The organism is Gemmiger formicilis (assembly GCF_018784445.1).
Taxonomy (GTDB): Bacteria; Bacillota; Clostridia; order Oscillospirales; family Ruminococcaceae; genus Gemmiger.
In genome coordinates, this window is the sequence record NZ_WQOH01000004.1 from 392251 (window position 1) to 449921 (window position 57671).

At 54.0% G+C, this 57671-nt stretch carries 49 protein-coding genes (2 of these 49 only partly in view); 30 read left to right on the forward strand and 19 right to left on the reverse strand.

Going from position 1 to position 57671, the window contains the following annotated elements; all coding sequences use genetic code 11:
- A protein-coding gene (locus tag GPK89_RS02005) for a glycerophosphodiester phosphodiesterase family protein (RefSeq protein ID WP_215691325.1) crosses the window boundary here: on the forward strand, positions 1–631 show its 3' portion. Its footprint begins 221 nt before the window's first position; 631 of the gene's 852 nt are visible here — the last part of the coding sequence; its start codon lies beyond the left edge, outside the window; its stop codon occupies positions 629–631.
- A 114-nt stretch (positions 632–745) separates the two neighbouring features.
- Positions 746–1288: a DUF4830 domain-containing protein gene (locus tag GPK89_RS02010; RefSeq protein ID WP_215691327.1), complete on the forward strand. Its 543-nt coding sequence runs from the start codon at positions 746–748 to the stop codon at positions 1286–1288.
- A gap of 155 nt (positions 1289–1443) precedes the next feature.
- On the opposite strand, the gene GPK89_RS02015 is transcribed toward GPK89_RS02010, so the two are convergent.
- On the reverse strand, positions 1444–2736 hold the full coding sequence (locus GPK89_RS02015; RefSeq protein ID WP_215691329.1) for a hypothetical protein: 1293 nt from the start codon (positions 2734–2736) through the stop codon (positions 1444–1446).
- Positions 2737–2854: 118 nt separating this feature from the next.
- Between GPK89_RS02015 and GPK89_RS02020 the strand changes: the two genes are divergently transcribed.
- Both GPK89_RS02020 and GPK89_RS02025 read left to right on the forward strand, forming a co-directional pair.
- Positions 2855–3394, forward strand: a complete 540-nt coding sequence (locus GPK89_RS02020) for a phosphatase PAP2 family protein (RefSeq protein ID WP_215691331.1) — start codon at positions 2855–2857, stop codon at positions 3392–3394.
- A 13-nt stretch (positions 3395–3407) separates the two neighbouring features.
- Positions 3408–4022, forward strand: coding sequence for a hypothetical protein (locus GPK89_RS02025; protein WP_215691333.1), 615 nt, complete (start codon positions 3408–3410; stop codon positions 4020–4022).
- Between the two features lie 105 nt (positions 4023–4127).
- Here the strand turns inward: GPK89_RS02025 and GPK89_RS02030 are convergent, their stop codons facing one another.
- Positions 4128–4748 carry a flavodoxin family protein gene (locus GPK89_RS02030; protein ID WP_215691335.1) on the reverse strand — a complete coding sequence of 207 codons (621 nt, stop codon included), beginning with the start codon at positions 4746–4748 and terminating at the stop codon, positions 4128–4130.
- A 174-nt stretch (positions 4749–4922) separates the two neighbouring features.
- Here GPK89_RS02030 and rlmD point away from each other — a divergent pair, with 174 nt between their 5' ends.
- Entirely contained in the window at positions 4923–6341 is a 1419-nt protein-coding gene (rlmD, locus tag GPK89_RS02035; RefSeq protein ID WP_215691337.1) for a 23S rRNA (uracil(1939)-C(5))-methyltransferase RlmD, read from the forward strand.
- 24 nt (positions 6342–6365) lie between these two features.
- Entirely contained in the window at positions 6366–6611 is a 246-nt protein-coding gene (locus GPK89_RS02040; RefSeq protein ID WP_055297409.1) for a DUF6061 family protein, read from the forward strand.
- 51 nt (positions 6612–6662) lie between these two features.
- Here GPK89_RS02040 and GPK89_RS02045 read toward each other — a convergent pair whose 3' ends face one another.
- From GPK89_RS02045 to GPK89_RS16200, 7 genes are all read right to left on the reverse strand, one after another.
- Positions 6663–9308: an ABC transporter permease gene (locus tag GPK89_RS02045; RefSeq protein WP_215691339.1), complete on the reverse strand. Its 2646-nt coding sequence runs from the start codon at positions 9306–9308 to the stop codon at positions 6663–6665.
- A gap of 15 nt (positions 9309–9323) precedes the next feature.
- On the reverse strand, positions 9324–9995 hold the full coding sequence (locus tag GPK89_RS02050; protein WP_006858253.1) for an ABC transporter ATP-binding protein: 672 nt from the start codon (positions 9993–9995) through the stop codon (positions 9324–9326).
- A 135-nt stretch (positions 9996–10130) separates the two neighbouring features.
- Positions 10131–11030, reverse strand: a complete 900-nt coding sequence (locus GPK89_RS02055) for a sensor histidine kinase (RefSeq protein ID WP_215691341.1) — start codon at positions 11028–11030, stop codon at positions 10131–10133.
- Complete coding sequence (locus tag GPK89_RS02060; RefSeq protein WP_055058960.1) at positions 11023–11700, reverse strand: response regulator transcription factor; 678 nt, start codon at positions 11698–11700, stop codon at positions 11023–11025. Before GPK89_RS02060 ends, GPK89_RS02055 begins: the two co-directional genes overlap by 8 nt.
- Positions 11701–11716: 16 nt before the next feature.
- Positions 11717–12889: a hypothetical protein gene (locus GPK89_RS02065; protein WP_055058961.1), complete on the reverse strand. Its 1173-nt coding sequence runs from the start codon at positions 12887–12889 to the stop codon at positions 11717–11719.
- Between the two features lie 34 nt (positions 12890–12923).
- The gene (locus tag GPK89_RS02070) at positions 12924–13550 is read right to left on the reverse strand and encodes an alpha/beta fold hydrolase (RefSeq protein ID WP_055058962.1); all 627 of its coding nucleotides are present in this window, start codon (positions 13548–13550) and stop codon (positions 12924–12926) included.
- A gap of 12 nt (positions 13551–13562) precedes the next feature.
- Positions 13563–14666 (reverse strand): DUF6076 domain-containing protein, encoded by a 1104-nt coding sequence (locus GPK89_RS16200; RefSeq protein WP_055058963.1) that lies wholly within the window; start codon positions 14664–14666, stop codon positions 13563–13565.
- A gap of 221 nt (positions 14667–14887) precedes the next feature.
- Between GPK89_RS16200 and GPK89_RS02085 the strand changes: the two genes are divergently transcribed.
- The 9 genes from GPK89_RS02085 (at position 14888) to GPK89_RS02125 (ending at position 24451) form a co-directional block, all read left to right on the forward strand.
- A complete protein-coding gene (locus GPK89_RS02085) occupies positions 14888–15508 on the forward strand; it encodes a CHC2 zinc finger domain-containing protein (RefSeq protein WP_055058964.1) in 621 nt (206 codons plus the stop codon).
- The gene (locus GPK89_RS02090) at positions 15483–16874 is read left to right on the forward strand and encodes a DNA primase family protein (protein WP_215691343.1); all 1392 of its coding nucleotides are present in this window, start codon (positions 15483–15485) and stop codon (positions 16872–16874) included. The genes GPK89_RS02085 and GPK89_RS02090 overlap by 26 nt, the downstream gene beginning before the upstream one ends.
- 378 nt (positions 16875–17252) lie before the next feature.
- Positions 17253–18542, forward strand: a complete 1290-nt coding sequence (locus tag GPK89_RS02095; protein ID WP_055058966.1) for a plasmid recombination protein — start codon at positions 17253–17255, stop codon at positions 18540–18542.
- Positions 18543–18557: 15 nt separating this feature from the next.
- Complete coding sequence (locus GPK89_RS02100; RefSeq protein ID WP_007488117.1) at positions 18558–18743, forward strand: hypothetical protein; 186 nt, start codon at positions 18558–18560, stop codon at positions 18741–18743.
- An 89-nt stretch (positions 18744–18832) separates the two neighbouring features.
- Positions 18833–19063 (forward strand): helix-turn-helix domain-containing protein, encoded by a 231-nt coding sequence (locus GPK89_RS02105; RefSeq protein WP_055058967.1) that lies wholly within the window; start codon positions 18833–18835, stop codon positions 19061–19063.
- The gene (locus tag GPK89_RS02110; RefSeq protein ID WP_215691471.1) at positions 19044–20714 is read left to right on the forward strand and encodes a recombinase family protein; all 1671 of its coding nucleotides are present in this window, start codon (positions 19044–19046) and stop codon (positions 20712–20714) included. Before GPK89_RS02105 ends, GPK89_RS02110 begins: the two co-directional genes overlap by 20 nt.
- A 333-nt stretch (positions 20715–21047) precedes the next feature.
- Positions 21048–22841, forward strand: coding sequence for a DUF262 domain-containing protein (locus GPK89_RS02115; RefSeq protein WP_215691344.1), 1794 nt, complete (start codon positions 21048–21050; stop codon positions 22839–22841).
- A gap of 258 nt (positions 22842–23099) precedes the next feature.
- The gene (locus tag GPK89_RS02120; RefSeq protein WP_215691345.1) at positions 23100–23585 is read left to right on the forward strand and encodes an HD family phosphohydrolase; all 486 of its coding nucleotides are present in this window, start codon (positions 23100–23102) and stop codon (positions 23583–23585) included.
- A gap of 122 nt (positions 23586–23707) precedes the next feature.
- Complete coding sequence (locus tag GPK89_RS02125; protein ID WP_215691346.1) at positions 23708–24451, forward strand: tRNA threonylcarbamoyladenosine dehydratase; 744 nt, start codon at positions 23708–23710, stop codon at positions 24449–24451.
- A gap of 78 nt (positions 24452–24529) precedes the next feature.
- Here the strand turns inward: GPK89_RS02125 and GPK89_RS02130 are convergent, their stop codons facing one another.
- On the reverse strand, positions 24530–25396 hold the full coding sequence (locus GPK89_RS02130; protein WP_346344813.1) for an AraC family transcriptional regulator: 867 nt from the start codon (positions 25394–25396) through the stop codon (positions 24530–24532).
- Between the two features lie 378 nt (positions 25397–25774).
- Here GPK89_RS02130 and GPK89_RS02135 point away from each other — a divergent pair, with 378 nt between their 5' ends.
- Together GPK89_RS02135 and rny are read left to right on the forward strand one after the other, a co-directional pair.
- Entirely contained in the window at positions 25775–27550 is a 1776-nt protein-coding gene (locus GPK89_RS02135; RefSeq protein WP_215691348.1) for an alpha/beta hydrolase family protein, read from the forward strand.
- Between the two features lie 766 nt (positions 27551–28316).
- Positions 28317–29870, forward strand: coding sequence for a ribonuclease Y (rny, locus tag GPK89_RS02140; RefSeq protein ID WP_215691349.1), 1554 nt, complete (start codon positions 28317–28319; stop codon positions 29868–29870).
- 227 nt (positions 29871–30097) lie between these two features.
- On the opposite strand, the gene GPK89_RS02145 is transcribed toward rny, so the two are convergent.
- The 3 genes from GPK89_RS02145 to nrdD form a co-directional block, all read right to left on the reverse strand.
- Positions 30098–30694, reverse strand: a complete 597-nt coding sequence (locus tag GPK89_RS02145; RefSeq protein WP_215691350.1) for a prepilin-type N-terminal cleavage/methylation domain-containing protein — start codon at positions 30692–30694, stop codon at positions 30098–30100.
- A 128-nt stretch (positions 30695–30822) separates the two neighbouring features.
- Positions 30823–31830, reverse strand: coding sequence for a hypothetical protein (locus GPK89_RS02150; RefSeq protein ID WP_215691352.1), 1008 nt, complete (start codon positions 31828–31830; stop codon positions 30823–30825).
- 12 nt (positions 31831–31842) lie between these two features.
- Positions 31843–34020, reverse strand: coding sequence for an anaerobic ribonucleoside-triphosphate reductase (gene nrdD, locus GPK89_RS02155; protein WP_215691354.1), 2178 nt, complete (start codon positions 34018–34020; stop codon positions 31843–31845).
- Between the two features lie 144 nt (positions 34021–34164).
- Between nrdD and GPK89_RS02160 the strand changes: the two genes are divergently transcribed.
- From GPK89_RS02160 to GPK89_RS02175, 4 genes are all read left to right on the forward strand, one after another.
- On the forward strand, positions 34165–34470 hold the full coding sequence (locus GPK89_RS02160; protein WP_215691356.1) for a hypothetical protein: 306 nt from the start codon (positions 34165–34167) through the stop codon (positions 34468–34470).
- Positions 34442–34990, forward strand: coding sequence for an anaerobic ribonucleoside-triphosphate reductase activating protein (gene nrdG / locus GPK89_RS02165; RefSeq protein WP_215691358.1), 549 nt, complete (start codon positions 34442–34444; stop codon positions 34988–34990). Before GPK89_RS02160 ends, nrdG begins: the two co-directional genes overlap by 29 nt.
- Positions 34991–35174: 184 nt before the next feature.
- Positions 35175–36551, forward strand: coding sequence for an MATE family efflux transporter (locus GPK89_RS02170; RefSeq protein ID WP_215691360.1), 1377 nt, complete (start codon positions 35175–35177; stop codon positions 36549–36551).
- Positions 36552–36566: 15 nt separating this feature from the next.
- A complete protein-coding gene (locus tag GPK89_RS02175; RefSeq protein ID WP_215691362.1) occupies positions 36567–36725 on the forward strand; it encodes a hypothetical protein in 159 nt (52 codons plus the stop codon).
- Positions 36726–36870: 145 nt separating this feature from the next.
- Here GPK89_RS02175 and pckA read toward each other — a convergent pair whose 3' ends face one another.
- The gene (gene pckA, locus GPK89_RS02180; protein WP_215691365.1) at positions 36871–38475 is read right to left on the reverse strand and encodes a phosphoenolpyruvate carboxykinase (ATP); all 1605 of its coding nucleotides are present in this window, start codon (positions 38473–38475) and stop codon (positions 36871–36873) included.
- Between the two features lie 571 nt (positions 38476–39046).
- Here pckA and GPK89_RS02185 point away from each other — a divergent pair.
- From GPK89_RS02185 to GPK89_RS02200, 4 genes are all read left to right on the forward strand, one after another.
- Complete coding sequence (locus GPK89_RS02185) at positions 39047–40531, forward strand: SipW-dependent-type signal peptide-containing protein (RefSeq protein ID WP_215691367.1); 1485 nt, start codon at positions 39047–39049, stop codon at positions 40529–40531.
- A gap of 270 nt (positions 40532–40801) precedes the next feature.
- On the forward strand, positions 40802–41941 hold the full coding sequence (locus GPK89_RS02190; RefSeq protein ID WP_215691368.1) for a hypothetical protein: 1140 nt from the start codon (positions 40802–40804) through the stop codon (positions 41939–41941).
- The gene (locus GPK89_RS02195; protein WP_215691369.1) at positions 41928–42470 is read left to right on the forward strand and encodes a hypothetical protein; all 543 of its coding nucleotides are present in this window, start codon (positions 41928–41930) and stop codon (positions 42468–42470) included. The genes GPK89_RS02190 and GPK89_RS02195 overlap by 14 nt, the downstream gene beginning before the upstream one ends.
- A 17-nt stretch (positions 42471–42487) precedes the next feature.
- A complete protein-coding gene (locus GPK89_RS02200; protein ID WP_215691370.1) occupies positions 42488–43633 on the forward strand; it encodes a signal peptidase I in 1146 nt (381 codons plus the stop codon).
- A 63-nt stretch (positions 43634–43696) separates the two neighbouring features.
- Here the strand turns inward: GPK89_RS02200 and GPK89_RS02205 are convergent, their stop codons facing one another.
- The 3 genes from GPK89_RS02205 to GPK89_RS02215 form a co-directional block, all read right to left on the reverse strand.
- Positions 43697–45139: a C69 family dipeptidase gene (locus tag GPK89_RS02205; protein WP_215691371.1), complete on the reverse strand. Its 1443-nt coding sequence runs from the start codon at positions 45137–45139 to the stop codon at positions 43697–43699.
- Positions 45140–45200: 61 nt separating this feature from the next.
- Positions 45201–47174, reverse strand: coding sequence for a fructose-1,6-bisphosphatase (locus GPK89_RS02210; RefSeq protein WP_215691372.1), 1974 nt, complete (start codon positions 47172–47174; stop codon positions 45201–45203).
- 168 nt (positions 47175–47342) lie between these two features.
- Positions 47343–47810 carry an Hsp20/alpha crystallin family protein gene (locus GPK89_RS02215; protein WP_430750591.1) on the reverse strand — a complete coding sequence of 156 codons (468 nt, stop codon included), beginning with the start codon at positions 47808–47810 and terminating at the stop codon, positions 47343–47345.
- Between the two features lie 440 nt (positions 47811–48250).
- Here GPK89_RS02215 and GPK89_RS02220 point away from each other — a divergent pair, with 440 nt between their 5' ends.
- The 5 genes from GPK89_RS02220 to GPK89_RS02240 all read left to right on the forward strand — a co-directional run bounded on the left by GPK89_RS02220 (position 48251) and on the right by GPK89_RS02240 (position 55604).
- A complete protein-coding gene (locus GPK89_RS02220; RefSeq protein ID WP_215691373.1) occupies positions 48251–49252 on the forward strand; it encodes a LacI family DNA-binding transcriptional regulator in 1002 nt (333 codons plus the stop codon).
- Between the two features lie 407 nt (positions 49253–49659).
- Complete coding sequence (locus GPK89_RS02225) at positions 49660–50982, forward strand: extracellular solute-binding protein (RefSeq protein ID WP_252261400.1); 1323 nt, start codon at positions 49660–49662, stop codon at positions 50980–50982.
- Between the two features lie 138 nt (positions 50983–51120).
- Positions 51121–52557, forward strand: a complete 1437-nt coding sequence (locus GPK89_RS02230) for a carbohydrate ABC transporter permease (protein ID WP_337757453.1) — start codon at positions 51121–51123, stop codon at positions 52555–52557.
- On the forward strand, positions 52554–53453 hold the full coding sequence (locus tag GPK89_RS02235; protein WP_252261402.1) for a sugar ABC transporter permease: 900 nt from the start codon (positions 52554–52556) through the stop codon (positions 53451–53453). The genes GPK89_RS02230 and GPK89_RS02235 overlap by 4 nt, the downstream gene beginning before the upstream one ends.
- Before the next feature lie 126 nt (positions 53454–53579).
- Positions 53580–55604, forward strand: a complete 2025-nt coding sequence (locus GPK89_RS02240) for a beta-galactosidase (RefSeq protein WP_215691374.1) — start codon at positions 53580–53582, stop codon at positions 55602–55604.
- 218 nt (positions 55605–55822) lie between these two features.
- On the opposite strand, the gene GPK89_RS02245 is transcribed toward GPK89_RS02240, so the two are convergent.
- Together GPK89_RS02245 and GPK89_RS02250 are read right to left on the reverse strand one after the other, a co-directional pair.
- Positions 55823–56818, reverse strand: a complete 996-nt coding sequence (locus GPK89_RS02245; RefSeq protein WP_215691376.1) for an asparaginase — start codon at positions 56816–56818, stop codon at positions 55823–55825.
- A gap of 9 nt (positions 56819–56827) precedes the next feature.
- Positions 56828–57671, reverse strand: partial view of an ATP-dependent helicase gene (locus GPK89_RS02250; RefSeq protein WP_215691378.1) — the 3' portion only. 1256 nt of this gene lie beyond the right edge of the window; only the last 844 of its 2100 coding nucleotides appear in the window; its start codon lies off the right edge, out of view — the gene reads right to left on this strand; its stop codon occupies positions 56828–56830.

Here is a 57671-nt window from a genome sequence, read left to right on the forward strand (position 1 = left end):
GTCGGACCGGCGGCTGGTGGTGTTCCACGATGACACGCTGGACCGCATGACCCCGGCCAAGGGCTTCGTACATGATATGGATTGGGCTGACTTCTCGGCACAGCCGCTGGCGGGCAGCAACGAGCACCCGCCGCTGTTTGCCGATATGCTGCGCACTGTGGCCGAAACAAACCCCGACACGCCGTTGATCGTGGAGATCAAGAGCCGCGCCGAGTACAGCAAGACCTACCTGGAAGAGCTTTGCCGCGCCACGATCGCCGAGCTGAAAGCCTACCCCGGCCCCTACTGCATCGAGAGCTTTGACCCCCGCGTCGTGGGCATTGTGCGGCGGCAGGCTCCGGATATCCTGCGCGGCCAGCTGGCCGACAGCTACCAGAGCTACCGCAAGGATGGGACGCACGCCGTTCCGGCGTTTGCGTTCTCCCACCTGTTCGGCAACTTTCTGGGGCGGCCGGATTTCATCGCCTGGTGCCCTGCCAAGCGCAACTGGGCCGTGAAGCTCAATGCGGCCTTGGGCGCTATGATGGTCATGTGGACGGCCCTGCCCGAGCATGACACCGCCAAGCTGGAAGCGGAGAACGACGCCGTTATCTTCCAGTGGTACGCGCCAAAGCAGAAATACCGGGAGTAACCGCTGTGCCGTAGGGGCGCATTCCATAGGTGCCCGCAATTCATGCACGATAACCGCATAAACGCCGCAGCCCCCGCATACATTGCATTGACAATGTGTGAGGGGGCTGCGTTTATGTTTTTATTTACTGTTACCAAACCGGGTCTGCGGCAGGCCGGGGCGCTGGCCCTGTGCGCGGTGTGCCTGTGCGGCACGGTGGCTGCGGCGGTGCATTTTACCGGCGGGGCGGTCACGGTGTCGGCTGCGGCGGTGCCGGGCATCGAGACGACCCAGGACATTGGCACCTACTTTACCGGCTACGGCTTTGACACCGACCTTGCCAGTGCCGCCGTGGACAAAGTGAAGATCCCCAAAAAGTGGGACGACAGTTTCACGGCGTTCAACCAGATCGTACAGGAAAGCGGCCTGGATCTGGCCGACTACAAGGGTAAAACGGTGGAAAAGTGGACGGTGCTTTGCCCGCAGCTTTCCACCGGTGACCACGACACTTACTGCGTGCTGCTGGTCTACAAGGCCAAGGCCGTGGGGGCTTACCTGCTGCAAAAGCCGTCGGGTGAAGTGACGGGCCTTGTCACCGCCGCCAAAGCCAGCGCCGACGCCGCGTTGGAGGAAGGGGAGACCGTGGAAATTTCAGCAGATGCGTTCCCGGAGGATTAAACAAAAAGCCTTCCCCCATCGGGGGAAGGTGGCCGAGCAAAGCGAGGCCGGATGAGGGGCGCGTTCGTCTTGCTACCCATTTAGAGGGCAATATTGGCAATGCCGCCCCCCCATCAGTCCGTTTCGCGGACAGCTTCTCCCGCAGGAGAAGCCTTTTACGCATCTTCAAACATCCACTTCTCCCTCGGCAGTGCGAACACCGCACCGCACAGCAGCAGCACGGCGGGGTCGCTGGTCAGGTGGATGACCTGGCTCTCCATGTAGCCGTAGGCCAGCATCGTGACCAGGCACGCCACAGTCTGCCACGCGCCGCGCCGGGCGTAGCCGTACAGGGCCGCCATCATCAGTGCGCAGACCAGAACGACCATGACCGGGCCGGTCAGGTAGAGCAGATACACAAAAATATTGTCCAGCGCGGGCCATTCCTGTAAGAATTGGCCCGCAATTTTTATGTCGAACATCCGGTAGGCCGCCCATGCCAGCGAAATGCGGCAGGTCAGCAGATCGTCGAGCTTTTTCAGCCAGCCGGGGCCGATATCGTTCGCCCACGGCCCGATTTTTACGACGAACAGCGGCAGAATATAGCTGACCGCCGCCAGCAACGGCACCAGCGCCGCACAGCCGCCAGCCGCCAGCCGCCCGACCGGGTGCGGGCTTTTGCGGGTGTACAGCTTGGCAAGCGCCAGCAGCAACACCAATAAACACGTACACAGCGCTGACGAACGGCTCTTGGGCGCTACCATCAAAAACACGCCCACGGCGGCCAGACCGCCCAGCTCGACCCAGGTCAGCCGGGCGCGGCGCAGCAGCACCCAGGCCAGCAGCAGGCCGAGCACCACCCCGCCGAAGGTGTTGGGGTGGCCGTACCCGAACATGAGCCGGTAACTGCCGTCGCGCTCACTGGCGGCGTTGGGTGCAATGATGCCCGCAAAGTGCAGCACCTGCACCAGTGCCAGCGTGGGCACGCCGCTGGCCAAAAACGCTTTCATCACACGGCGCAGCGGCACATCCTTGGCGGCCAGCAGCGTCACGCACAGGCCCAGCCACCAGATGTTCTGGCCGTTGAAATAGACCCACCGCGCCACAAAATACAGCATACCGGCGCACAAAATGCTGCGGCCATTGTACTTTGTACCCAGTAAAATTTTTGCCCCGAAGCACAGGTAGATGACCCAGTCCAGCACCGGGGAGACCCTAGTTTGCAGCCAGGGCCAGTTCTCCCGCGCCATGCTGTTGTTGAATACGACAAGGAACTCGTACACCATCACGCCAAGCAAAAACGCCCATGCACCGTATTTTGGGCGCAAATCGCCGCCGCGCGGGGTGAACAGCAGCCGCTCGTCATTCCACCAGCTGGCAGGGGACAAGCGCCGCCGCACCACCGGGGCAAAATCTATCACAGCCGCCGCCAGCAAAAGCAGCAGCAGCCCGTTTGCAAAACCAAACAAAAGGGGATACCTCCTAATGTAGAACTAAAGTTATTATAAACATTTCCCCCACGGTTTGACAACCCTTTTCCAGAATGTTATTCTTATACTGTATTATTATTAGTGGGAGGATGCCCCTATGAATGCTGAACAGTACCGCGCCGTTATCGGGTGGTTCAACGCCAGACCCGTCGCTAAAATGGCGCTGCGGGTCGTCAGCCGCGGCGCGGTGGCGCTGGTCTACCTGGGGTATCTCGGTATGCTGGCCTGGCTGGTCTGGCATCGCATGGGGCAGTTCTGGCCCGCGCTCGTCGTACCGGCGGCGGCGTTCCTGGTTGGGACGCTGGTGCGCAAGGCCATTGACCGCCCGCGCCCCTACACAGCGTTGGGGTTCACGCCGCTTTTCCCCAAGGATAAGGCCGGGCAGAGTATGCCCAGCCGCCACTGCTTCTCGGCAGCGGCCATCGCCGGGGCAGCGTGGTACGTGTTTCAGCCCTGGGGGCTGGCACTGGCTGTGCTGGCGGTGGTCATTGCGGTCTGCCGCGTCGTGACCGGGGTACACTATGTCAGCGACGTGCTGGCGGGCCTGGCCTTCGGCACAGTGTTTTCCGTACTGGGCTGGAACGCCTTTGTACTTGCGGCGTCTGCCCTGGGGTTCTACGCCATTATGCTTTTGTAAAAGGAACGTAATTATGAAAAAACTTGCTGCGGCCGCTTTGGCCGCTGTGACTGCGCTGGCTCTGACCGGGTGCAGCTTTCAGGATGTGATGCTCTACCTTTACGGCGGCGACAGCTTTGTGAAAAGCGACGAGCCGGACTATGCACAGTGCGACGGCGGCAACGGCGTGACCGTTGTCTACGACCAGAACCAGTGGGAACAGCCGGTCATGGCGCAGGACGACACCCTGTCCCTGACGTCGGGCAATCAGCTGAGCTACACGGTGGTGCTGCTGCAAAAGACCGACGCCTACACGGACTTTCTGACCCAGTCCGGCCAGGAACTGGAAGAAACCACCGGCACGGTCAAGTATGATTTTGGTTTTACTGTGCCCGATGCCGCTGTGGAGGCTGTGCGCTACGACTGCGGCAGCTATCAGACGATTTTTGCGCAGATCGACTACGACTGCGGTGAGACGGTCTATGTGACCGCCGCCGCCCGCACCAGCGACTATGAGCCGATTCTGGACCTTTTGCAGGATGTCTGGCCCACCGGCCATGCACCCGAAAACGCCCACACGGCCGACACCACGACCAATGCCGTGACTGAGGAGGACGTGAGCGGCGGGAAAAGTAAAAGCTTGGCGTAAAGGCAAAGCGACAAAGCCCGCGAAAAAAGCCTCCCCTCACAGGGGAGGCGGTCGGGCGATAGCGATGACCGGAAGGGCTTTGCCGCCTTCCCGCAAAAACCAACTTTACCTTATAAAATTCGTCCGCTTATCATTCTCTGCCGTCGGGGCCACGATCCCCGCAGCCTTGCCAGCCTCGATGCACTTGAGCATCCACGCCATGTTGCGGCCCAGGTTGCGCATGATCTGCAAGCCTTCCTCGTCGGAGAGCACGTCCTCGGCCTTGCCGCCATGGACCATCGGCCAGTAGGTTGAGCTGATGAGCGGCATCTCAAAGAACTGCGGTACCTTCTCCATCGCTTCCAGTGCGGTGGTCGTACCAGCGCGGCGGGCACTGGTGACGACTGCGGCAGGCTTGTGGCGCAGGTACTTCCCGCCGCTGATGGCCAGCCGGTGCATAAAGCCCAGCATACTGGCCGCCGCCGTGGCGTAATGTACCGGTGCGCCAAACACGATGCCGTCAGCCTTTTCCACCAGCGGCAGCACGTCGGCCACCGGCCCGCCAAAGACGCATTTGCCCACCTTGCCGCAGCCGCCGCAGCTTACACAGCCGCCCACCGGGGCCGCGCCGATGTGGAAGATCGTCGTTTCGATGCCCGCTTCGTTCAGCGTCTTGGCCACCTCGGCCAGTGCCGCGTTCGTGCAGCCGTTTTTGTGCGGGCTGCCGTTGATCAGTAGTACGTTCATAGTCAATACCCCCATTTTTGATTTGCTCTGTATACCATTATAGCATAGCACGCAAGCATTTGTGTAGGGGCGGCATATAGGCCGCCCGCGGCTTTCCGGCAGACGACCACTTGCGGGCCGCATATATGCGGCCCCTGCTATGCTTAAACGAATCATTAAAGAAAGGTCCATCCCATGCCCACTACCTGCCTGAATTTTACCAAAAAATGCGGTGGATGTCCGCTGCTGGCCATGCCCTACCGGGAACAACTGGCCCAAAAGCAGGCCCGCCTGCAAGAACTGCTGGGCGGCTTTGCGCCGGTCAAGGCCGTGCAGGGCATGGCCGACCCGCTGCATTATCGCAACAAGGCTATCGCCAGCTTTGCTGCCCAGCACGGCAAGCTCGTCTGCGGCCTGTACGCCGAGGGCACGCACAAGGTCCTGCCCGGTGCGGACTGCCTGCTGCAGGAGGATATTTTGAACAAAACGCTGGCCGCTGTGCTGGACGCCGCCCGCACCTGCCGCTGGACCGCCTACGACGAGGACCGCGGCACCGGGCTTTTGCGCCATACGGTGCTGCGCAGTTCCGCCGACGGCAAGGTGCTTGTCACACTGGTCACGCCCGGCCCCGAGCTGCCCGGCAGCAAGAATTTTTGCGCCGCGATGCGAAAAAAAGCGCCGTGGGTCGTCAGCATCGTGCAGAACATCAACCCTACCCGCACCAGCGCTGTGCTGGGCAATCGCGAAAAAACGCTCTACGGCCCCGGCTTTGTGCTGGATACGCTGTGCGGCACGCAGTTTGCGATTTCCTCCCGCAGTTTTTACCAGGTCAACCGCACACAAACGGAAGTTCTGTACAAAAAGGCGTTGGAACTCGCCAAACTGACCGGCCGTGAGACAGTCGTTGATGCCTACTGCGGCATCGGAACGATCGGCCTGTGCGCTGCGCCGCAGGCAAAACAGGTCATCGGCGTCGAGCGCAATCCCGCCGCCGTGAAGGACGCCGCCGCCAATGCCCGCCGCAACAAAATCGCCAACGCCCACTTTGTCTGCGCCGATGCCACAGAATGGATGACGGCCGCCGCAGGCGAGGGCTTGCGCCCGGATGTGGTGTTCCTCGACCCGCCCCGCGCGGGCAGCACACCGGAGTGTATCGCCGCCGTGAACAAGATGAAGCCGCGCCGTGTCGTCTACGTCAGCTGCGACCCCGAGACCCTGGCCCGCGACGTCGCCGCCTTCACCCGCCTGGGCTGGCGCGCCGCCAAATTCTGCCCGGTAGACCTCTTCCCCCAGACACGGCATGTGGAGACGGTTGTCTTGCTTTCCAAGGGCGAGGTCGACTCGAAAAAGATTCGGGTTGAGTTCTCTTTGGAAGATATGGATATGTCCGAATTTCAGGATGGGGCAACCTACACCCAGATCAAAGACTATGTGCTGGAGCATAGCGGGTTAAAGGTATCCAATCTTTATATCTCACAGATTAAGAGGAAATGTGGGATTGAAGTTGGCAAGAATTACAATTTGCCGAAGTCCGAGGATTCCAGACAGCCACAGTGCCCACCGGAAAAAGAGAAAGCGATCCGAGAAGCATTCAAATATTTTGGGATGATCTAACATCCTGCAAAATGGAGGTTTCTTATGGATAGATTGATTTCTTGTGAGTTTAACATGGATACCGCTTGTGTGGAATTGAAATTTTTTGATGGCAGCAAGATTGCCATTGATACGTTTGCGGTGGAAAACGAGGTTGCCGACAATATGTATCAGCGGTCAGAACTGGATTATCTGATCTACAATGACCCGATTGGATATGCAGACCTTGTTTTGAACGGAAACCCCGAAATTTATCTAAAAACTGTAACTGAATGTAAACCCTTAGATTAAAACTCAGCCCTCTGCCTTTTCCTTGGCAGAGGGCCGTTTTTTGCTTAACAGTTATTGAGCATCCCTTAATTGCTCTACAACGCTGCATTTCGCTGCGTTGTCATACATCATGCAAGGAATCAGCCACCCCAGCAGAAGAAATACCGGAATTGTCAGCAGGACAGGCAGAATGGTGAATCGATACTCAAAGAACCAGAACATACTGCCCAGCATTTTTCCTGCAAGAGGTCCCACCGCCAGCGACAGAATAAAGGCCGCCGCTACGGAGGACATTGCGTAAAATAATCCCTCGTAGATCAGCATGGTTTTGAGCTGCCGGTTCGTCATTCCTACAGCCTGAAGCACAGCAAATTCACGGCGGCGGGAAAGAATACCGGTCATCATGGCGTTGAAGAAATTTAAGAGTCCCACCAGCCCGATGATAGCACAGAGAATACCACCTATCAGAAGGAACATCTGCCGGAACTGAGCAAATTCAGAGCGAGCCGTGGCCTTGCTTTCATACATCAAGGGCGAAAACTCACCGGCAGTGAGCTTCGATAGATATTGCTCTGCTTCGGCCTCGTCCGCTTCGTCCGCTGTGTCGAACAGGTAGAGCATCGGAATGGCTGCACCACCGGTGTCCCGCTGTGCGGTATCCACAGACAAAACTGCATCATAGCCAACGCCGCTATAACGATAACTCATGGAATTCGGAAGATTTACCAAGGCGCAGACCGTGTACTCTACATCTCTGGCTCCATACAGTTTTTCCTGAATATACTCCTCCGGTGTATCTTCGGTGCAGAGTTCCCCGGTGCGGCTGTCGATATATTTCACATCGTCCGCATAGGTAGCGGTGATCGTGTCTCCCACCTTGGGGTAGTATTCAGGATTGAGCAGATTACCGTAATCATCCAAAGAAACCGCAATGGCAATGGCGTTATTGTCCGGCTCCAACATAGGAGAAATATCTCCGTCGAGCACTTGCAGCTTGTCAAACAGACTGTTATCCAGAGCCTCGATTCTGGTATTTCCCATCACCATATTGCCCCGGTGCTCCATGCGGCTCATATGGCTGTCCAACTGCTCAGCACTTTCGTACCTTGCATAGTCCTGCCGCAGAGCATCCTCCGTCATCCACAGGTAGTCGATTTTTCGCACAGCATATCCCGTGCCGGAAAGACTGGCCTTTGTGTTTGCTGCGATCTCTCCGATCTGTTCTGGTGTAATGAATTCATCTGCCGAGTTGTAATGGAAATAGTCGGGAGTGCTGACGATAAAATCGGCGCAGGTCCTGAAGGATACATACTTCTCCATGCTGAAGCCGCCCACAAAGGCACACAGCGCATTGAACAGTGTCACCGACAGTGCCAGAGACACCACCACCAGCACCGTCTTTTTCTTGTTTCGTCCCAGATTGGCAAAAGCCATCTGATGGAGCTTGGCTCCCCGGGTGCTGCGCTGTTTTTTCTTGGTCTGCATTGCATCCGTATATTTGGTAGCCTCCACAGGAGAGACCTTGGCTGCCATTTTTCCGGGCTTGGAACAGGACAAGAGCACCGTCAACAAGGCAAACAGCATAGAACCAAGGAAGATCACAGGCGATGTGCTGATGGTGGTGATACCTGCATCCAACTGGGTGGAGCGCAAGACAACAGGTACCAGAACAGCACCGATGCCGTAGCCCAGCAGCAGCCCCGCCGGAATGCCGATCAGACACAGCAGAAGTGCCTGCTGGCGAATGATGCGTTTGAGCTGCCGGGGCGTTGTGCCAATGGTTTTCAGAAGTCCGTAAAACCGGATATCCCCTGCAACAGAGATCTGGAAAATGTTATAGATGATAAGATACCCGGTAAAAATCACCAGCATCAGAAAAGCTGCTATGGCGATCATCAGCTCTGGATCGAGCTGCGACTCCAGCTGGGATGAGGTATATCCCCAATTGACGCCGATTCGGACACTGTTGGGATCAGTATAGCTGTCCCATGTGTAGCCAAGATCGGTATCCACCTGCTCCATCTGCCCTTGAATGTTTGTGCTGGAAGCCAGCATGACATTCAAATCGGTGCGGAAGGGCTGTAACCCTGTTTTCATTGCCTGCGCTTCGATGTCATCTGCGTAATCACGGCTGATGTTGATGTAGTGAACAGGCATTAGTGCATCATAGTCCCAATAGCCCACCAGCGTAAAGGTATCTGTTACAGTAAAGGCGGTTTGATCCTTGTCCGTGATGGAATAGGAAACCGTGACCTCTGCGCCCAGCTCCGGCGTTACGCCAAGCAGCTGCAACGCTGCCGTATCCATGGCTACCTCTTTGCCGCTATCGGGCATCCGCCCGGTAGTGGGGGTGGCATAGCTCCATTTGGTGCAGTTGGCGTCCATGTAGCTGATCTCTGCAGGGGTTTTGGAAAAGACACCATCCGCAGCGATGCCGATCACCTTCCGTGCCCCCGCCGCCTTCACCTTTGGGTGGGCAGCGATGCGTTCTGCCTGTTCGGGGGAAACATCCTTAAAGGTGCCGTGTGCATAGCCGCCTACCTGCCGAAACTGGTAGGTTTCATAGCTGGCGTTCAGTGACAAGACAATGGTGAACATGGACGTAAATAGCAGCGTTGTCAGCGCAATGGCAAAAATAGCGATCAGATTGCGGCGACGGTTCGCATAAAGAGATTTTAAGCTGAGCTTTCGAATACATTTTCTGTTTTTGACATTCATCGTAGCCACCTCCCGTTAGTTCTGGGAGACGATCCGACCATCTTCGATACGGATAATGCGGTCTGCCATCTGCGCAATTTCTTCGTTGTGAGTGATCATTACGATTGTCTGGGCGAACTTTTGACTGGTGACTTTCAAAAGGCTCAATACATCCTGGCTGGTTTTGGAATCCAGATTGCCGGTGGGTTCATCTGCCAGAATGATAGCGGGTGCTGCCGCCAGCGCACGGGCAATGGCTACCCGCTGCTGTTGACCGCCTGAGAGCTGATTGGGCAGCGCATCCAGACGATCATCCAGCCCAAGTGTCTGTACAATCTGCTGTACGAAATCCTTATTGACCTTGCCACCGTCCAGCTCAATGGGTAGAACAATATTTTCATACACATTCAGCACCGGAACAAGATTATATGCTTGGAACACAAAGCCGATTTTCCTGCGACGGAAGATGGTCAGCGCTTCCTCCTTCAGGGAGAAAATATCCTGTCCGTCCACCATGACCGTGCCACTTGTAGGGCGATCCAGCCCGCCCAGCATGTGCAGCAGCGTGGATTTGCCGGAGCCGGATGTGCCGACAATTGCAACAAATTCGCCCTTCTTTACACTTAAATCAACTCCATCCAACGCATGAACTGCGTTATTGCCGGAGCCATAAATCTTTTTCAGGTTTTTTGCCTGTAAAACTTCCATAAATGAGTACCTCCATGAAAAAATCTGTATGTATGAAAGGAAATGATCCTTTGATACATACAGATTATCGCATAGGAATCTTTCCACATTCTTTCCGGCGGAAAATGAAATCTAACAGTTTTGATAGAATTGTTGTTATTTCGGCAGAAATATGGAAAACGTACTTCCTTTTCCCGGAACGGAAGCAACCTTGATATAACCGCCCTCGCCGGATATGATCTGTCGGGCAAGGTATAAGCCGATGCCCACACCTTCTTGTTTCTGCACACTATTTGAGCGGTAAAAGCGAGCAAATATCTTCGCTTGCTCACTTTCCGGGATGCCTGAACCGGTATCCGATATATCGATCCTTGCAAACATTTCATAGCTTACGGCAGAAATAGTAATGGTGCCATGCTCTGTATATTTGATGGCGTTGTCTACGATATTAGCCAGCGCTTCCGCTGTCCATTTGAAGTCGAATACAGCAAAAGCATCGGTATCTTGCAGTCGCAAAGACAATCCTTTTTCAGAAGCCTTGGCAGTATATTGTTCTACTACGCTTTCAAGCAGCGGCTGCAGCGCTGCTTGCTGAGGGGAGAGTGAAATGATCCCGTTTTCCAGTCTGGAAAGCTTTACGAGAGAATCGATCAGAAATCGCAGCTTTTCCGATTGTTTGTACAGCGCCTCCACATTTGCCTTCGCCGATGCAGGCAGAGTTTCCTCCTTCAGAAGCTCGCTGTATAACAGCAGGTTTGCAATCGGCGTTTTCGTCTGGTGGGAAATGTCTGCAATCAAGGTTTTGATTTTGTCTTTTTCCTGCGCTATATTTTGAGAAGATGCTTCTGCTGCGGAAAGATAGTGCGCAAACTTCGTTTCCAATGCAGACAGCTGGCTTTCATCAAAATTGTTTTCAGAAAAGGAGCCGGTCATGGCAGCGTCTAGCATCCTTTCGATTTCTTCCATCGTTTTTCTGGCCTTTCTCCGCTCCCATAACACAACAGCTGCCGCCGCCAGAAAACACAGCAGTATGATCACAATGCCGGTTTTATTCATCTTTTGTCACCCAGCTATAACCGATTCCATAGACGGTTTTAATATATTTCTGTGCACCAAGCTTATCCCTCAGACGCTTGATCGTAACAGACAAAGCATTTTCATCCACATATTCTGCGCCATCTGTCCAGATCCGGTCTACAAGGTCTCCACGGGTCATGGTTCGGCCTCGGTTTTCAACAAGCAGACGCAGTAATTTTTGTTCGGTTTTGCTCAATTCCACTTTTGAATCTGCCACATAAAAGGTCATAGCCTCAAAGTCAAAGTGAAATAGATCCATATGGAACGGCGCATTTTTATGGTTTGACGCTTGCTTTCGCAGTTGGGTATTCACCCTTGCCCGCAAAACCGAAAGAGAAAAGGGCTTGGTAATATAATCATCAGCGCCTCTCTCCAGTCCGTCTACGATATCCAGATCGGTGTCATTGGCAGTCAGCAGAATAACAGGAATCCCGGGCGTGTTTTCCTTGATCTCCCGGAGCAGCTCAAGCCCACTGCCATCCGGCAGATTGATATCCAGCAGAACCAGGGATACACTCCCGCAAAGCAATTGTTCTCTTGCCGCTTTTAGATCATGGCAGGATATAATCTGACGGTCATCTGCTTTCAGCGCTTTGCATAAGCCTTGATTCAAACCGATATCATCTTCAACAATCAGTAATTGCTCCATGTATCTCACTCCCTCGTTATTCAAAGGCCACCATTATTTCCTTGGGTAATTTTTCGTTCTCACAGTTCAGAAGATAGGCGATTGCTCTGCTTGCAAATTTGTTCGTTTTCACTGTATCCCAATCGGCAAGCAAAATGACCTCTGCCTTGCCGTTCTCAAAATCTAATGATATTTCGCCCCATTCGCCGTCGCAGTCTGCCTGATATTCGTAGATTGCGGCGGCGATTTTCTTTTTTCGCTTGGTCTTGGATTTCTGTTTTAGCCGGACTGCATGGATTGCGCCCTCGGCAACCAAAAATTCCGTCAACTTGTCCACTGCTTTTCGGTAGGCTCGTTCTGCACCGCTGGCTGTACTGCCCTCAAACATAACCGCCAGTTCTTCAAAGGTGGGGCGGTCTTTCCATGAGCTGACACGCCCACAGGTCATGCAAATTGCTAATCGTTTTTCGAGCAAGGTCTGTTCCCGGTAATTCAGTTTCTCAAATGCCCGCTGCACCTTTTCTGCCTGTATGCCGTTCCAGAGGATATCGGTATAGTTCCAGCTATCGTCAAGGGCTACATCCTCGCCTGTTTCTTCGCCGTCCTCGTCTGTGACATAGAAAGGCTGCTGATTGCGGATACCTCGCACAACTTTCAGATAGTTTTCGGCAAGAGCAAGATCACAGTTGTATTTCTTGGAAAACTCGTTGACCGCATCCTTGGTATTGTGGTACAGCCAAGCCATTGACCGCACCATTTTGTAATTAGTCAGAGAGGATACCGACCATTTTTCTTCGCCCATGCGAAAACGGAGCATAGCATCCCGGATGAACGGATAGATGTATGTAGCATACTCTGCGCCCTTGGTAAGGTCATAGTCCATCAGTTTTTGGAGCATTTGTTCCCGGCAGGAGAGCTTTATATCTATAAATCGGTCTGTGTCGTACAAATCGCCGCCATCCACACCGAGAAAGTCTTTGATGCGCTTGTTAAGCTGCGGCTCGTAGTGGTGTAGGAAGAATGAGAAATGTATCAAATTCTTTTCCTGCAAGGCAGACAGGATATATTCGTTCAGACTGCCTACCTTTGGCGGCTCAGGTTCCAGTTGGAAGATGCGCTCTGCCACATAGGGAATGATACCATCACCGTGCGGATTGACTTGGTGTTTCGGTATGTATCCGGTCATATTCCATGTAAAATCACTCAGCATAGCGCACCTCCCTTCTCATTTCTATAAGAATCCCTTAAGACATTCTTTCATAAAAAGCATGAAGTATTTCTGCCAATTCCTGCGGTGATTCAATATTAACTTCATGTCCGGCACCAATAATCGTTTTTAATTCCACGTTCTTAAGCAATTCTGCCAATTCAATAGAAGCATTTTTATTCGCAGTATCTTTCTCGCCATATAACAATAGTGTAGGGCATGATATTTTGTGCAGAGAGTTGTTAAAGTCCAACTCCATCATGGTTTCGCATAGAAGTAAGAAATCAGCTTTTCTAAATCCCATTTGTTGAAACATGGATTTAGGCATAAATCTAAAGAGAAGATTTTGAAATTTCAGAAGCTTCTTGGGCATTTTATATTGTGTGGCGATAAGCACCAAGGAGCGAACTTTTTTCGGATATTGTATAGCATAGTTCAGAGCTAATACGCCCCCAAGCGATAAACCGCACAAATCAATAGGCTCATCATATTGATTGCAGTAATCTGAAAATGCAGCATATAGATTATCATAGGTCACTTCTTTGCTATGAACTAAATCAGGAAGATTCGGACACAAGCTGTAATCAGTAGTTTGCAAAATATCTATTGTTTTTGTCCAACTGTCAGATGTTTGTCCTAATCCATGCACATATATTTGTTTCATATTGTTCCCCCACTAAATATGTATCTTAGCTTCTGCAAGCAAAGCAGCCTGTTCCATTTCTTTTTCATAAGCTCCTTTGGCATAAGCAACATCACTTTTTGCCCGGAGTTCTTTATCTTTTGCCAGTTTCTTCATGACCTCCGCAAGGTCAGCGTCCAGAGTACCACGCTTTACATAGCGATTTATGGTGTTCAGCCTCTTTTCATATATCTGGATAATCGGATGATCGTCTGCAAGCTCTCGCTGTTCTCTGCCTTTTAGATTGCCGATCTGCCGGCAAGTGCGGTGCAGCTTGTCCCCCGGTGCATAGCCGCCGCAGTATTTGGTGTGCCTTGCGTTGGTGGTGAGGAACCACTTGCCGCAGATTTTGCATTTTTTCGGGGCATGACCAACACATAAGCCCTCAAAAAGATCAGACCGGAACATCCCTACAAAGGATACATAGTGCATCCGCTTGACCAGCTTCGCAACTTTTTCGCCGGGACGGATGACCGATATATACTGAACGGAATTGTTCAGGGTAGACATCCAGGCATTGCCCTCTGTGATAGAAAACTCCGGTGGGAAATAGGTGCCGAACATTTTCGCAAAGCCCTCTGCGGTGCGGTCTGCTTCGTTTCCGTCCGATTGTTCTGCAAAATCAAGCATCGCCTTTTGGTATTCCTCAAGGGAGTAAGCCAGATGCCCGCATACAGCGGTATAGCGCTGGAGCATCACCGCATCAGCATATTTCGGAACTTCTTCGAACGGTAAAGAATTGGTTACGGCTTTTATGGCGAACTCCACATATTTCAGAGCATTGTCCGCAGTAAAGACCCTTTCTATTCGTTCCCGGTGCTTTGGTATATCCATATAGGAGAACGGCGGCGTTTTGCTGAGAATCTCTAACATTGTCAATGCAGCTTCCTTTGCCATTGGAAAGAGTGCAGAAGTATCCTGTCCGGCATTCAGCATCCCGAGCAGCAGATTGATTTTCTCGCATTGCTCGTTCATTTTTGTAATAGTATCCGCAGGAACATTCAGTGCATCACAGGCAAGCGTGCCGACAGGGAATGTTTTGCCCTCATATATGACCGTATCCTGCCAGAAGTCCAATGTCATCAATTCTTGGTTCATGCTTACCTCCTGTCCTGTTTTTTCACTTTCTTAATTGTATCATGCTAATGTAAAGAAATCTACATCTATCAATAAGTTGTCCTGTTTTTTGAAACGGAGTTGTCCTCCGATTAGCCTGTTTTTTGAGAAATCCGTCATAACCATAATAGAAGGAGCGAAGCACCTGCCAATCACTGCGGGTGCTTCGTGCTTTCCAGAATATTATGAACGGAGGGTTTTTTATGACAATCTATGGAACCATCAAAGCGGCAATCAGTGTCAAGCAAGCCGCCGAACACTACGGGCTGAAAGTCAACCGAAACGGTATGGCTTGCTGCCCGTTCCACAATGACAGGCATCCGAGCTTGAAGCTGAATGAGGACTATTTCTTCTGCTTCGGCTGTGGAGCAAAGGGAGATGTGATCGACCTTGTGGCAAGGTTGTTCAATATGAGCAGCTATGAAGCAGCGCAAAAGCTGGCTTCGGACTTCGGACTTGACCCGAAACCGCCCACTGTCGCAGCTATGGTCAAGCCAAAGCGTCCTTATATCCGTCAGTTCCGGGAGGATGAAATGCTGTGTTTCCGGGTGCTGACGGATTATCTGCATCTGCTGGAAGATTGGAAAGTGCGGTATGCACCCAAAACACCGGAGGAGGCTCTGGATGATCGTTTTGTGGAAGCCTGCCAGATGCACTGTCCTATCGAATATATGGCAGATGTGCTGACCGTGGGTGATCTGGAAGAGCGGGTGGCATTGGTGGACGAGCTGATGAAGGAGGGAAAAATTACTTTTCTGCAAGAGTACATCACACGAAAGAAAAAGGAGGTGGCGCACCATGGCGAAGAACCGGAAAACGCCTAATATGAATTTGCCTGTCTGGTTTGATGGGCAGAACATCAACGAAGCTCTGTTTTGTGAAGAATTTCTGCATGAGCGCAGAATCATCTTCGCAAACGGAGCTTTTTTTACGCCCGATGGTCGAGTGACGGACGATCTCCCACTGCGTGGGGAGATTTACGACAAGCTGAAATTCTGTGCCGTGAACAACATCCCCCGGAAGATCACCAACATTCTGGAAGTGCTGAAACTGGAAGCGCAAGTGCCTGACTTCCCACCGGAGCAGGATCGCATCCATGTGTTCAACGGTACGCTGCTATTGAACGGCACATTTACCGAGGGCAGACCGGCTATCGTGCGAAGCCGTCTGCCTGTTGTCTACAATCCCGATGCTCCTGCGCCCGTGATCTGGCTGAACTTTTTGAATGGACTGCTCCATGCGGAAGACATTCCCACCTTGCAGGAGTTTATCGGTTATTGCCTGATCCCCTCCAACAAAGGACAGCGCATGATGGTGATTAAGGGCAACGGTGGCGAGGGTAAATCCCAAATCGGTGCGGTGCTTTCGGCTATCTTTGGCACAAACATGAAGGACGGCAGCATCGGCAAGATTTCTGAAAACCGCTTTGCCCGTGCCGATCTGGAGCACATCCTGCTGTGCGTAGATGATGATATGCGGATGGAAGCTCTGCGCCAGACCAACTATGTAAAATCCATCGTGACAGCACAAGGCAAGATGGATTTGGAACGTAAAGGCAAGCAGAGTTATCAGGGCTGGATGTTCGCCCGGCTGCTGGCATTCAGTAACGGTGATCTGCAAGCCCTGTATGACCGCAGTGACGGATTTTATCGCAGACAGCTTGTGCTGACCACCAAGGAAAAGCCGGTGGACAGAGCTGACGATCCTGATCTTGCAGAGAAGATGAAAGCTGAAGCCGAGGGTATCTTCCTGTGGGCATTTGAAGGCTTGCAGCGGCTTGTTGCCAACAACTTTAAGTTTACGGAGAGTGACCGTATCCGGGAAAACCGGGAAGCGGTCAAACGTGACAACAACAATATCTTTGATTTCATGGATTCCGAGGGATACATCCGGCGTAAAGCGGATGCGTCCATCAGCTCCAAGGATTTCTATGAAATCTATCGGATGTGGTGCGAGGAAAATTCTCTTGCTCCGCTGAAAGCCCGCAGCTTCAGCGACGCCATGATTGCCAATGCCAAGAAATTCAATCTGGAGCATTGCAACAACATCACCAACTCAGCCGGACGGCGGGTGTGGGGATTCATGGGAGTGGAAGCCATTGCACGACCTCATATAAATGGGTTTTACGGAGATTCGCCGTGTACGTACGTACCGGAGGACATTCCGGAGGAATGGCGGCAGGTCGAGTAAATCCCATTGCTGGTATGTATGTACGCAGCAAAAGAGCGTAAAACGCTTGTTATAGAAACAGCACACATCCTCTCGTTCGGGCTGTTTCTATGTCCACAGGCTTTTGAAAAAGTGTCTGTGGACACCGACTGCAAGAGGAAGTTGACACAGAACAGCTTCATGCAGACGGGCTGACCATGGGAAAAGGCGCAGACATTTTCGCCTTGGTCAGCAGAGGTCACCGCAGTGACCGCATTCCCCCTCGGGAGAGCCCTCGGAGAGCCCACGGCACTTTGCAGCCAGTATGGATGAAAGTGTCATAGTGGGTTATTACACTTTGAAAAAGTGCCGTTCTCCAGCCTTCCGCTGTCTGCAAATCTCAAAGAAAGGAAAAATCCAATGGCAAGAAATGATGGAATAGACCGTACCGTAGCCAGAAATCAGGACTTGGAAACACCGGCTGATGTGGCGAAGGTACAGGAACACAATGAGCGTGAAAAGGACAGCTACAGCAATCAGGACATCGTGCCGGAACGTACTGCGCTGAATGTTCACTTCAAGTCTCCCACTGACGATTATGTAAAAATGTTCGAGCAGATGGAACAGGATGGCGTGATCTCCACCAGAGGTCTGAAACCGGATGCCGTCAAATACGGTGAGTTGATCTTTGATGTGAACTCTGCTTACTTCTACAATCACGGCGGCTATGAATTTGCAAAACAGTTTTATGCCGATGCCTATAAAGCCGCCGTGGAGATCGTAGGCGGTGAGCAGTATATCCTATCCGCTGTGATGCACGCCGACGAGCGCAACCAGGCAATGTCCGAAGCTCTGGGCGAAGATGTGTACCACTACCACCTTCATGTGGTTTATATCCCGGTGGTAGAGAAGCAAATTCTGTGGTCGAAGCGATGTAAGGATGAATCCCTCCGGGGAACGGTAAAGGAAACGATCACGCAGGTCAGCCGCAGTAAAAAATGGGAGTCCAAGCCGGTGCTTGACAAGGATGGTAATCCAATGTTGAACGCAAAAGGAAAAAAGATTTTGAAGTCGTCCTACAGTGTGTTGCAGGATGACTTTTTTCATTTCATGCGAAATGCCGGATATACCGATGTGGAGCGTGGAGAGCGTGGCAGTACAGAGGAACATCTGACTGTGACCCAGTTCAAGGTGCAGGCAGAACAGCAGCGCTTGGAAGCTGTGACCGGGCAGGTGGCACAGGCGAAGCGGGGGTTGGAGAATGCCAAAGCTGCCACGGAGAAACAGAAAAAGAAACTGGAAGCTCTGCAAAAGGAAACCAAAACAGCAAAGACCGTTGCTCTGACGGTGCAGGAGATTGAAACGATGGGAAAGAAAGCCACATTCGGAAATAATATCACGCTGACACCGGATGAATGCGACACGCTCAAACGCTATGCGGTCAACGGCATTATCGCCAATGCTGACAACAAGCGCTTGAAGGAGAAACTGGCTTCCGCTGAAAAGACGGTTTCCATCTGGAAACAGCGGTATGAAGCAGTAAGCGAAAAATATATGGAACTGAAACAGAAAGCCCAGCCTTTTCTGGATGCACTGGAAATTGCATCCGAAAGGGTTCGGGCTTTTATCAATTCTATCCTCATCAGAGGAAAGGAAACGCAGGAACACAAACACCCTGCCCAGAAGCGTGGACAGGATATGGAACTTTGATGGAGGAATTGCCTATTGAAGAAATATTATGAGGAAGCGAAATATAATGCGGCATTTGACCGCTGTGTGGATGTTATGAGCCAGATGCTCCAGAAGTACGGGCATCAGGTTTTGGATAAATTAGAGCAGGATACTCCACAAACGGTGGAGTGTTCCAAGGATGATAAGCAAGCGCAGCCTTTGACGGATAAGGCTGCGTAAAAATTTACAATTTACACGTTGCGTACTTGTTGCGGCTATGCTATAATATGTACGCAACGTGTATTTTTGCTTTTTTGGAGAAAAGACGAATGGATTGTAAAAACAGAATTATTAAGTTGCGTGAAAGCACAGGACTGAACCGGAAAGATTTTTGCAAGCTCGTCCATATTCCTTACCGGACTATGACCGAGTGGGAATTGGACAACCGCCATGCACCGGATTATGTGCTTAGACTTTTGGAGTATTATATCCGCAACGAGGGATTGATGGTAAAAGAAATGAGCGAAGGAGGTAGCGATTCTGAAAAAGAAGCAACTTAAATGTTATCTATATACGAGAGTGTCCACCTCCATGCAGGTAGACGGATACAGCTTGGATGCCCAGCGGGACAAGTTGCGGAAGTATGCGGCATACGAGGATATGGTCGTTGCCGGGGAGTATTCTGACGAAGGATTTTCCGGCAAGAACATCCAAGGGAGGCAGGAGTTTCAACGGATGCTGAACGACATCCAGGACTGCAAAGACGGCGTTTCCTATGTGCTTGTCTTTAAGCTCTCCAGATTTGGCAGAAATGCAGCCGATGTTCTGAACTCTTTGCAGCTCATGCAGGATTTTGGTGTCAACCTGATTTGCGTGGAGGATGGCATTGACAGCTCCAAGGATGCCGGAAAGCTGATGATCTCTGTGCTGTCTGCGGTGGCAGAGATTGAGCGAGAAAATATCCGCACACAGACAATGGCAGGACGGGAGCAAAAGGCTCGTGAAGGCAAATGGAACGGCGGTTTCGCTCCCTATGGATACAAACTGGAAAACGGAAACCTTGTCATTGCAGAGGATGAAGTGGAAGTTATCCGAGTAATCTATGATCGTTATATTCATACAAACGAGGGTGTTGCAGGAGTTGCAAAATATCTGAACCGCAATGGTTATGTAAAGAAACTAAGACAGAATAATACCATTCCGGGATTTTCAAGAGATTTTGTGAAAAATGTATTGTACAATCCTGTTTATATGGGAAAGATTGCTTACGGCAGACGAAGAACTGAAAAGAAACAGGGTACAAGAAACGAGATTCACGTGGTTGAGCAGTCGGAGTTTCCGGTTTATGAAGGACAGCACGAAGCTATCATTTCTGAAGAGGATTGGTATCTGGCACAGGAAAAGCGCAAGATCAATTCCTTTAAGCGGGAAAAGGTCAACAATCCAGACCACGCACACATCCTGTCCGGTATCTTGAAATGCCCATGCTGCGGAAAGAGTATGTACGGCAATATTGCCAAGGCTCATAGCAAGGACAAGAAAACACGGTATTATTACTACTGCAAAAATACAGTTACGCCGACAGGGCATGAGTGCAGTTTCCGGCTGAATATCGAACAGACAGAGATCAACAAATTTGTGGCGAAGATTATTTCCGCTATGGTCAACAATCCCCGATTTGTAGAAGCAATTCAAGCGAAAATCGGAACAGCGGTTGATACAGAGGATATGGAAAAGCAGATCGCCGTCCTGCAAGGGCAGCTAAAGCAAGCCTTTGGAACGAAAAGCCGCTTGGAGCGTCAGATGGATACCTTGGACATCAACGATGCCCACTATGACAGAAAGATTTTGGACTTGCAACGCCGCTATGATGAGCAGTATGATACGATAGAGGAAATCGAAGTTCAGATTGGCGAATTGCAAAGTCAGATACGCAGTATCCAGCAGGAGAAAATATCCGGCGATAACATTTATCGGCTCTTACTGGCATTTGATGAAGTCTACCATTCCGCAACAGAAGCGGAACAGAAAGAGTTTATGAAAGCCTTTATCGAGCGAATTGAGATGTTCCCGGAAAAGAGAAAAGACGGAAGCTGGATAAAGAAGATTGTATTCAATTTCCCTGTGCCTGTTGATGGCGAGGAAGTGAAAGAACTTCCCTTGGAAACTGAAACAACCGTCGAGACAGTAGTCTTGATGTCAAGGAAATAAAATCAAGTGCCAGAAAGCGGCGTATTTCCGGGCTTTTTCGGAAGTTGGAATTAGAAGACAGACTCCTGAAAAAGCCCGGCTTTCTTATACGGAAACATATCTACGGCAAAATGTGTGTTAGGTTGTAACCTCGGATTAGATGTCACGATTTGAGACAGTGGATTAGATGTCAGGCGTTTTGGGATGATTTTTGGAAAACGAAAAAGGGTGACAACCAATCCGGCAAAGGTGCTTCATATAACTGGATGGATTCGTGAGTATCCTATGGGAATCTTTGATTCGGAGGATATAGATGTGGATACTTTTGAAGATGAATGATAGGAGGGCGTAAACATGCCAACAACGATAGAAGTAAATAAACAAAGCGTGGAAGCGCTCCTGGGTAGCGGAAAATCAAAACCGTTTGTCATTCCTGAGTACCAGCGACCATATGCTTGGACGGATGAACAGGTAGAAACACTTTTTGAGGATTTATGGGATTTTACTGCTACAAGTGGCGGTACAGAAAGAGAGAGTTCCTATTTCCTCGGAAGTGTAGTTTCCTACGAAAATGAAGATGGTGAGCAGGAAATAATTGATGGACAGCAGCGTATTACGTCTTTGTTTCTGTTGCTACGTGCAATTTATACGAAGCTTGTTGCTACGCCTGCATCAGAGAGAACGGCAGAGGCTAATAACTTTATTGGAAAGATTGAGCCTACTATCTGGAGAACCAATAAACTTACTGGAACGGTGGATTTCAAAAATATCCTTTTGACCTCACGTGTTGTGAATAACGAAGGAAATGAAATTCTGCGATCAATCTTGGAAACCGGAAAAGCGGATGAGGATGCGAAAGATAACTATTCAAAGAATTATCGCCATTTTCAAGAGCTGTTTGATAAGCATTCCACAGAGAATCCATTGATGGTATATCAGTTTATCTATGCGCTCTTGAACCAGGCTATTCTGCTTCCTATCACAGCAGACACCCAGGATACTGCGTTGACTATTTTCTCAACGTTGAATGATAGAGGTCTTCCTCTGTCGGACGCAGATATTTTTAAGGCAAAGATTTACAACCAGCTTGCGCCGGATGATAAGAAGGCATTTATCGACCGCTGGAAAGATTTAGATGAGCAGTCTACAGATGCTAATGAAAGCATCCAGCAGCTGTTCTACTATAATATGTTTTATTATCGCGCACTGGATAAGGATACGAAGACGACTACTCCTGGCGTCAGGAAGTATTATGCGGCTAATAAGTTTGAGCGCTTGTATAAGCCTGAATTGTTGGACACTCTTTTTGTTATCCTGAATCTGTGGAAGGTTGTAAACAAAGGAGAGGAACTTGAAGATGAAGCCTGGTCCAAGAATATTAAAATTAGGCAGACACTGGATATTCTGACTTCATATCCGAACGAGTACTGGAAATACCCGGTTGTTATTTACTATGTTTGCTACAGGAATGAAGAAAATTTTGAAACACGATTTGCTCGGTTCTTGAATAAGCTGCTCATGGAGCTGATGACAAAATACTTGATGATACCGACGATCAATGCTGTAAAGCCGGATATTCTAAAGCTGAATTCTGCAATTGTAGCATCGGATATACCTGCGTTTGAATTTAAGACTGTCGATATGACACAGCTGGAGCCATATATCCAGAATCCGAATCGTAATGTAGTGCGTATGCTTCTGAAGACGCTTGCGTATGAACATCAGGATGATCTGCTTCCGGCTAAGTGGGAGATAGAGCATATCTTTCCACAGAAGTGGCAGACGAATTATTTTCCGGATGAGCCAGACGCAACCATCAAAGAGAAAATTGAGCATATAGGCAATAAGCTCCCATTTGAAAAGAAGCTGAACATTGTCGCTGGTAATGGATATTTTGGCAAGAAGAAAAAAGAGTACACAGCTTCCCAAATTGTAATTACTAAGGCAATGGGAACCTCTGATGTAATGGATTGGAATCTGGAATCCATCACGAAACGTGATATTCGTGTATCTGATGAGGTTGTCAAAATCATGAACAGATGGAATAACGAATATTTAAACACTCCGGTCAGCGAGTGTAAGGCGGGCGAACCATCTGAGGAAGAATTAGCTCAAATTGAGAAATTTAAAAAGAATGGCTGGATCTAGTGATATGTAGAAGGGAGGCATTCTATTTGGCAAAGAAAAAAGATGAAACTTGCCTTGCATTATATAGGTAGAAAAGGCCTTATACCGACTTGTTCCCATAGACTTCAATGGTCAAGACCTTGATATGGATGCCAATTTTGTCACAGATTGCATCTGTTTGCAGCTGTGAATCTTCAATGCCATTGTGACAGATGCCAATGAAGTAATGTAAAGGTCAAGTGACTTTTTCGATAAAAGTTACACACAGGGAGAATTGCTATGTTCTGCAGACTGACACCCGAGGAAGAAGTGCGTATGCACATCCTTTTAAAGGGCATTGCCGACGACCCCAACGCGCTGGAAATGCAAAAGTTCATCCAGCACGGCAGTGTGACGACCTACGAGCATTGTATGCGGGTCACGCGCATTGCATTCTGGCTCAACATCCATCTGCGTGCCCACGCCGACGAGGCCAGCCTGGTAAAAGGTGCGTTCCTGCATGATTTTTACCTGTATGACTGGCATAATTGCAGCAATATCACGCACTGGCATGGCTTTAAGCACCCGCGCATTGCACGCTATAACGCTGAAGTTGTGTTTGCCTTGACCGACAAGGAAAAGGACATTATCCAAAGCCATATGTGGCCGCTGACCCCCACCGACATCCCCCACAGCCGCGAGGCCGCGCTGGTCTGCATGGCCGACAAGATGTCGTCGAGCTATGAGACGGTGTTGGAACGGCGTGCCAAACGAAAAAACAAATGAACCGCAGGGGCCGGGTATGCCCGGCCCTCAGCCATACCGATACAGAACGTTTGCCGTGAAGCCGCGGGCCGGAAATGTCCGGCTCCTACTGGGCGGCATAGAATATAAGGGAGGAACCATTCATGCCTGACCAATACACTCGCACCCGCGCCCAGTTGGGCACGCCCGCGCTGGACGCATTGCGCAAGGCCCATGTGGCCGTGTTCGGCATCGGCGGCGTCGGCGGCCAGGCCGTTGAGGTGCTGGCCCGCAGCGGGGTAGGGGAGCTGAGTTTGTTTGACAGCGACATCGTCGCGCTCTCCAACCTGAACCGCCAGCTGGTGGCGCTGCACTCCACGCTTGGTCAATACAAAGTGGACGCTATGGCCGCCCGCATTGCGGATATCGACCCCACCATCGTCGTACACGCCAACCGTATGTTTTATAACGCCGAAACAGCCGCCGATGTTGACCTGACGCAGTTTGATTACGTGCTGGACTGCATCGACACGGTCAGCGCCAAGCTGCTGCTGATCCGCCGTTGCAAAGAGGCCGGGGTGTCGATTCTGTGCAGCATGGGCGCAGCCAACAAGCTGGACCCGACAGCGTTCAAGGTGGCAGATATCGAGAAAACCACCGTTGACCCGCTGGCAAAGGTCATCCGCATCGAGTGCCGCAAGCGCCGCCTGGGCAAGGTCAAGGTCGTTTTTTCGGAGGAGCCGCCCCTGCCGCCGTTGGCAGATGAGACGAGCGAGGCCCCGGTTGCCGCACGGCGCACCGTGCCCGCCAGCAATGCCTTTGTGCCCGCCGCCTGCGGACTGGTCTGCGGATCGGAGGTCGTCAAGGACATTCTGCGCAAGGCCGGGGCCTACCGCGGCACAAAATAATAAAAGCAAGGATAATCCAAATGGTGCCGTGCGAATGGTAGATTCCCATTCGCACGGCACTTTTTAGGTGACATTATATTATTCTGCCAGTAATTCAGCCTCGGCAAGGGTGGGGTCAAAAGTGCCTTGTACTGCGGGGAAAGATCGTGTGTTCAGTACATATCCTTTGGGAATTGTACGCGGTGTGTAACCGGTGATGAGCTTGAAGGCCCGGTTAAAGCTGCGAATGGTGTTGAAGCCGCAGCGCGACATGACATCGGTTACCTTCAAGTCTGGCTCGGCATTGATGATCTGCACAGCTTTTTCAATCCGCACAACATTCAGATATTGCGAAAAGGTCATGCCCGCCTGGCGTTTGAAGTAGCGGGAAAAGTAAGATTCCGAAACATTCATAAACAGGGCGGCATCGTAAAAGGTAATGCTGTAAAATTCGTGGTCGATGCGGTCCAGAAGCTGTTTGTAACGGGCGGTGACTTCGCTTGGCTGCTGATCGTTTGCGATAAGGGGTTCGCTGCGAAAGATGTCCGTCATCAATTCCTCAATCATGGCAATTGTGCGGACCTCAAAAAAGCGAGGCTGTTCCGAAAGCTCCTGCCGAATGGCAGTGAGCCTTTCCAGAACATTATAGTGATCCTGAAAAAGCGGCGTTGACAGCTGATAAGGATGTGTCAGCGGTTCACAGAGTTTCTCATCAAATAAGCATACCAGCAGCAGACAATCAGGATCGGTATGGATGTAATGCACACACCCACTTTGGCAAAAAATGACACTCTTGGGCAGAAGAGTGTAAGTTGTGTCGGCAACCATGACCTGGGCACAGCCTTCCATACAAACGATCATTTCATGCTCCATGTGCCAGTGGGATATATTCTGCAGGTTTCTGTACTTGCCGACCCACACTTTTTCACTGCCTACATAGGCGCGTTTTTCAAATTTTGCAAGCATAACAGGTTCTCACAATCCACTATGTCAATAAATGTCCATATATGGGAAAAGAATTGCTTTCATTCGGTGTCAGAATGGTATAATATTAACACAAAGATTCAAGAAAAGCAATGATTTAAATGTAAAATGCACAAATTGCAGGAGAGCGGAAATCCTGCTAGTTGTATGAATGACCTTTTTCTTCCTGGCTGCATGGTTGGTGATCGCGACACTGCCTGCACAGCGAAGAAGCGGAGAGTTAGATTGACTGACGCAAATAGAAGAATCAAGAACACAAGGTGGTGAAAAGGTACAGAACAAAATTGTATCCATCGTAGCAAGCGGTGCTTGCAGCCAAAGCACACACATTTTCAATCAAAATGGAAAGAAGGATAAACGATGACACACAGAAAACGTACTTCTATCTTATTGGTGATTTCATTCGTATTGATTTTGGTTGGCAGTTTCTTTTCTAACGCAATCAACACGGATTTTGGAAAAATTAAAACAGATCGCCTCTATCTGATGAATGACAATGGTTATACGGTAAGTGCAAGAATTTATATCCCCAAAACGGCAACGCAGGAGGCACCTGCCCCGGCCATGATTATCTGCCCCGGTGGTGACAGCCCGTCCGATTTGCTTACTCCCTGGGCCAGTGAGATTGCACGCCGTGGCTTTGTGGTAGCACTGGTGGACTATACCGGCTGTGGCGATACGGAAGTTGATAATGCTTCGCAGTATTGGACGAACCACGGTGCTATGGAGCTGGAAACAGTCTACGACTATCTGGCAAATCGGCCATTCGTAGACGCAACCCAGATTGGCGTGGGCGGACATTCCATGGGTTCGCTTTACAGCTATTGCCTGTCAACCAAACGTCAGGTTTCCCTGGTCATTTCTGATGTTATTTACAGCGAGGCTATGCCCACCTACAACCTGGACTTTGTACAGATCTCCGGGCAGCATGATGAAGGTCTGTTGGCGCGCGTCAATAAGATTGATGAATTGTTTAAAGATCCGTTCCTGACAGAACTGTTCGGCACGGATGAGATCGAACCCAACAAACTGTATGGCTCGTGGGAAGACCACAATGCACGCATCTTCTATGTGGTCAACCAGACGCATGCAGATGATATGTACTGGGGGCAGTTTGTCCGCCTGGTAGTGGACTCCGCCATGAACAGCATGGAAGCACCTAATCCGCTTCCTGTAAGCAATATGATCTACGGCTGGAACTTTGTGGCGCTGTTTGTTGTGATCATTGGCATCGTTATGATGTTGTTCTGCGTGGCAGATCTGTTGCTGGATTCTGACCTGTTCTCGTCCCTGAAGCTGCCTGCCCCGCAGGTTACAGCAGGATTTGCCTTTAAGTCAAAGGGCTGGTGGATCTGCGCTGCTATTCTGGCACTGATTCCGGTACTGTTCTTCTTCCCCGGTACAGCGGTCGGCAACCAGATGGCTTCTAATAAACTGTTCCAGCTGGGTACTACCCCCAATGGCTTTCTGATCTGGAGCCTGTTCGCGGCTTGCGGCATGCTGGTATTCTTCCTTGCGTACCACTTTATGTATGGCAAAAAGAAAGGCTGCAATGTTTCCAGCTACGGCCTTGCCACAGGTAGTGATACCAAAGTACACATTGGTTATATTGTAAAATCTGCCGTCTTTGCACTGATCCTGTTTATGCTGGGATACTTTGTCCTGATGTTGATCTATCGCTATGCGGATACAGATGTTCACGGCCTCAGTATCAGCTTCCGTCTGCTGAATGACGCCAAATGTGCAACGATGCCTTGGTATTGCCTTGGTATGCTGCCATACTTCCTGCTGGTTACGCTTGCAGGCAATACTTTACAGTTCCGCGGAGATGTCAGCAAAGGTAAGGATATGACCAAGTCGGTTATTTTGGGCGCCTGCATTGGCATGGTGGGTATGCTGCTGCTCTTCATCTTCTATGAAGTAACGCTGCGTCTGAACCGCCCGTTCTACACAGGTCATTTTGCACACTTCTACATGCTGCTCCTTTCTAATGTGCTGCTGCAGTTCTGCGTGGCTTCCGGTCTGGCAATTTTTATCCGCAGAAAGACCAACAGCATCTGGCCTGGTGTATTTATTGGTACGGCACTGGTTGCATTTGGCATGGTTAGCTCCAACAGTATTGCCATGATTATCTGATCTCTTGTGGAAGGTGTCCACGCATACAATAAAAAGAGCTGCTGAACAAAGCAATCCAAATCGATAAAGAGCGTACGCTTTAAAATGTTAGAAACAAAAGCATTAGAATATCTTCGCAAAGATGATGCGTGACAGCTCTAAGACACCGGTAAAATAAAATTAGCCTCGGTAAAGTAGGCGGGGCCGGCGAAAGCCGGCTCCGTTTTTATTTAAGGCGTGAAGCAGTGGGCTGGGTCGGTATCAGTCGATTACAGAGCCGGACCGTGGGTTGTGCGGATACCATAAGCAGAATAGGCGGCGGAAATGCTGCTGAAAGAAAACGCAAAAAAATAGGGATGGCCTTGGTAAGAGGCTATCCCTGTTTTTTAGCTGATGTGTAAATCGCAGCTTTGGCAACTGCTTTTTGCTGCTTTTTAACGTATCTGCGATATCAGTATAAAATAGGGGCGTTTTGCATGAAAAATACCACTTTGACCCCGGCTTCTTCTTGACAAAAGCACTAAATCAAAGTAAAATTAGAACTAGGAAATAAAGAACCAGACGGCAGGTGTGCCCTGCGCGTGGTTCCTTAAAGGGTGTCGCCCACCGGGAACGCCGCTTTTTACGATATTCAACGTCTTTTTTGACGGTTCTGTGTATATTCTGCGTGCAGGGGCATTGTGCGCCTTTTTGGCCGACCTGCCGCGTCTTTTACTGTAACAATATCATAAGTTAAGCGTCCCGCTGCGCCGCATCCTCCTAGTTAAATCAAGGAGTGAAACCGACTATGTCACCAATTTTGACCGTGGTGCTGGTCCTTGTTGCTGCTGTTGCTGCTGGGGCGCTTGGTTTTTACCTCGGCGGCGAGAACCGCAAGCGCACTGCCGAAGCCAAGATCGGCAGCGCCGAAGAGGAAGCCAAACGCATCGTGAACGATGCCATCAAGGCTGCCGAGCAGAAGCGCAAGGAAACCATCATCGAAGCGAAGGACGAAGCCTTCAAACTCAAGAGCGACGCCGACAAGGAAATCAAGGATCGCCGCGCCGAAATCTCCCGCCAGGAGCGCCGCATCGACCAGAAAGAGGAAGCTCTTGACAAGCGTACCACCCAGATGGAGCGCAAAGAAGAGGACCTCAAGCGCCGCAGCGAGACGGTGGAAGCCCGCTTAGACGAACTGGAACAGCTGAAACTGCGCCAGACCGAAAAGCTGGAAACCATCGCCGCCATGTCCAAAGAGGACGCCCGCGCCGTGCTGCTGAAGCAGGTGGACGACGAGCTGACCCACGAAAAGGCCATGAAGATCAGCGCCTACCAGGCTAACATGAAGGACGAGTGCGACAACCTCGCCCGTGAGCTGGTTGGCCAGGCCATTGCCCGCTGCGCGGCTGACGCCACCAGCGAGGCCACCGTCAGCGTTGTGCCGCTGCCCAGCGACGAGATGAAGGGCCGCATCATTGGCCGCGAGGGCCGCAACATCCGTGCTCTGGAGACCGCCACCGGCTGTGACCTCATCATTGACGACACGCCGGAGGCTATCACGCTGTCCAGCTTTGACCAGACTCGCCGTGAGGTCGCCCGCATGGCGCTGGAACGCTTGATTGCTGATGGCCGTATCCACCCGGCCCGCATTGAGGAGACTGTCGACAAGTGCCGCCGCGAACTGGAAATTCAGATGAAGCGCGAGGGCGACAAAGCCATTATGGAGTTGGGCATTCACAGCCTGCATCCCGACCTGGTCAAGCTCATTGGCCGTTTGAAGTACCGCACCAGCTTCGGCCAGAATGTGCTGAGCCATTCTCTGGAAGTGGCCTGGCTGGCTGGCTTGATGGCCGGTGAGCTGGGTGTCAATGTCCAGCTGGCCCGCCGTGCCGGTTTGCTGCATGATATCGGCAAGGCGCTCGACCACGAGATTGAGGGCAGCCACGTCCAGATCGGCGTCGACATCTGCAAGAAGTACCGCGAAAACCCGCAGGTCATCCACGCCATCGAGGCCCACCATGGCGATGTGGAGCCGAAAACCACACTGGCGTTTATCATTATGGCCGCCGACGCGATTTCCGCCGCCCGCCCGGGTGCCCGCCGCGAGAACATGGAGAGCTACATCAAGCGTCTGGAAACGCTGGAAGCCCTCTGCAACGGCTTCGAGGGTGTCGAAAGCTCCTACGCCGTCCAGGCTGGCCGCGAGGTGCGCATCCTTGTTCAGCCCGACAAGGTCAGCGACGACGAGGTCATTCTGCTGGCCCGCAATGTCGCAAAGAAGATCGAAAACGAGCTGGATTACCCCGGCCAGATCAAGGTCAGCGTCATCCGCGAGAGCCGCGCCACCGAGTACGCAAAATAAGTTTGCCAATAGAAAACGGCAGCCCGCCATGGGCTGCCGTTTTTTGTGCATATAAGGGGTATGGGGAGGAATTCATCCCTTCTCGGGTACTTTGCGGGCGGCACAAGATACGCCATCCACCGCCCATGTAGGGGCCGGGCATGCCCGGCCCGCAACTGTACCACTACATCCGCCTAATTGGGAAGGGGCTTGACCCCTCCGGGGAAAACCTATGTAAACATTATTCCTTATCCACAAATCGTTCCAATAATAGTTGCCTTTTCCAACAAGGTATTATAGAACTTGACACCATAAGGATCTGTCAAATACTCTTTGATATATTGAACCCCTTGGAATATATAAGCGCTGTAATCAGGGGCTTCTTCTGTGCTGAAAGAAAGATATTCTTGTGTTTGCGCGAGGTATACACCAACGTGTCCTTTCCCATCATAATATACCAATAGACCTACTTTCCCTGTATCTGTTACATATGCACCGAATGCGCCTTTTCCATCGGCAGTAAGGGATGACAGTTCCGAAAGGTCTACAATATCGTTGTAGCGATTGGCTTTGTTGGCGTCAGCTGCATTTTTTCCTGCAATAATTTCACGTCCATCTATGGTGGGAACATATCCTTGCCACTCTGGCTTCGCATACAACTCACTCATCTCTGTCTGTATCGCCGTGTGCAGCATCCTCGTCTCCGCAATGACCTGCCTCTTCCTTGCCTTATCAATATACCCGGTCAGTGCGGGCACCAGCAATGCGGCCAGCGCCGCCAGAATCACCAACACTACAATCAATTCCACCAGCGTAAAGCCGCGTTTCGCCTTTCTTGTATCCATAAAACAGGTACTTCCTTTTTTCGCATAATGCCGCTATTATAGCGCAGCAGGCGGGGGTATGTCAACACCAAGAAAGCCGTTTTCACTTATTTCGTGGAAACGGCTTTCTTCTTGCATATCATATAACCTTAATTAGAGGCAACTGTATTATTTTGCGGGTTAAAAGTAAAAGTCTCTTCCGCAACGATCGTACGGCTTGGGCTGGCTTCAAGGATAATCGGCATTACAATTTCGGTAATCGAAGCTGGGTCTTTGCCATTGGCTTTGTAAGTATCCAGATAGTCATAATAGTAGATATCTGTATAGGCGTTAGAATGAGCATCCACTCCGACGTTTCCTTCGGGACGACACTCAAGACCATTCATGGAGCCAATTCCGAAGCTAAGGGATATATCCTCATCCGATTTGTTCTCTATATAGGCCTTGGCCGTATAACCATACACACCATCCGGGTCAAAGCCACATATCACCATCGTGCAATACTCATTGTCGACCAAGACATAGTCCGTCGGCTGCATTTCACGCTTTACCGGGGCTGCATTTTCTTCACCCTTGGGGTAGATAACAAAATCATCATCGACAGGGTCTACTCTATGGTCAACGTTCCACTCCGCTTCATCGTACACGTCAAAATGAATGTTTACAGTGTTGATATCCTGCGGGTTGATGCTGTAAATCTTTAGGCCCGGTGCATCCCATTTGACTTCTTTTGTTTCTTCTTGCCCCGGTTCTACACTGGGTATCCAGGAAAAGTCTGCATCCATACCATTCAATTCCTCGCAGCTGGGCATGACGTAAAGTGTTTTATCAGAAGTTTTGTTTTTGAAGGAAAGTTTCCAATAATAACCGTAATCATCATCGTACCCCACGCCCTGGAGTGCTAATGTGCAAGTATCGTTGTCAGCGATAATCTGCGCCTGAAAATCAGGGTCATAGGTAATGGTGTTTTCCGGCTCAGGCGTTACTGCATCAGCAGAAACAACAGCCTCACTGCTTGTATTGGTATCCATCGTTCCAGAACTGCTTGCTGTGCTCGATTCACTGACGGCAGCAGACGCTGTCTCCGCTGAACTTCCGCAAGCAACCAAAGATGCAGCCATGGCTGCCGCCACAGCAACTGCAATCAGCTTTCTCATTTTACTTACCTCTTACAGATGCAGCACTCGATCCTTGATCTCTGCCGTCCGGCCCTGGTTCCAGAACTGGGTGCCGATATAGCCGCAGGTGCGGCGGGCAACGTTCAGCTTGTTCTGGTCGCGGTTGTGGCACTTGGGGCACTCCCAGACCAGCTTGCCGTCCTCCGGCACAATCTGAATTTCACCGTCGTAGCCGCAGACCTGGCAGTAGTCGCTCTTGGTGTTCAGCTCGGCATACATGATGTTCTCGTAGATGAACTGCATGACCTTGATGACAGCTTCGAGGTTATCCTGCATATTGGGTACTTCCACGTAGCTGATGGCACCACCCGGGGACAGCTTCTGGAACTCGCTCTCGAATTTCAGCTTGGTGAAGGCGTCGATATGCTCGGTGACGTGGACGTGGTAGGAGTTCGTGATATAGTTGTGGTCAGTGATGCCCGGCACCACACCGAAACGCTTCTGCAGGCACTTGGCGAACTTGTAGGTCGTGGATTCCAGCGGTGTGCCGTACAGGCTGAAATCAATATTGTGCTGGTTCTTCCACTTGGCGCAGGCGTCGTTCATATGCTGCATCACGTTCAGTGCAAAGGGCTTGGCGGCGGGGTCGGTGTGGCTCTTGCCGGTCATATACTTGCAGCACTCATACAGGCCCGCATAGCCCAGGCTGATGGTGGAATAGCCGCCGTAGAGCAGCTTGTCGATGGGCTCGCCCTTCTTCAGGCGGGCCAATGCGCCGTACTGCCACAGGATGGGCGCGGCGTCGCTCAGGGTGCCTTTCAGGCGGTTATGGCGGCACATCAGGGCCTTGTGGCACAGCTCCAGGCGCTCGTCAAACAGCTGCCAGAACTTATCAAAATCGCCGCCGCTGGACAGAGCCACATCCACCAGGTTGATGGTGACAACGCCCTGATTGAAGCGGCCGTAATACTTGGGCTTGCCGTTCTCGTCGATGTACGGTGTCAGGAAGCTGCGGCAGCCCATGCAGGTGAAGCAGTGGCCCTCGCCGTTGGCATCGACCTTGTATTCCAGCATCTTCTTCTCGCTGATATAGTCGGGCACCATGCGCTTGGCGGTGCACTTGGCGGCGAGTTTGGTCAGGTAGTAGTAGGGCTGGCCCTCGTAAATATTGTCGTCCTCCAGGACGTAAATCAGCTTAGGGAAGGCAGGGGTGATCCAGACGCCGGCTTCGTTCTTGACACCCTGGTAGCGCTGGCGCAGCATTTCCTCAATGACGATGGCCAAGTCGGACTTGAGACGCTGGTTGTCACCGGCCTCGTTCAGGTACATAAACACCGTGATGAACGGTGCCTGGCCGTTGGTGGTCATCAGGGTGACGACCTGGTACTGGATGGTCTGCACGCCGCGCTTGATTTCCTCGCGCAGGCGCTTCTCGACGATCTCGGAGATTTTTTCCTCGCCGGGATCAATGCCCAGGTCCTTCATCTCGGCCTCGACATCGCGGCGGATCTTCTTGCGGCTGACATCGACGAAGGGGGCCAGATGGGTCAGGCTGATGCTCTGGCCGCCGTACTGGCTGGACGCAACTTGCGCGATGATCTGCGTGGCAATGTTGCAGGCGGTGGAGAAGGAGTGCGGCTTCTCAATCAAAGTGCCGGAAATGACCGTGCCGTTCTGCAGCATATCGTCCAGGTTGACGAGGTCGCAGTTGTGCATATGCTGGGCATAGTAGTCGGCATCGTGGAAGTGGATGATGCCCTCCTCGTGCGCCTTGACGATCTCCGGGGGAAGCAGCATACGCATCGTCAGATCCTTGCTGACCTCACCGGCCATATAGTCGCGCTGGACGCTGTTGACGGTGGGGTTCTTGTTGGAGTTTTCCTGCTTGACTTCCTCGTTGTTGCACTCGATCAGGGACAGAATCTTGTCGTCCGTGGTGTTGTGGGTGCGCTTGAGGCTCTGCACATAGCGGTAGGTGATGTACTTGCGGGCCACCTCATACGCGCCGGTGGCCATGATGGCATCCTCGACGATATCCTGAATCTCTTCCACGTTCATGGCGTGGCCGCGGGCATAGCAGACCTCCTGCACATGGTCGCTGATCTCGATGATCTGCTGCTTCGTCAAGCGCTGGGCCTCGGGCACGACCTTATTCGCCTTCGTGATGGCCGAAATGATTTTGGTGATGTCAAAGACAGCTTCGCTGCCGTTGCGCTTGATGATCTTCATGGTGACTCCTCTTTTTATAATAGAATAAACAGATGCGGAACATGGTAATACGCACTGTATAAAACACGTATCTGTTGCCGGGCTGTACAAAGCCCGTTTCGCGAGCAAGACTATAATACCGCAACCAGAGGGAAAAGTCAATGGATGAAACCACTAGATATTGTGTTATATGATATTCAAAGAACAAAATATTCCGTTTTCGTCGCCTCAACGTGCAAAAAGGATACTGCCAAAAATGAGGCGGAATTTTTAGTGATTTTGAGCGGTTCTACACAAAATGACGCTGTATCGCAGAAAACAAGCCATTGCATTTTGTTTTCACGGTTGCATTATGTCGGTAAAGCTGGTATACTAGGTAAGGTTTTGGGGTATGCCCCAAGCCCTTACACAAGATATGGGGATGCCCCACAGGAGAACTGCCATGAACTACGCCACCATCAAATATTGTGATATTGCCAACGGGGAAGGGGTGCGCACCAGCCTGTTTGTCTCGGGCTGCCGCCGCCATTGCCCCAACTGTTTCAACGCAGTGGCGTGGGATTTCAACTATGGCGCGCCCTTTACCGACGCGGTGAAGGAGCAAATCATCGAGAGCCTGGCCCCCGGCTACATCAACGGTCTGTCGCTGCTGGGCGGTGAGCCGCTGGAGCCGGAAAACCAGCATGCGCTGCTGCCCTTTATCAAAGAGGTAAAGGCCCGCTGCCCGGGTAAGACCATCTGGTGCTACACCGGCAACAATCTCGAACACGAGGTCTGGCAGCCCGGCTGCGGCCGCTGCGAGGTCACGGACGAGTTCCTACAATATATAGATGTGCTGGTGGACGGCGAATTTGTGCAGGACAAGTATGATATCAGCCTGCGGTTCCGCGGTTCGAGCAACCAGCGCATCATTGACATGAACAAGACCCGCGCGGCGGGAAAGATCGTCCTTTGGCAGGACGACCCGATTTTTGCGGATCACAAGATGTAACGGAGGCGGCCGCGGGCGGATATGGAGTCCGCTCCTGCGAACCGCAAGGCCGAGGTGCAGGGGCCGCACATATGAGGCCCACAGCCCTGCGGTAAGAAGCCGTCTGCCTTCCACGCGAGGGCCGGGCATGCCCGGCCCCTACACCTCTGCCATATTTCAAAAATAGGAGCAATAATCATCTACTATGTCCACCCCCGCTAAATCCAAATCCATGACCGAAGGGCCATTGGCCAAACAAATTCTGCTGGTCAGTCTGCCGCTGGCCCTGTCTAACCTTTTACAAATTCTGTTCAACCTGTCCGATGTTGCCGTTGTGGGCCGCTTTGCAGGCTCCACGGCGCTGGGCGCAGTCGGCTCCACGGCAACGTTCGTCACGCTGTTCACCGGCTTTCTTATCGGCCTCAGCAACGGTATCAATGTGCTGGTGGCGCGGTTTTACGGTGCCAGGCACCCCAAGGACGTCAGCAAGACCGTCCATTCGGCGTTGCTGGTCAGCCTGGCGGCGGGTGTGCTGCTGCTGTTTATCGGTCTGGTCGGCTCGCCCGCGCTGCTGCGGCTGTTGAATACCAAAGAGGACCTGCTCCCCGGTGCCATTTTGTACCTGCGCGTCTACTTTTTGGGTATGCCCGCGCTGGCGCTCTATAACTTCGGCAACGCTGTGTTCAGCGCCATCGGCGATACCAAGAAACCGCTAACCTATCTTTCTATCGCAGGTGCGCTGAATATTGTGTTGAACCTGTTCTTCGTCATCGTCTGCAAGCTCGATGTCGCGGGTGTGGCGCTGGCCAGCACGATTGCCCAGTGCGTTTCGGCGGGGCTGATCCTGCACGCGCTGACAAAAGTCCGGGACTGCTATGCGCTGGACTTTCACAAGATAAAATTAGACATTCCAACGACAAAACGCATTTTGCTGCTGGGGATTCCGGCAGGCTTCCAGAACGCGGTTTTCGCTATCGCCAACCTGTTTATCCAGGCGGGCGTCAACTCTTTCGACTCGCTGATGGTCAAGGGCAACTCGGCCGCCGCCAACGCGGATGCCCTGATTTATGACGCTATGGCGGCGTTTTACATGGCCTGCGCCAGCTTTATGAGCCAGAACTACGGTGCGGGCAAGCTGGACCGCGTAAAGAAAAGCTACTTCATCGCGCTGGCCTACTCCTTTGGGCTGGGCGCGGTGCTGGGCGGTGGGCTGCTGGTGTTCGGCCGCCAGTTCCTTGCGCTGTTCACCACCGAGAGTGCCGTCATCGACGCAGGCATGAAGCGCATCATGGTCATGGGCTGGGCCTACTGCATCTCGGCTTTCATGGACTGCACGATTGCCGCCTCCCGCGGGCTGGGCCAGACCATCGGCCCCACCGTTATCGTTATTCTGGGGTCCTGCGTATTCCGCGTGGCGTGGGTCTACACGATCTTCGCCCACTTCCACACGATTCCCTCGCTGTACCTGCTGTATCCCTGCTCCTGGGCGCTGACTGCCGCCGCAGAGATCGCCTATTTTGTCTTTGCCTACCGCCAGTCCGTCCAGTGCTTGCAGCAGCGCGACGCCCTGGCGCGCCTGTAAGGGGAGGGGAGAGGTATGGACACCAAAGCCACCATTTCCGCCGCGCCAAAAGAACTGACCGACCGCCAACTCGTCAACACGCCCATCGGCCCGGTCTGCATGAGCCGCACCGAGTACGAGCTGTACCGGGCAGAACTGGAACTGCGCAAAGCCAAGGAAACGCAGCGTTTATAACACGTCAGGCCCCCGGACGTGCTGGCAGACAGCAGCGCCCGGGGGCCTTGTCTTTCAGTATATAGAAGCACCCCGCCCGCACATCACGAAAACCGTGACGTGCGGGCGGGGTGTTATGCTATGATTTTAAGCGCAGTCGCTCAAATTACAGCTGGGGGCCGGCAGAGACCAGAGCCTTGCCGTGCTCGTTGCCTTCGTACTTGGCGAAGTTCTTGATGAAGCGGCCAGCCAGATCCAGAGCCTTGGTCTCCCACTCGGAAGCATCCTTGTAGGTGTCGCGAGGATCGAGGATGGCGGGATCGACACCGGGCAGCTCGGTGGGAACCTCGAAGTCGAAGTGCGGGATCTTCTTGGTGGGGGCCTCGTTGATAGCGCCGCTCAGGATCGCGTCGATGATGCCGCGAGTATCCTTGATGGAGATGCGCTTGCCGGTGCCGTTCCAGCCGGTGTTGACCAGGTAAGCCTTAGCGCCGGACTTCTGCATCTTCTTGACCAGTTCCTCAGCGTACTTGGTGGGATGCAGCTCCAGGAAGGCCTGGCCGAAGCAGGCGGAGAAGGTCGGGGTGGGCTCGGTGATGCCGCGCTCGGTGCCGGCCAGCTTGGCGGTGAAGCCGGACAGGAAGTAGTACTGGGTCTGCTCGGGGGTCAGGATGCTGACCGGGGGCAGAACGCCGAACGCATCAGCAGACAGGAAGATGACGTTCTTGGCGGCAGGGGCAGAAGAGATCGGGCGAACGATGTTCTGGATGTGGTTGATGGGGTAGGACACACGGGTGTTCTCGGTGACGGACTTATCAGCGAAGTCAATCTTGCCCTCGGCGTCGACGGTAACGTTCTCCAGCAGAGCGTTGCGCTTGATGGCGTTGTAGATATCAGGCTCAGAGTCCTTATCCAGGTTGATGACCTTGGCGTAGCAGCCGCCCTCGAAGTTGAAGACGCCGTTGTCGTCCCAGCCGTGCTCGTCGTCGCCGATCAGCAGGCGCTTCGGGTCGGTGGACAGAGTGGTCTTGCCGGTGCCGGACAGACCGAAGAAGATGGCAGTGTTCTTGCCCTCCTTATCGGTGTTGGCAGAGCAGTGCATGGAGGCCATGCCCTTCAGCGGCAGGAAGTAGTTCATCATGCTGAACATACCCTTCTTCATCTCGCCGCCGTACCAGGTGTTGATGATGACCTGCTCCTTGCTGGTGATGTTGAAGGCAACGCAGGTCTCGCTGTTCAGGCCCAGCTCCTTGTAGTTCTCGACCTTAGCCTTGGAGGCGTTGTAAACAACGAAGTCAGGCTCGAAGTTGGCCAGCTCCTCGGCGGTGGGCTTGATGAACATATTGGTGACAAAGTGTGCCTGCCAGGCCACTTCCACGATGAAGCGGATCGCCATGCGGGTATCCTTGTTTGCGCCGCAGAAAGCATCCACGACGAACAGGCGCTTGTTGCACAGCTCCTTCTTGGCAATGTCCTTAACGGCAGACCAGGTGGCCTCGGTCATGGGGTGGTTGTCGTTCTTGTACTCGTCGCTGGTCCACCAGACGGTGTTCTTGGAGTTCTCGTCAACAACGATGTACTTGTCCTTGGGGGAACGGCCGGTGTAAACGCCGGTCATAACGTTGACAGCGCCCAGCTCGGTGACCTGGCCCTTCTCATAGCCGGTCAACTCGGGTTTGGTCTCTTCCTCGAACAGCATCTCGTAAGAGGGGTTATGCACGATCTCGGTCGTGCCGGTAATGCCATACTTAGTCAAATCCAGATTTGCCATGTTTACATATACCTCTTTCTCTATACTTTTGGCTGAATGGGGCAACAGGGGTCTAAGTCAGCCTCCTAGTGCCCCATCCTGACATTTATTATACAAAGATTTTGCCGCAAAAGCAAGGCCAAATTCTTTCAAAGATTGTGACATTATTGTAAAATAGTTTGAATTTGGTAAAGCCTCCCTTGTCAAAGGGAGGTGCCGAGCTTTGCGAGGCGGAGGGATTCCTGCCCGGTTGCCGGGAAAGCGGCATTAAAGGCCAGGCTGCAAGAATCCCTCCGGCCGCCTTCGGCGTCCACCTCCCTTTGACAAGGGAGGCTTCCCACCCTGCCATGTAGGGGGCGGCGTCCCCGATGCCCCGCGGACTGTGCCGGGCGAGCGGAGCGAAGGGGAGGAGGAGCTTTTGCATCCCCTTTACCGCCGCTTTCCCCCAAAAATTCCCCTTTTTGTAAAAAATCCACAAGAATATTTATGTATATTCTGTGAAATTGCGAATAGCCTTACCCCCCCGGGTGGTAAAATATGGGTATTCGTTGAAACTGTATTTGACAGTTTTGAAAAATTAGGAGGAATTTAAATGAAAGACAACCGAACATCGGTCAAGCGCAGCCTGTTTGTCAGCGCCATTGCCCTGACGCTGACCGCTGCGCTGCTGATCGGGTCAACCTTTGCGTGGTTTACGAGCACGGCATCCACCGGTGTCAACAAGATTGAATCCGGCAATCTGAAAGTGGATATTATCGGCGCGGACAGCGATTCTCATATTGAGAAGCTGAACTTCACCAAAGCTGCTACGACGGATGCAGAAGCTGACGAAGAGATTCTCTGGGAGCCGGGCGGCCGTTATCTGACCGAGGGCTTCAGAATTGCCAACAAGGGCAATCTGGCTTTGAAGTGGAAAGCACAGGTCAACAAGGGCACTACCGCCGCCAATGAGGGTAATTTCGATCTGTTGGATGTTATCGACTTCTATCTGGTAACAAGCAAAGATGTGGACGATATGGGAACTGCGCTTGACGAGTTCACCGGGAATCTGAAAAAGACCGAAACCAGCGATGTATATTACATCAAGGGCGTGATGAAGACCAATGCCGACAATAACTATCAGGGCCTGACGCTGGACGGCATCACCATTACCGTTTGCGCTACTCAGGATACTGTTGAGAACGACAGCTTTGACAACACCTATGATACAGATGCTGAATATCCTATTTCAGTTACAACGGGAGACGAACTGCAGGCCATTGTGAGCGATGCAACAGCTCCTGTCAATATCGTGCTGGCGAACGACATTACGACCAACAACTTCGTCATCCCTGCGGATAAGGATGTAACCCTGGATTTGAATGGTCGCACTGTAAAGAATGCTGAATCGCACACCATTCTGAATCAAGGCCATCTTACTCTGACAGATTCAAGCGCAGATAAAAGCGGTCAAATCATCTCCTGCAAGGACGACACTGCAGCACTTCGCAACGGAGATAATGCAGTCTGTGTAGTCGAGGGCGGAACAATTTCTCGTGACGGGGCCGATGGAAATACATGGCACACTGTGGAAAACTTTGGTACCATGACCTTCAACGGCGGTAAAGTGATTGCTAATGACGGTAAATCATTTGCTATTGTCAACGGTTGGAATTATATACCCGTACCCGGCGAACAAAAAGCTACCATGACGATCAACGACATCGAAATGACTGCCAGTCCAAACGGTTTTAAAAACTGCGCTGGTGGCACTCTGACAATGAACGGTGGCACATTACGTTGTACTACCGGTTACTGGGGATTGTCCAATGACTCAACCGGTGTTGCAACGATTAACGGCGGCAAAATCATTTCTGACGAATACATTGCCATTTCCGACGGCGGTGCAAAGATGGAGATCAACGGTGGTACATTTACCGGCCCTCAGGGAAGCCTTTATGTGCAGAATTGGGCGAAGGATACAGTCGTAAAAGGCGGTAGCTATCAGAATGAGACAGTGGAGTTTATGCAGAGTTGTTGTCCTAAAGGCTATACAGCTAAGCCTGAAGGCGATATGGTTGTCGTAAGCAAGGATTGATTATTGTATAAGTCCAAACCCCTTTCCAAGTCCTCTCACTCCTCGGAGTGAGAGGCAATCAAAGGGCATAGGCGAGGGCATATGTCTTTAGATTGCTATGATGCAAACGCGGAAAGTCTGCGTTTGCATTTACATCCTGATTTGCTTTTCTCATCTTATCCTTTCTAAATTTGCCGTCCCCTCCCCGGAGGGGCGGCAAGCAAAGGGCGCAAACTGTATCGTTTACGCCCTTTGCTTGCTGTAAAATAAAACCTTAAAAGGATGCTTTTTATGCCAAATCCCAATCGCAAGACCCTATTGCGGGCGCTCTGCCTGACGGCGGCGGGTTCGGCGCTGTTTGCATCGCTGTATGTGGGCAGTACGTCGGCCTATTTCACCAGCACCGCCACCGTGCAGGTCGCCGATATCCAGGCCGGCACTTGGGCCGGGCAATCTGACGACCCCGAGGCGGACGCCCCCGTATTCCTCGACGAGGAAACCATAGCCCCCGACACCCAGCTGGCTGCCGCGCCGACCCCCGCCGCACGGACTGCGGAGGAACCTGCGGCCACGCCGTCCCCCACGGCAGAACCGACTGCCACGCCGGAACCTACGCCCACGGCTACGCCGGAACCTACCGCCGAACCGACACCGGAACCGACGGCTGAACCTACCCCGGAACCCACCGTGACCCCCGAGGCCACCGCCGCGCCCGAAACCAAATCCGCACAAAGTGAAAAAACCACCCAGGCTGGTCCGGTTGCCTTTGCCGCACCCGCCCGCACAGCCCACCGCGCCCCGCAAAAGCAGGCCACGCTGGAGCTGTACCGCGGCAATGCCAGTGCGGCACAGGCTTTCGCCCTGCCCAATATGCTGCCCGGCGACACTGCCGAGAAAGAGTTCACCGTCAACGTCTCCCACCGGGGCAAGGTGACGCTCTACTTCTCTGCCGGGCCGGACGATGTTACCGCGCCCCTTGCGGGCGGCTTGCAGCTGACTGTGACCTGCAACAACACCCAGCTGTACAGCGGCACCTTTGCCGATGTGCCCGCCGTTTTGCCGGTGGATGTGCCCGGCACAGCCGCCGATACCACCGATGCCATGACCTACCGCGTCACCGTCGCCCTGCCGACCAGCGCGGGCAACGAGTACCAGAACTTGACCATGACCGCCGATTTGAATTGGTGGGTGGACGAGCTTGCGCCTGCGCCGGGCACGGACCCGGCAGCGTCTGACAGCACCGCCACGTCGGGCGGTGCCACCGGGCAGCTGACCGGCAAACCCGGTTTTGTAAAAGCGCTGACCGCAATGCCCCAGACCTCCGACAGTTTCCCGCTGGCGGTCGTGGTGGTCATTATGGCCGTTTCTGCCATTGCACTGGCCGCACTGGTCATTGCCAAGCGAAAGGGGGATGACCATGAACGCAAGTGATCCCCGCGCTTACCGCCGCGCCGCGCTGCTGACGCTGCTGCTGGCCGCCGTGCTGGCGGTCGTGACCTGCGCTGTGGGCCTGACCCGGGTGCAGGTGCCCCAAAACCGCTTTACCACCGGCACCGTCGCCATTGACCTGAACGGCGGCAAGCCGATTTTGACCGAGGATGAATATTTGTTTGAACCGGGCATGACGGTCAACAAGGATTTCACCCTGTCCAATACCGGCACGGCGGATGTGTACTATAAGCTCTATTTCCGCGACGTGAGCGGCGAGCTGGCCGATGTGCTGGAAGTGACGCTGACCGACGGCAGCGACGTTTTGTACACCGGCACGTTGGCCGGGCTGACCCGCAGCACCGCCGCCACGGCCCCCGCTGTGCTGGCCGTGGGCCAGGCCAGGACCATGCAAGCGTCGTTCCACTGCCCGGAAAACACCGGCAACACCGCCCAGCAGACCCGCATGAGCTTTGTGCTGTGTGCCGACGCTGTGCAGACCAAGAACAACCCGACCGGACTTTTTGATTGATAACACGAGGAATCTTTATGAAAAAAGCGGCGGACAAATTTGTCCGTATCTTTGCAGCAGTGCTGGCGGTTTTATCCGTCAGCATTTTGCTGTTTACTTTGGTATCCACCCTGTTTTTGAACCGCACGGATAAAGAGTGGTTCGGCTACAAGGCGTTCATCGTCCTGTCCGATTCGATGTCGGTAACGGATTTCAGCGCGGGCGATTTGGTTTTTGTGCGCCATGTGGACCCCAGCACCCTGCAGCCGGGGGATATCATTGCTTTTACCAGCCGCAACGACAGCAACTACGGCGATACCGTCACCCACAAGATACGCGCCCTGACCACCACTGCCGACGGCGCACCGGGGTTTACCACCTACGGCACGACCACCGATACCGACGATGAAGCCGTTGTGCCGTATAGTGATGTGATTGGCCGGTATGCCGGGCATCTGCCGAAGGTGGGGCTGTTCTTTAACTTTTTGAAAACGACGCCCGGGTATCTGCTGTGTATCTTTTTGCCCTTTGCCCTGCTGATCCTCTCGCAGGCGGTGCAGACGGTACGGTTGTTCAGGGCCTACCGCCGCGAACAGGCCGGGGCCGGGGACAGCGATGCCTTTGCCCTGCCGGAGCCGCAGAGCGGGGCCGAGATCGCCGCACGGCTGGCGGCGGGGGAGGATGTCACCTTGCAGGCCGACACCGCCTTTACCGACGCCGACGGCCATTGCATAGACTGTGTGATCGCCCCCGGCAAGGCCGCCGCCCTGCACTTGAACGGCCACCGCCTGAAAGGCACGATACAGCTGGCCGACGGCGCGGCCCTGACAGTACATGGCAAAGGCATGATACAGGCTACCGCCCGCAGCCACAGCCGCGCAGGCTGCCCCATTTACGCCCGCGGGCAGGGCTGCCGCGTGGACCTGTACGGCGGCCGCTATCTGGGCGGTGCCGGGTCTTGTGCCGTCTGTGCGGCGGCGGGGCAGGTGATTTTGCACGGCGGCCTGTACGCCGTAAAGGGCGACAGCGCCGACCACCTGCTGTACAGTGTAGGGGATGGGGCCATCACCGTAGAGGGCGGGCGGTTTGTCGGGTTTGACCCTGCGGCCTGCCTTGCGCCCGGCAGAACCACGGCGGCGCAGGAAACGGACAAGGGCATTTTGTACGTAGTGAAAGAACTATAAAAAGCGAGGGACGCACCGCAATAGGTGCGTCCCTCGCTTTCGTATGAATTATGTAGGAATTATTTACGCATCCGAACGCGAATAAGCGTTCTTCATGCCGCTGCTCAGCTCAAACAGCACCTTGTTCAGCGCGTCGGTCGTCTCGGCCTTGGCCATGGCGGCAATCTCCTCGTTGGCTTTTTCGCGCAGGGCGGCGCGGGCGGCGGGGTCAGCCTCGGCGCGCTGGGCGTCGTCGTACCGGTTGATGAAGCCGTTGGACTTTGCGCCGACGCTCAGGGTGTAGCGCTCGATGTGGAACACTGACTTTGCGTAGGACGCATCGGCCATGGCGGCCAGCAGGCGGCTGGCCCAGTAGAAGTTGTCTGTGGAGACATCGCCGGTCGTGTTGGATAGGTACTCCGGTGTCGTGTCCACATTGGCATAGAAGGGCAGCATCGTGTTGAAGGCGTTGGACGCAAAGGCCAGCCACTCCACAGCGCGGAAATCCTCCGGCACGTCGGGGCGCATCTGCAAAAGCGCCATAAAGTCGTTGCGGTTCACGCCGATGGGGCGGTAGATGCCCTTCTCGGCGGCTGCGGCGGCGTAGGGGTCGTAGGGCGTGCCCTGATAATGGGACGACAGCACGTACTTTACATCCTCGGGCGTGACTTTCTTCTCGGGCACCATGCACCAGGGCAGATCGTCGGAGCGCGGCGTAAAGTCGGCGTCGGGGCCGTCCCATACGAAGGTGTTGGGATTGAAATACCGCAGCATATACCACGCGCGGGGCGTGTTGTAGACGTGGTCGGCATCGTCGTGGCTGCCGAAGGTATCCCGCGGGTTCAGCGCACCGTCCTGGGACAGGTCGAGGTGATACTTTTTGATAAAGTCACGCAGATCAGCTGAGCACATGAAGTCCTTCTGCTCGCCCAAAGCGTCGTCCAGGTCCAGCGTGTCCAGGCCCAGCTGGTTCGGCATGACGACATAGACATCGTCGGGTACGCGGCGGGCCATCCAATGGTGGCCACCGATGGTCTCCAGCCACCAAATCTCGTCCACATCCTGGAAGGCAATGCCGTTCATCTCATAGGTGCCGTACTGTTCCAGCAGGCTGCCCAGGCGGCGGGCACCCTCGCGGGCGGTGCGCACGTAGGGCAGCACAAGGTAGACGATATCTTCCTCGCCGATGCCGCCCTTGACCAGCGGGTCAGCGCCCAGCACGCGCGGGTTGGAGGTGATGGTCTCGGTCGCGGTCATGCCGACGTTGGCGGCGTTCACACCGCTGGCCGCCCACAGGCCCTTGCCCTCCACGGCGTTGGGCACGGCGGTCATCCGCAGGCCGTCGCCGGGCAGGGGGATCTCGACGCCCGAAATCACGGATTTGTAGACAGCCGGGTAGTCCTGCGGCTGGAACACGGTAAATTTTTTCGCGGTAAAATGGCCGGAACCGGAATCGTCGTTGCGGGCGATCATCGTGGAGCCGTCATACGACGCATTTTTGCCGACCAGAATGGTAGTGCAAGCCATGTTTGAACATCTCCTTATGTATTATATAACCCTATTATAAACCTGTTTTCCCAAATTTCAATCACAATTCCTGTGCCACGCCCTGGGGGATAACGCCGGTCTGGTAGGCCTCCACCAGGGCGGTCAAATCGCGGATGAGCGCCTGCTTGCGGCCGCCCTCGTCAGTATCGCGCACCAGGATACGCTGCGGTGCGGTGTAGATGTACTCGCTCTTGGACGTGATATCCTCGTCCTCGTGGATGGCCTTGTCAGTGTTTTCAAACGGCTGGTGGGTGCGAAGAATCAACCCGCGGGAATTGTAGACCAGTGTGTAGCCCGCAATGCCGGTGCGCTGGTGGTAGGCGCGGCAGAAGCCGCCGTCGATGATGATGAGCCGCCCGCCGCCTTTGATGGGGCTTTCGCCTTCAATAGCGCGGACCGGCACATGGCCGTTGACGATATGGCTGCCCTCGCCTTCCAGGCCAAATTCGCGCAAAATATGTTCGGCGGTGCGCGGGTCGGCAATGTGCTTGTAGTAGGGGTTCTTTACCTCAACGTGGGCGGCGGGGTCGGCAATGTACAGCCGTTCAAACGTCGTCATGGCGCTGCGGCCAAACAGCGGCGATTTTGCCCCGCACCACAGATACCACAAAAAGTCCTGCCCAGCCAGCCGCGCAGGGCTGCCCTGCGGCGCACTGTAACCCTGGCGGGCGCGGCGGTCGCAGTAGTCGAACAGCGCCTTGCCGCTGCGGGCAACGCCCTCAAAGGTGATGGCCGCAAACGCGCCGTTTTCGGTCATGGGCACAGCGCCGTGGTAGAGCAGATTGCCGTTGCACATTTTATAAAATGCGCCGTGAGCGTACAAAAATTGCACATGGCGCTGCAGCCGCTCGCTCTCGGCAAAGCTGCGCACCAGCCCGGCAATGACCTTGCCCTCGTCGGCGGTCAGCACGGTGGGGCGCGCCGGATCCACGGTGGGGAAGTCGCAGTCCAGCAGGGGATAGGTCGTGCCAAAATAATCCACTGTGCCCGCGTCAAAGTCGATGTGATTTAAAAAGTCGCGGCCCTGCAAATCAAAATCCGGGTTGCGGGCAATGACCTGGGCTTCGAGCTTGAGCATCATGACGGTCACGGCTTTGTGCATCCGCGCGGCGGCGGTCAAATCACCCGCAGCGGTGCGCGGGTCTGCGTGGGGCAGCCAGCGCGACACATCGGAATCGGCGTAGGTATGCTGGGCAAAACGCTCGAGCTGCCGCAGGCTGATACCGTAGCCGCCCTCAAGGGTGTCGAGATTGTTGTAAGCCAGTGTCGTTTTCAGCACCGTCATGATGCAGAGCGGACTGCCCGCCGCCGCGCCCATCCAGACGACATCGTGGTTGCCCCACTGGATATCCACCTGGTGGTGGGCCATCAGGCTGTCCAGAATGCGGTCAGGGCGCGGGCCGCGGTCGAACAGGTCGCCCACGATGTGCAGGCGGTCAACGGCCAGCCGCTTGATGACCTCGCAGAAACGAACAATATAGGCGTCTGCGCGGTCGTAGCGGATGATGCTCTCGATGATTTCGCCGTAATACTGGTCCTTGTCGTGGTCCTCAAAGTGAGCGTGAAGCAGTTCGTCGAGGATGTAGCCGCAATTCTGGGGCAGGCAGCGGCGCACATGGTCGCGGGTGTGCTTGCTGGACACGAACCGGCACAGATCGATGAGCCGCAGCAGTGTCAGTCGATACCAGGCGTGCAGGTCTTTTTGGCGGGCTTTCAGCTCGGGTAATTTTTGATTGGGATAATAGACCAATGTTGCTAAATCGGCGCGTTCGTCGGCGGGGACGCCGGGGCCTAACACTGTGTCGATCTTTTCCCGGATGACGCCCGACGCGCTGTTTAAAATATGTACAAACGCTTCATGCTCGCCGTGCAGGTCGCTCATAAAATGCTCGGTGCCCTTGGGCAGACGCAGCAGTGCCTCAATGCGGATGATCTCGCTGGCCGCGGCGGCCACGGTCTTGTATTTCTGGGAAAGCAGGCGCAGATAGCGCAGATGCTCGTCGGAATATGGCACGGGCAGGACCTCCCTGTACTTTTATTTCATCTATATGGAATTATAACACACTTTTAGGCAAAACAAAAGGGCCGCAGCCCTAAGAATTTAGGGTTGCGGCCCGGAAGAGTATGTCTTGCAGGGGTCGATGCTCGCATCCGCCGCTACGGCGTCCCGGAAGATGAGCGATTACTCGATTTCAATCAACGTCTGCTTCGGCTCCAATTTCTTGGCGTCGGCCTTGGGCAGGTGCAGACTCAGGATGCCGTTCTCAAATTTGGCGCTGATATCCTTGGGTTCCAGCTCCTTGCCAACGTAGAAGCTGCGGGCACAGCTGCCGGTGGCACGCTCCTGGCGAATGTAGCGGCCCTCGTTGTCCTTCTCGTCCAGTTCCTCATTGCGCTGGGCGCTGATGGTCAGGTAGCCGTTGTCAAGGTCGAGCTTGACATCCTCCTTCTTGAAGCCGGGCAGGTCGACAAACACATCGTAACTGTCCTTGTTCTCGCGGACGTCGGTCTTCATCACATTGGCGGAACGTTTGCCAAACATACTGTGGGGTTCGGCAGCGCGCATTGCACGGTCAAAGTCATGCGCCCAGGCATCGCTGAACAAATCATCCATCAAACCATCATTGAACATATACGGAACCATCATCATAAGTCATTCCTCCAATTTTTATCGGCTGAACGTAGACTGCGCGTACAGTTGACTTTTGAATTAAGCTTTGTTGTTCCTTTGGGGTTCTGGTTCTTTCGTCCCTGTTTCCCTTGGAACGCCTCTATAATAGCACAGCGAATTAGCACTGTCAATAGTAGAGTGCTAATGTTTACAAGTTGTGTAATGATTGTTCATAAAATATGTAATAAGTTTTGAAATGCAGCGATAATACGTGATTTTGCGTAGTGATCAATATGCGCAGCCCCTGCACAAGTGTGTACATACCATATAAAACAAGAACATGCCCGCCACCCTTGCCAAATTTTCGTCTGTTTTTTTGTGCGGTTTGCGGATTGACACTTTTTGAATGCAACGGTACCCTTGAACTGCGCGCAACTATCATGCGCAACATTTTCAGCAAGGGAGGGAACGTGCGCACCATGGCGAATAACACTACACCCATGAAAATTGCAGAGATCGCAGACGCGCTCGGAATCTCGAAAACCACGGTATCACGTGCGCTTTCCGGCAAAGGACGCGTGGGGGAGGAGACCCGCGCCCGGGTGTTTGCCTACGCCGGGCTGACCGGGCGCGAGGTCGCGCCGCCCCATCCGGTGACACAGGGCGCAACACATAATCTGTCACTCATCATCCCGAAACACTTCATCCGCCTGGATTTGCCCTTCCTGCGCAAATGTATGGGCGGCATCTGCGCCATGGCTGCGCAGCGCGGGTATGACCTGCTGCTCTGCTATGTCAGCGAGACCGACACCGACCAACTGGAACGCCAGCTGGCAAGCCATAAAGTTGATGGTGTCATCCTTTCCCGCACCATGTCGGATGACCCCTGCATCGACTTGTTGAATCAGTACGGTGTGCCTTTTGTGGCCATCGGCCGCATCGACGACCCGGAGATTCCCCAGGCCGACAACGACCAGCTCGGTGCGGCGTGTGAAATGACCCGCTTGCTGCTGCAGTTGGGCACCCGGCGCATCGCCTACCTGGGCGGCAGCGGCACTTATACCGTCAACGCCGACCGGCTGCGTGGCTATCTGCGAGGTCTGGCCGAGTTCGGTGTGCAGGCCGACCAAACGCTGATCCACACGGGATTGGAGAGCGACGAACAGCGCACCGACGCACTGGAAGCTACGCTGGAGCGCCGCCCCGACTGCCTGCTCTGCTGTGACGACCGGCTGGCCTTTGACGTTGTGCGGGAGCTGCGGGCACGGCATATCCATGTACCCCAGGACATCCGCGTGGCAAGCCTGTATGACAGCGAATTGCTCGTAGACATAACACCTTCTATCTCGGCAGTGCAGTTTGACGCCGAGCGCATCGGCTCCACTGCCTGCCGGATGCTGCTGGACATTCTGGCCGGGAAGGACGTGCCGAAGCGCCAGCTGCAAGGGTATCAGGTCATTTTACGGGATTCGACAAAGTAAATAGCGTTTATCATGCCGCCCCGGAGGAATGCCTTCCGGGGCGGTTTTGCCATTCTGGCGGTGTCATGGTTTCCGGCTCTGCGCAACTTCCTATTTTATGACATCATCGAATCAAATTACAAAATAGTTACAGCAACGTCAGATTGCTGTACAAAACAAGGAAGATGTGTCTAAAAACAACCCTGTGCAACCCAGAAGTTGCGCAAGTTGCGCGTATTTTTCGTCGAATAAGCCGTTTCCGGCGGCAAAACAGCCAAAAACGCATTACGAAACACGTATAATCTGTACATTGACACCAAGCGAAAAATCCTGTATTCTAAAAAACGTAAGGCGGATGCGCAAGTTAGTTGCGCAGCACCGCTCAAGGTGTTCACAAGAGAACATTTTTAAAAGAAGGAGAGTACATTATGAAAAAGCAAATCAGCCTGGCTCTGGCCGGTGTAATGGCTTTGTCCCTCGCCGCTTGCGGCGGCTCTGCCAGCACCGCCACCTCCACTTCCGAAGCAGCTTCCACTGCTGAGTCCACCGAGGCTTCCAGCGCAGCTTCCACCGAGGCCGCTGCTGCCGGCGATGTCCTTGATCAGGCTGCTGCCGCTGCCTTCGCTCAGGACGTTACCTTGACCATGTGGGGCGCTGAAGAGGATCAGGATCTGCTGCGTGAGATCAGCGACAAGTTCATCGAGAAGTACGGCAACTACGGCGGCAAGATCACCATCAACCTGGGCGCTCAGTCCGAAAAGGAGGCTAAGGATACCGTCCTGACCGACCCCACCGCCGCTGCTGATGTTTTTGCTTTTGCCGATGACCAGCTGAACGAGCTGGTTCAGGCAGGCGCCCTGCAGGAAGTGCAGCTGAATGCGGACGATGTCAAGAGCCGCAACACTCCCGCGTCTGTCGATGCTGCTACGGTCGATGGCAAGCTCTATGCTTACCCCCTGACCGCTGACAACGGCTACTTCATGTTCTACGACAAGAGCTTCTTCACCGAGGACGATGTCAAGAGTCTTGACACGATGATGGACAAGGCAGCCGCCGCAGGCAAGAAGGTTTCTATGGACGTTGCGAACGGCTGGTACCTGTACAGCTTCTATGCTGGCGCCGGCTTGAATTTGGCTCTGGCTGATGACGGCGTGAACACCGTCTGCAACTGGAATGAGGCCCCGGGCGCTGACGTTACCCAGGCTGTCATCGATATCTGCAAAAACCCCGGTTTCATCGCCCTGAAGGACGAGGAGTTCACTGGTAAGCTGAAGGACGGCACTTTGGTTGCTGGCGTCAACGGCACCTGGCGTGCAAACGACGCTGCTGAAGCTTGGGGCGACAACTACGCCGCCTGCAAGCTGCCTACCTACACCCTGAACGGTGAGCAGGTCCAGATGGCCTCCTTCTCCGGCTACAAACTGATCGGTGTCAACCCCCACAGCGCTAACGTCGGTGCTGCTATGCTGCTGGCCGACTTCGTTACCAACGAAGAGAACGAGGAACTGCGCTTCAAGGAGCGCGCACAGGGCCCCTCCAACACCAACGCTCTGGCAGCCGCTTCTTCTCCGGCTCTGACCGCTGTTGTTGACCAGTCCGAGTACGCTAACCTGCAGCGCGTTGGCGGCAACTTCTGGGCTTCCGCTGAGACCCTCGGCTCCATCTGCGTCAACGGCAATCCCGATGGCAAGGACACCCAGACTTTGGTCGATGACGCTGTCGCCGGTATCACCGCTCCTGTTACCCAGTAATCTCTGCTCCTATCTATAATAATTAATAAAGAAATGATCTGATAAGACAGCCCGCTTGTGGTAGAAAACGACCGATGCAAGCGGGCTGTTTTATCCATATGATTTATGAAGATCGTGTGAACGAAAGGGGACTTCGCTGTGGCGAAAACTGCAACGCGAGCCATGCCGGGCGAGAAGAACTTCTTCCAGACTTTTGGGGAAGCCTTTGTAAAAGGCGATATCTTTACCAAAGTTTCGCTCCTGGTATGGGGCCTTGGCTATATCGGTCACGGCCAGCTGATGAAAGCGCTCCTTGTCACCCTCGTGGAGGGTCTGGGACTTTACTTCCTGGCATTTTATGGCGCGCCGAACCTTGCTAAATTCGGCACGCTGGGCACTGTCAAAATGGAGATGGTGTTCGACGTTACGACGATGAAAAACGTCGTGAACAATTACGATAACTCCTTCGAGATCCTGCTGATGAGCATGATTTCCTTCGTGGTCATTGCCGCGCTGATCGCGGCCGCCATGATGGTGGTCACCTCCAACTACCAGCTGCAAAAAATCCGCGCAGCGGGCAAAAAGACGAACAACTTCTTACAGGACATCAACGTCTACCTGAATGAAAAGTTCTATGTCACGCTGCTGACCCTGCCTGTGCTGGGCGTTGTGGTATTTACCATCGTGCCGCTGTTCATCCTGATTGCGGTCGCGTTCACGAACTATGACCAGCAGCATATGCCCCCGAACGCCCTGTTCACCTGGGTGGGCCTGACCAACTTCTTCACGCTGTTTGGCGGCGGCGGTATGACCTCGACCTTCGGCTACTCCTTTGCCAAGGTGTTGACCTGGACGCTGGTCTGGGCGTTCTTTGCCACCTTTACCACCTTCTTCGGCGGCATCCTGCTGGCCATGTTCATCAATGACAACAAGACCAAATGCCCGAAGTTCTGGCGTACCCTGTTCATGGTGACCATCGCCGTGCCTCAGTTCGTTACGCTGCTTCTGGTACGCAACTTCTTCTCCAACAACGGCATCTTCAACACAATGATGGCCAACGCCGGAGTTACGGATTTCCTGCATAACATCGGCCTGTTGGACAAGGGCCTTAGTTACATTCCGTTCCTGACCCAGCCGGGCTGGGCCATGTTCACCATCATCATGATCAACATTTGGATCGGCGTACCGTACCAGATGCTGATTTCTACGGGTGTGTTAATGAACATTCCCGCCGACATGATCGAGGCCGCCCGCATCGACGGTGCGAACCCGGTTCAGATGTTCTTCCGCATCAAGCTGCCCTACCTGCTCAGCGTGCAGGGACCATCGCTCGTCACGGACTTTGTCAGGAACGTCAACAACTTCAACGTTATTTACCTGCTGACCCAGGACGTGTTTGTCACGAACAACCAGCAGCTGGCCCAGTCCAACGCCAAGGAAATCGACCTGCTGGTTACCTGGCTGTTCCGCTTGACGCAAGAATACTACAACTACAAGATGGCCGCTGTGCTGGGCATCATGGTGTTTATCGTCTGCGCAGTGTTCACCGTTGTGTGCTTCCACTTTATCAATAAGAAGGAGGCGACGTTCTCTTGAGTACCACTACCATCAACGATGCCGCCGTGCAGAAGCAGCTCAAACAGGGCCGCGTCAAGAAAACAATTTTCTCCATCATCCGCCATCTTATCCTGGCGCTGCTGGCCTTTATCTGGCTGGTGCCCATTGCCTGGCTGCTGCTGACCTCGTTCTCCACCGATAAGGGCATCAACTTTACCCGCTTTGTGCCGGAAGGCTTTACCCTGTGGAACTACATCAGCATTATGACAGCGCCGGACTCCGTTGCACAGTTCCCGCGCTGGTTCATGAACACCCTGGTCGTGGCCTGCTTTAACTGCGTGATCTCCACCTGCTTTGTGCTGATGGTGGCTTACGCCATAAGCTGCTGCCGCTTCAAGGGCCGCAGGCTGCTGCAAAACCTGTCCGTCACGGTCAACCTGTTCCCGGGTGTTCTGGCCATGATCGCAGTTTACTTCGTCTTGAAGTACATGAACCTGACGAATTCCTACGCGGGCCTGATCATGGTCTATGCCGGTTCCTCCGGTTTGGGCTACCTGATCTGCAAGGGCTTCTTCGACACGGTTCCGGTTTCCCTGCGTGAGGCCGCCAAGCTGGACGGCGCTTCGGAAGCACGCATCTTCTTCCAGATCGTTATCCCGATGTCCCGCCCGATTTTGGTGTACACCATTATCAACTCCTTCCTGATACCCTGGACCGACTTTGTTATGGCAAAGATGATCTTGAACTCCGGTATCAGCACGGACTGGACGGTTGCCATCGGCCTGTACAACATGCTGCAAAAGGCTCTGATCAACAGCTACTTCTCCCGTTTCTGCGCGGGCGGTGTGCTGGTCGCCATCCCCATTTCCATCCTCTTTGTCATCATGCAGAAATTCTACGTCGAGGGTATCACCTCCGGCGCGGCAAAGGGCTGATAGTTTATCACAACAACGCTGCCTCGCAAGGGGCAGCGCTTTTGTGGGTGAAGGGCAGATTTAACGCAGTGGCCGGATATGCCCGGCCGCTACAAGGCACCTTATTTTAAAGTAAAGAGGTTCACCATGAAAACGATCACCAAAGCCCCCATCCTGTTCCGCGGTGGGGACTATAACCCCGACCAGTGGCTCGACCGGCCCGACATCCTGGAAAAGGACGTCGAACTGATGAAAAAGGCCGGTATGAACACCGCAACCCTCGGCGTGTTCGCCTGGGCCAAGTACGAGCCGCAGGAGGGTGAGTACGACTTTGCCTGGCTGCGCGAGACGATGGACCGCCTGTACGCGGCGGGCATCTACACCGAGCTTGCCACCCCCTGCGGCGCTAAGCCCAACTGGATGGCGAAAAAATATCCCGAGATCCTGCGCGTGCAGGCCAACGGCGTGACCGACCACCAGGGTATGCGCCACAATGCCTGCCCCAGCAGCCCCATCTACCGCGAGAAGGTCCACACCATCATTGAAAAGCTCGCCGAGGCCGTCGGCGACCACCCCGGGCTGATTCTGTGGCACATCTCCAATGAACTGGGCGGCGACTGCTACTGCTCCCGCTGCCAGGCCCGCTTCCGCGATTGGCTGCGCGACAAGTACAAGACCATCGACGCGCTGAACCACGCCTGGTGGACCGGCTTCTGGAGCCACCACTACAGCGATTTTGACGAGATCGAGCCGCCATTTGAGAACGGCGAACAGAGCCTGCTGGGCCTGAAACTGGATTGGCGGCGCTTCACCACCTGGAACATGACCGACTATGTCCACAGCGAGACCGAGCTGCTGCACAAACTGACCCCGAACGTGCCCATCACCACCAACCTGATGGAGTATTTCCCCGGGCTGGACTACCACTATTTGCAGAAAGAACTGGATTTCGTCTGCTGGGACAGCTACCCCCACTGGGGCCGCCCCGACCGCAGCATCACGACGACCTTTGCCATGACCGCGTTTGACCACGCGCTGATTCGCGGCTGCAAGCGGGACGTACCTTTCTTCACGATGGAGAGCACGCCCAGTCTTGTCAACTGGCACGAGTATAACAAGCTCAAGCGCCCCGGCGTCAACCGTTTGCAGGGCTTGCAGACTGTGGCCTGCGGCGGCGACGGCGTACAGTACTTCCAGTGGCGCAAGGGCCGCGGCGGCACCGAGCAGTGGCACGGCGCGGTAGTGGACCACGATGGCCGCGACGATACCCGTGTGTTCAAGGATGTGACCGAGACGAACGCCGCGCTGAACGCGCTGACGCCGGTTATCGGCAGCCTGCCCCGCGCCGAGGCCGCGCTGATTTTTGACTGGGACAGCCGCTGGGCGCTGGAAGATGCTTGGGGTATGCAGATCCAGCAGAAGAACCTGCGCGAGACCGTCTGCGCCCTGCATGAACAGCTGGGCCGCTGCGGTGTCGATGCCGATGTCATCGGCGTCGAGGAATCTCTCGACCGCTACAAAGTCGTTGTGCTGCCGATGCTCTACATGGTCAAGCCCGGCTTCGGCGAGAAGATTCGGCAGTTTGTGGCAAACGGCGGCACGGTTATCGGCACCTACCTGTTGGGCTATGTCAATGATTCTACGCTGGCCTGGCTGGGCGGCTTCCCCGGCGATGGCCTGCGGGAAGTGTTCGGCGTGACCGCCACCGAGCTGGACACTCTCTACCCCGGCGAGCGCAACACCGCCGCCTTCCAGGACGGCAGCAAGGCCGCCATCCAGGACTATTGCGAGCTGCTGGAAACGGCGGACAACACCGATGTGCTGGCAACCTACGGCGAGGACTTCTACAAGGGTTACGCCGTGGCGACCCACCACGCCTTCGGCAAGGGCCACGCCTACTACGTTGCGGCCCGCATGGATGCCGACGGCAACGCGAAGGTGTTCCGCGCCGCCATGGCGCAGGCAGGCTGCACGATGCAGACCCTGCCCGATGGCGTTGAGTACCACTGCCGCGAGGACGAGCGCGCAGTGTATCACTTCTACTTGAACACGACCGAAACGGACAAGACCGTGGCTGTGCCCACCGGGGCCGACCTGCTGACCGGCAAAACCGTCAGTGGGGAAGTAACCCTGGGCCGCTATGGTGCCTGCGCGGTGGAAGTTGTAAAGTAAAGGCAATACCGCATAATTCTAAGTGCCGATACGGCGAGCGAGGTGCGGCAGCTGCTAAGCCAAAAGCGCAGATAATACTGGATGTCTTATCGAGCATTTTGGCAACGCAGATGCCGTGCCGTAGCCGCCGGAGCGGTGCTTAAGCCGTAAGGCGGGAATTGTGCGGTATTGCCTAAAATAAAAATGACCATCCAGCGTACATGTTGGATGGTCATTTTTTATACAATATCGCACTCGATCGGCGTTTCAAACAACCGCATTACTTTCGCGCGGTCGTCTGTCTGGCCCAGCGCCCACATCAGTTTCACGGAGACGGCCTCGGGGGTCATGTCGCGGGCCTCCAATACGCCGGGCAGCTCGCCCACGGCGCGCCCCACCTCGTAAACGGCAAGGTCGCAGCCCTCGTGGGGAACCTGCGTTGTAAACACCGCCAGCCGCCCGCTCTCGCACCAGCGGCGCAGCTCGGCAAACATGGCGCCATGTTCTCCGCCCGGCAGGCCGCCGACGCCGAAACTCTCCAACACCAGCGCCCGGTAATGCGGGGCCAGCATCGGAATGATATCAGCCCGCATCCCCGGCACAAGGCGCAGCACAAAAACGGCGGGGTCGAGCTTTTCATAGAACCGCACCGGCGGCAGCGCAGCCGGGCGGCGCAGGAAAAGGACAAGCCGCGTGTCGCGAAAAACCGCCGTCTCCGGGTAGTCGATGCTGGAAAACGCGTTGAAGCTGCGGGTGCGTGTCTTGCGGGCGCGGGTGCCCAGAATGACCTTGTTGTCAAATACCAGCTGCACGCCCCATGCACTGTCACTGACCGCGTAGACAAAGGCGCGGTACAGGTTGTTGCGGGCGTCCGTGTCGCGGTTGTAGATGGACTTTTGGCTGCCCGTCAGTACAACCGGCTTGGCGCTGTTCTGTACCATGTAGCTCAGCGCGGCGGCGGTGTAGGCCATTGTGTCCGTGCCGTGGGCAATGACAAAACAGTCGTAGGCATCATAATTTTCTTTGATGCAGTGTACAATACTCTGCCACTGCGCGGGACCGACGTTCGTTGAGTCCAGGTTGAACACCTGCACGGCATCCACAGCACACAGGTCGGCCAGCTCCGGCACACAGGCCAGCAGTTCCTCCGACGTGATGGCCGGGGCCAGCCCGCCCGCCGCCGTGGGGCGGCTTGCAATTGTCCCGCCGGTGGCGAGGAGTAGGATTTTTTTCATGGGGGTACCTCATTCTTTCCACATCAAATGCCGCTCGGCTACGACCTGGGCGTCCAATGTCCGCGCCCCAGCGGTGAAGCGCACGGTCACGCGGTGGCCGCTCACGCTCTCTACCGTGCCGGGGCCGAATACCGCGTGCCGCACGTGGGCACCAACGGTCGTGATGCTCTCCACATCCACCGGCGGCAGGGGTGCCCGCGCGGCGGGCGGGACAGGGCGGCGGCCTGCGGGTTCCACATCGGGGCGCTTGCGGTGCCCGGGCAGGGCTGCCAACACTTCCTCCACAAAGGCCGAGCGCTCGGCCACGCAGTCAAACAGCACCAGCTGCTGCCGGGCACGGGTCATGGCGACGTAGAACAGCCGCCGGTCCTCCTCGTACTGCTGGGTCTCGCCGGGGGTGCGGCAGGCAAGTTCCGGCTTGGCCGGAAGGATGCCGTCCAGCACATCCAACAAAATAACCCGGTCGTATTCCAGCCCCTTGGCGGAGTGTATCGTGGATAAAATAAACCTGCATCCGGGCGGCGTAATATGATCCTGCACGATGCCGCGCAGAATTTCCAGACGCTTTAACAGGTGGGCAGGGCTGTCCTCCTGGGCACCCAGCATTTCCAGCACGGCCAATTTCGTGCGGTCCATGCCCTTTTTGTCCAGGTATTTGCCGTAGCCCAGCTCGTCGGCCACAAACCGCACGGCGTCGCCCGCCGCCATCCTGGGCAGGCGGGCCAGGCCGTGGGCCACATCGGCCATGGCGGCGCGGATGCGCGGGCGGATGCTGTCCTCGTTCAGCAGGGCTGTCCAGCAGCCTTGGCCGTACTGCCGCGCCTGGTTGCAGGCGTACAGCGCCTGCACCTTT

What these genes read in the sequence shown, in the direction of transcription:
- GPK89_RS02130 (WP_346344813.1), bottom strand. Translation starts at nt 25,396, where the DNA reads ATGCTTGCAAAATTTGAAAAACGCGCCTATGTAGGCAGTGAAAAAGTG.
- GPK89_RS02070 (WP_055058962.1), bottom strand. Translation starts at nt 13,550, where the DNA reads ATGAAACAAATATATGTGCATGGATTAGGACAAACATCTGACAGTTGG.
- GPK89_RS02105 (WP_055058967.1), top strand. Translation starts at nt 18,833, where the DNA reads ATGGATTGTAAAAACAGAATTATTAAGTTGCGTGAAAGCACAGGACTG.
- rlmD (WP_215691337.1), top strand. Translation starts at nt 4,923, where the DNA reads ATGCCCACTACCTGCCTGAATTTTACCAAAAAATGCGGTGGATGTCCG.
- GPK89_RS02120 (WP_215691345.1), top strand. Translation starts at nt 23,100, where the DNA reads ATGTTCTGCAGACTGACACCCGAGGAAGAAGTGCGTATGCACATCCTT.
- GPK89_RS02060 (WP_055058960.1), bottom strand. Translation starts at nt 11,700, where the DNA reads ATGGAGCAATTACTGATTGTTGAAGATGATATCGGTTTGAATCAAGGC.
- GPK89_RS02220 (WP_215691373.1), top strand. Translation starts at nt 48,251, where the DNA reads ATGGCGAATAACACTACACCCATGAAAATTGCAGAGATCGCAGACGCG.
- GPK89_RS02205 (WP_215691371.1), bottom strand. Translation starts at nt 45,139, where the DNA reads ATGGCTTGCACTACCATTCTGGTCGGCAAAAATGCGTCGTATGACGGC.
- GPK89_RS02245 (WP_215691376.1), bottom strand. Translation starts at nt 56,818, where the DNA reads ATGAAAAAAATCCTACTCCTCGCCACCGGCGGGACAATTGCAAGCCGC.
- GPK89_RS02150 (WP_215691352.1), bottom strand. Translation starts at nt 31,830, where the DNA reads ATGAGAAAGCTGATTGCAGTTGCTGTGGCGGCAGCCATGGCTGCATCT.
- GPK89_RS02160 (WP_215691356.1), top strand. Translation starts at nt 34,165, where the DNA reads ATGAAACCACTAGATATTGTGTTATATGATATTCAAAGAACAAAATAT.
- GPK89_RS02190 (WP_215691368.1), top strand. Translation starts at nt 40,802, where the DNA reads ATGCCAAATCCCAATCGCAAGACCCTATTGCGGGCGCTCTGCCTGACG.
- GPK89_RS02045 (WP_215691339.1), bottom strand. Translation starts at nt 9,308, where the DNA reads ATGAATGTCAAAAACAGAAAATGTATTCGAAAGCTCAGCTTAAAATCT.
- GPK89_RS02200 (WP_215691370.1), top strand. Translation starts at nt 42,488, where the DNA reads ATGAAAAAAGCGGCGGACAAATTTGTCCGTATCTTTGCAGCAGTGCTG.
- nrdD (WP_215691354.1), bottom strand. Translation starts at nt 34,020, where the DNA reads ATGAAGATCATCAAGCGCAACGGCAGCGAAGCTGTCTTTGACATCACC.
- GPK89_RS02145 (WP_215691350.1), bottom strand. Translation starts at nt 30,694, where the DNA reads ATGGATACAAGAAAGGCGAAACGCGGCTTTACGCTGGTGGAATTGATT.
- GPK89_RS02085 (WP_055058964.1), top strand. Translation starts at nt 14,888, where the DNA reads ATGACAATCTATGGAACCATCAAAGCGGCAATCAGTGTCAAGCAAGCC.
- GPK89_RS02215 (WP_430750591.1), bottom strand. Translation starts at nt 47,810, where the DNA reads ATGATGATGGTTCCGTATATGTTCAATGATGGTTTGATGGATGATTTG.
- GPK89_RS02065 (WP_055058961.1), bottom strand. Translation starts at nt 12,889, where the DNA reads ATGCTGAGTGATTTTACATGGAATATGACCGGATACATACCGAAACAC.
- GPK89_RS02040 (WP_055297409.1), top strand. Translation starts at nt 6,366, where the DNA reads ATGGATAGATTGATTTCTTGTGAGTTTAACATGGATACCGCTTGTGTG.
- GPK89_RS02115 (WP_215691344.1), top strand. Translation starts at nt 21,048, where the DNA reads ATGCCAACAACGATAGAAGTAAATAAACAAAGCGTGGAAGCGCTCCTG.
- GPK89_RS02185 (WP_215691367.1), top strand. Translation starts at nt 39,047, where the DNA reads ATGAAAGACAACCGAACATCGGTCAAGCGCAGCCTGTTTGTCAGCGCC.
- GPK89_RS16200 (WP_055058963.1), bottom strand. Translation starts at nt 14,666, where the DNA reads ATGAACCAAGAATTGATGACATTGGACTTCTGGCAGGATACGGTCATA.
- pckA (WP_215691365.1), bottom strand. Translation starts at nt 38,475, where the DNA reads ATGGCAAATCTGGATTTGACTAAGTATGGCATTACCGGCACGACCGAG.
- GPK89_RS02025 (WP_215691333.1), top strand. Translation starts at nt 3,408, where the DNA reads ATGAAAAAACTTGCTGCGGCCGCTTTGGCCGCTGTGACTGCGCTGGCT.
- GPK89_RS02020 (WP_215691331.1), top strand. Translation starts at nt 2,855, where the DNA reads ATGAATGCTGAACAGTACCGCGCCGTTATCGGGTGGTTCAACGCCAGA.
- GPK89_RS02240 (WP_215691374.1), top strand. Translation starts at nt 53,580, where the DNA reads ATGAAAACGATCACCAAAGCCCCCATCCTGTTCCGCGGTGGGGACTAT.
- GPK89_RS02010 (WP_215691327.1), top strand. Translation starts at nt 746, where the DNA reads ATGTTTTTATTTACTGTTACCAAACCGGGTCTGCGGCAGGCCGGGGCG.
- GPK89_RS02195 (WP_215691369.1), top strand. Translation starts at nt 41,928, where the DNA reads ATGAACGCAAGTGATCCCCGCGCTTACCGCCGCGCCGCGCTGCTGACG.
- GPK89_RS02055 (WP_215691341.1), bottom strand. Translation starts at nt 11,030, where the DNA reads ATGAATAAAACCGGCATTGTGATCATACTGCTGTGTTTTCTGGCGGCG.
- GPK89_RS02090 (WP_215691343.1), top strand. Translation starts at nt 15,483, where the DNA reads ATGGCGAAGAACCGGAAAACGCCTAATATGAATTTGCCTGTCTGGTTT.
- GPK89_RS02030 (WP_215691335.1), bottom strand. Translation starts at nt 4,748, where the DNA reads ATGAACGTACTACTGATCAACGGCAGCCCGCACAAAAACGGCTGCACG.
- nrdG (WP_215691358.1), top strand. Translation starts at nt 34,442, where the DNA reads ATGAACTACGCCACCATCAAATATTGTGATATTGCCAACGGGGAAGGG.
- GPK89_RS02095 (WP_055058966.1), top strand. Translation starts at nt 17,253, where the DNA reads ATGGCAAGAAATGATGGAATAGACCGTACCGTAGCCAGAAATCAGGAC.
- rny (WP_215691349.1), top strand. Translation starts at nt 28,317, where the DNA reads ATGTCACCAATTTTGACCGTGGTGCTGGTCCTTGTTGCTGCTGTTGCT.
- GPK89_RS02135 (WP_215691348.1), top strand. Translation starts at nt 25,775, where the DNA reads ATGACACACAGAAAACGTACTTCTATCTTATTGGTGATTTCATTCGTA.
- GPK89_RS02225 (WP_252261400.1), top strand. Translation starts at nt 49,660, where the DNA reads ATGAAAAAGCAAATCAGCCTGGCTCTGGCCGGTGTAATGGCTTTGTCC.
- GPK89_RS02175 (WP_215691362.1), top strand. Translation starts at nt 36,567, where the DNA reads ATGGACACCAAAGCCACCATTTCCGCCGCGCCAAAAGAACTGACCGAC.
- GPK89_RS02050 (WP_006858253.1), bottom strand. Translation starts at nt 9,995, where the DNA reads ATGGAAGTTTTACAGGCAAAAAACCTGAAAAAGATTTATGGCTCCGGC.
- GPK89_RS02170 (WP_215691360.1), top strand. Translation starts at nt 35,175, where the DNA reads ATGTCCACCCCCGCTAAATCCAAATCCATGACCGAAGGGCCATTGGCC.
- GPK89_RS02125 (WP_215691346.1), top strand. Translation starts at nt 23,708, where the DNA reads ATGCCTGACCAATACACTCGCACCCGCGCCCAGTTGGGCACGCCCGCG.